Below are 57,671 nucleotides of genomic sequence, written 5' to 3' on the forward strand. Positions count from 1 at the left end.
CCAAATTGCGTATCAACCTTGCGAAAGTAAACACCATTGCGTGAATTGCCTGTATTCCAGCCAGCTCTGGCATAAGGATCATAGCCTAAAAACGCAGTCAGTTCAGCTTCCAATAGGTCATTAACTGCTTGCTGGAGTTCTTTGCGCAATAAATCGTTTATTTTGTCTTGATTGAATAGAGCTTGTGCCATATTTTTGGTAAAATCATTCATGAAGGAGTTCTTCTTTCTGTATGTGTTTTTTGTTCAAACCAATCATACGAGAAAGGAACTCCTTTTTCTAATATTTTAAGAAATTAATTTAAGGAATCATTCATCCTTACACAAACTATTTTACGGTCTCTAATATTAAAATAGTTTATTCATTTTTAGTAAAATTTTTATAGTCTATAACTATAGGAATATACATAACTTGAAAGGATCGAATGCTTTGTGAATATTAATTTAGGAGAAGAAATTTCTCGTAGAAGACGTGACCAGAAACTTACACAAGAAGATCTGGCTGAATTGAGTGACCTTTCAGTAAACTTTATTTCACGTTTGGAAAGAACCAAAGATCAAAACATTAGTATTCAAAAGCTTGATTCAATTGCTAGAGCTTTGAATACTACCACACCAGATATTATTAACAATGCCTATCGAATTAAAAAGATTAAACCAGAAAATCCTGTCGCTGCTACTCCCATCTTTATTCAAAAGGTTACTAATGAATTAAGAAAATTACCTCCAGATAAAGCTGAACGAGTATGTAAGTCTCTGATCGTTCTCTTAAAAGAAATTAATTAAAAAAGAAGCCGTTAACTGCTACACGCTGGTTAATGGCTTCTTTTTACTTAATTGATAAAATTTTTTATTCTTCTACATTTATTGAATTTATAATTACGTCGGTGATTGGCCTATCCATCTTGTTTTTCTTGACTTTAGCAATTTCATCAACAACATCCATGCCTGCGATAACTTGACCAAAAACTGTATGTCGCCCATCTAACCATGTTGTTCCACCTTGTTTGTATGCATGAATAATTTCTTTAGGATATCCAGCTGGTGCCATTTGTTTGATATAACGCTTGGGCATATTCTTATTTTGAACTATAAAAAACTGACTTCCATTAGTATTTGGACCAGAGTTAGCCATTGACAAAGCACCACGTATATTGAACAATTTACGGGAAAATTCGTCTTCAAATGGATGCCCCCAGATACTTGTTCCACCTGTACCGTTACCCTGAGGATCACCACCTTGAATCATGAAATCACTAATTACACGATGAAAAATAGTATCATTATAATACCCCTTTTGTGCTAAGCGAACAAAATTTTCAACAGTCATTGGTGTTTCTTCTGGAAACAATTGAATTTTTATATCACCATGATTAGTTTTAAGGGTAGCTTTAGGACCGGCTACCTTATCTAGACTTAATTACGGATAGCTCATTAAATTTCCTCTTTTTATGATAATCTATAAAAATAAAAGGCTGCTCAAAAAGCAACCTTTTATTTTAGCTTAATGATTAAGCATTAAATGCATCAGTAAGTGGTGGTACTACTTGCTTTTTACGTGATACAACACCTGGTAATTTAGCTTCTGAATCACTTAATTCTTTGTTAAATGCTTTTTCAAAGAATGACTTGGTTTCATCGGATCCAACAACTAAAGCTTCTGAATCTGAATCCAGGATATTAGTAATTAAAAGCATAAACATATCGTAGTTATTATCTTGAGCTGATGTTTTCATGGCTTTTAAGAAAGCATCTTTACGTTCCAAAGCTTCTGGTAAGTCAACAACATTGATTTGAGCTACACGGACGTTATGACCATTTAATTCAAAGCTCTTAGCATCTAAATCGATCAATTCTTCTTCTGACTTATTACTGATATTAGTACCAGCTTTAAGCATGGCTAAACCATATTCATTGTAATTCACACCAGCAAGTTTAGCTAAAGCTTTAACCGCCTTCTTATCATCATCAGTAGTAGTTGGTGATTTAAGAAGTAAAGTATCTGAAATAATTGCTGAGAGCATTAAACCAGCAAGTTTTTCAGGAATTTCTACACCGAACTCATTAAACATCTTCCAAACGATAGTTGAAGTACACCCTACAGGCTCAGCACGATAATACAAAGGATCTGCAGTATTGAAGTTCATAATTCTGTGGTGATCTACCACGTGAGTAACCTTAACTTTGTCAATATCAGAAACACTTTGTTGAGGTTCGTTGTGGTCTACTAACATTACAGCTTTAACTTCAGGAGCAGCTTCCTTAATTACACGAGGAGCTTTAAAGCCAAACTGTTTAAGTGCATATGCAGTTTCATCATTAGGCTCACCTAAAGCTACAGCTTCAGTATTGTAACCCAATTTGTTTTGCAAGTATGAAAATGCAATTGCAGTACCAATAGCATCTGTATCAGGATTTTGATGTCCGAAAACAAATTCTTTTTCCATAGAATAAATTGCCTCTTTTTCTATTTTTATTTTACTTCTTCTAATAGTTTACTAAAGTCCTCGTGCTTAGCCAAGAAATTTTCCCATTCTTTTAGCAGATTTTGCATTCTAGGAATTTCCAATTTACCTTTACGATATACGTAAGAAATATGGAATTCCCGTTCCCCTTGTAAATAAACAGGGGTTAAATTGGAATCTTCGATTTCTTTACTATGAGAATCATAGTATGATTGTGTAATAAAAGTATCATAATCTGTACCCTCTGCCAATTGAATCATTTCCTTGGTAGAAGCGATCTTGACAGGGATATTCAATTCATTCTTTTTACCGAAATATTCCTTCATTAACGGTGTTAAGTAACAATCATCAGGATAAGCAACCCATTTTCTGTTTAAAAAGCGGGAAACTGGATAGGTTTTTCCTGCTTCAACAGTGTTCTTGTGAGTCAAAATAATTAGACGATCAGACCGAATGTTTTGATGGTTATATTGATGACGCAAATTTGTTTCTTCTTTTTTGGTATTGTCTGGCAAATACATAATTGCCAAATCAATCAGATTAGTATCTAATCTGCGCCATAATTCTTTACGGTCAAAATAATCGATCGTAAATGTTACATCTGGGTATTTCTTATTGAAGGAGTGTAAAAATTGATAAAAAATACTTGTATTAAGAGTATTTAGAATACCGATTGAAATGTGACCTTTATCAGCTTGTGTATATTCTTGAATATCACTTACAACTCCGTTGATAGTGTTAAGCAATTCAACAGCTGCAGATTCCATTTCTTTACCTGCTTCAGTCAAATATAGCTTCTTACCCATTTGGCCAAACAAAGGAGCACCAATAGCATGTTCCAATTTTTTAACTTGCTGTGTTAAAGCGGGCTGTGTAATACCTAAGATTTGCGCAGCTTGAGTGTAGTTCATCGTATCAATCAATTGTAAAAAATAACGCAAGGATTTGGCCGACAATATCGTATCTGTTTTAGGCATAATAATTATCTTCTTTCCCAAAATATTATTTCATGATAAGCCGTGTCCCATAACACATTTTATTATCTATCCAAAAATAGATAGTGTCAAAACATACGGCTTATAAGTAATAATGCGCTATCATAAATTGATTGAAACATTGTCAATCATTAATTAGGGTTACTAATCGGCCGCCCCAATTGTACATTGATTGGTGTTCCGTCAACTGTTGTATCAATTACAAATGAACCGTTTGAATAACGATCGCCCAGTGGAAATTCATTAGTTTTGATTTCAATATGACGATCGCTTGAAGTGGTGACTTGTAAAATATGATTTTGAGCATAAAAAGCGAAACCCGCAATTCTATGCGGCTTGGTTTTAAGCTCACGTAAGACTAATACTCCACGTTTAGCCCTAGATACTTTGTTAACTAATTCCAATTTAAATTGTTTGAAAGCACCTCGTTGCGTAATTAATCCAACATGGATTAGATCAACATATTTTTTATCAACGAGTACATAACCAACAATATAATCGTCATCTTTTAAGTTAACGGATTTAACACCGATAGCTTTAGCACCAGAAGACGGCACTTCGCTGATATTGTATCTAACTGCATATGCACGGTGGGTAAATAGGGTAATTTCTTTCTCAGCAGCTTCTTTAATTAAGTCGACGCCTACTACTCTGCTATCTTTGTTCTTTAATCGAATTGCAGTCATCGCACGAGATTTATAAGTTCTAGTTGGTTGCAAATTAGCTAATTCTACTTGTTTAATGTAACCATCATTAGTAGCAAGCAAAAAACTTACATTTAAGTCTAATGTACTAAATGTAAAGGCACGAATAATTTGTTCGTCAGTATCTAGGCCAATCTCTTGAGAAAGATGCTGTCCAGTTTCTTTCCATTTAGCTTCTACCAACTCATGTACTGGTCGATAAATTACATTGCCGCGATTAGTAAACAGATAAAGATTAGTTAGTGTAGAAAGCGTATTTTCGTAAACCACCGTATCACCATCCGGCAATCCATTATCAGTATCGTCAGTTGATTGATAAGAACGTAAAGATGATCGCTTTAAGTAACCATCACGACTAATTAAAACACGTACTTGTTCATCAGCAACTAATGCTGTTTCGTCAATTTCGACCTTAGCACTTTCTTCTGAGATTTGAGTACGACGAGGATTGCTAAATTCTTTTTTGACAGCGGAAAGTTCCTTAATGATTTCTTTTTCCAAAGTCTTGCGATCTGATAAAAGCTTTCGGAACTTTTTAGCTAACTTATTTAATTTATTTTGTTCAGCAATTAGTTCGTTAACATCGGTGTTAGTTAAACGATATAGTTGTAAAGAAACAATAGCCTCAGCTTGTTTAGCTGTAAATTTATATTTTGTAGTTAAATTCTTTTTAGCGTCGGTCTTATTCTTAGATGCGCGAATTGTCTTAATTACTTGATCCAGGATATCCATGGCATGAATTAATCCTTGAATTATTTCAAGACGTGCTTCAGCTTTGTCTAAGTCAAACTTAGTTCGTTTAGTAACAACCTCTTTTTCATGTTCTAAATAAGAAGACAAAATCCGCTTTAATCCAACTTGAACAGGAGTCATATGGTCAATTGCAACCATATTGAAGTTATAGGAGACTTGTAAATCTGTATTTTTAAACAGATAATTTAGGATATTTTGTGCGTCGGCATCTTTTTTTAGTTCAACGACTATTGATAAACCATGACGATCAGTTTCGTCACGAACTTCAGCGATTCCATCGATTTCTTTGTTCAAGCGTATTTCATCGATTTTTTTAACTAAAAGGGCTTTGTTAACGTCAAATGGGATTTCTGTAGCTACAATTTCTTGTCGATGGCCCCGAATTTCCTGAATGCTGGTTTTAGCACGTACTTGAATGCGGCCGCGACCAGTTTGGTATGCTTCCTTAATACCCTTTGTGCCCATTACAATGGCACCTGTTGGAAAGTCTGGCCCCTTAACATATTTCATTAGATCTTCTAATGTGGCATTAGGATGCTTTAATAAATAAATTGTTGCATCAATAACTTCACCTAAGTTATGAGGTGGAATTTCTGTAGCGTAACCTGATGAAATACCCGTTGAGCCATTTACTAATAAATTAGGAAAACGAGCTGGCAAAACAGTTGGTTCATATTCAGTATCATCGAAGTTAAGCACCATGTTGACAGTTTGCTTATCAATATCTTGTAAAAGCATATTAGAAATTTTGCTTAAACGAGATTCTGTATAACGCATAGCGGCTGGGCCGTCTCCGTCCATTGAGCCATTATTACCATGCATTTCTACAAGCGGTTCACGCATTTTCCAATCTTGTGACAAGTGCACTAAAGCACCATAAATTGAGCTATCCCCATGTGGGTGAAAATTACCCATGATATTACCGACAGCTTTGGCAGCCTTTTTAAATGGCTTATCATACGTATTACCATCTTGATACATTGCATAAAGAATACGCCGCTGAACAGGCTTCAAGCCATCACGAATATCAGGTAAGGCACGCTCTTGAATGATATATTTTGAATATCGCCCAAAACGTTCGCCCATTACTTGTTCAAGTGGCATTTCACGAATTCGTTCTTTTGTGGCCATTAATTTTAAAACCTTCTTTATTAATCTTCAGATTCTAGAATTGAGCCATCTTCGCCCATTCTAAATTTGACATTTTCTTCAATCCACTTTCTTCTTGCAGCTACTTTATCGCCCATTAAGGTGGTAACTCTTCTTTCTGCAAGAGCAGCGTCATCAATTTTTACTCTAATTAACATTCTGGAATCAGGATTCATAGTTGTTTGCCAAAGTTGTTCAGCATTCATCTCGCCCAATCCCTTAAAACGTTGTAGAGAATAGCCGCGACCCATTTTCTTTTCATCCTCAGCTAATTCTTCATCTGTCCAAGCATATTGAATCTTAGCTTTTTTACCGCGCCCTTTTTGTAAGCGATATAACGGTGGCAAAGCAATATAGACCTTGCCTTTTTCGACCATTGGACGCATATAGCGATAGAAGAAAGTCAACAGCAAAATTTGAATGTGGGCACCATCATCATCCGCATCAGTCATGATAATAACTTTATCATAATTAGAGTCTTCAACATTGAACTCAGCCCCAACACCTGCACCAATCGTATAAATCATGGTATTGATTTCTTCGTTTTTAAAAATATCTTGCAATTTTGCTTTTTGAGTATTTAAAACTTTACCACGAAGAGGAAGAATTGCTTGAAAGCGTCTGTCACGACCTTGCTTAGCAGAACCACCAGCTGAATCCCCTTCGACTAGGAATAATTCATTCTTCTTAGGATTACGAGATTGGGCTGGTGTCAATTTTCCTGAAAGGACTTCTTTTTTCCGTCTCTTCTTACCGTTTCTGCTTTCATCTCTTGCCTTTTTAGCAGCTTCGCGTGCATCCCTGGCTCGTTGAGCCTTTTTCACTAAATCTTGGGCTAACTCACCGTTTTCCATCAAGTAATATGACATTTTCTCATAAACAAGAGAATCAACTGCAGAACGTGCTTGTGGTGTACCTAGCTTTCCTTTGGTTTGACCTTCGAATTCAAGTAATTCTTCTGGAATCTTAACAGATAAAACAGCACTTAAACCCTCACGATAGTCTGAACCATCAATATTTTTGTCTTTTTTACCAAGCAATCCCTGCTTTTTGGCATAATCATTAAACGCACGAGTAAAGCCACTACGAGCTCCTGATTCATGAGTACCGCCATCACCAGTACGAACATTATTAACAAATGAAACTAAATTTTCGGAATAACCATCACTGTATTGTCCAGCAAATTCAATTTCCATCCCATCTTGCTTCCCTTCAAAATAGAAAACATCGCTAATGGTTCCTTTGCCTTCATTAAGATATGATACAAATGATTTGATACCATTATCATATTGAAAAACGTCATGATGATTAGGTTCACGCTCGTCAGTTAAATCAAATTTCACGCCCTTAAGCAAGAAAGCAGATTCACGAATACGTTCTTGAATTGTCTCATATTTATACTTAGTCGTTGAAAAAATAGTTTCATCCGGCTTAAAAGTAATTGTTGTACCTGTAGGATCCTTGGTTTTACCTAAGCATTTAAGCGTGCCTACGGGATGCCCACCATCTTTAAATTCTTCTTCGTAAGCCTTACCATCACGAACTACACGAACTTTCATATAACTTGAAAGAGCATTAACTACAGAAGAACCTACACCGTGCAGACCACCTGAAGTTTTATAATTTTGCTCAGTAAACTTACCGCCAGCATGTAATACAGTTAAAATAACCTCAATAGTAGGCTTACCGGACTTATGCATTCCAGTAGGCATACCACGACCAAAGTCTCTTACAGTCACGCTATTATCTTTATGGATGGTCACATCAATTTCTTTACCGAAGCCAGTCATTGCTTCGTCAACTGAGTTATCAACAATTTCGTAAACTAGTTGATTAAGTCCATGTATATCAGTTGAACCGATATACATCCCCGGACGTTTACGCACGGCTTCTAGGCCATGCAATATTTGAATTGAAGAATCATCATAAGTATTAGCTTTTGCCACTAAAAATCCCCCATTTATTCATTTATTCAGCAACTCCCATATATTTAAAAGATAATCTTTGCTAAAATAGCGATAGATTAATAGGAGTTGTTAAATATGTTTGCATTAAAAATTGCATCGTTGTTTATTTTAGCATACTTGATTGGATCGTTTCCGACCGGTGTGCTGGTAGGAAAGATTTTCTTTCACAAGGATATTAGAAAATACGGATCAGGTAACATTGGTACTACTAATGCCTTTAGAGTATTAGGACCGGTTGCTGGCATAATAGTCTTCTTGATTGATTTCTTCAAAGGAACATTAGCTACCTTGCTGCCTGTACTCTTTAATCTAGGGTCACATTATCTTTGCTTAGTCTTCGGCTTAGCCGCAATCTTAGGTCATGCCTTCTCTATCTTCTTAAAATTTAAAGGAGGCAAGGCAGTTGCTACTTCTGCTGGATTCTTACTCGGATATAATGTCCATTTTTTCTTAATCTGTGCGATTATCTTCTTCCCTATCTTATTTATTACAAGTATGGTCTCACTAACTAGTTTGATCTCAGTAGTTTTAATCTTTATTGCTTCATTTTTCTTCCACGACATTGCCTTAAGCATTATCAGTGGATTGCTCGTAGTCTTAATCTACTGGAGTCACCGAAGCAATATCGTCCGAATTGAACACCATCAGGAAAATATGGTGCCTTTTGGATTAGTCTACTGGTATAAAAAGAAACATACTAAGTCAAACTAAAATATAAAACCAGCAAGTTTGTAACTTGTTGGTTTTTTAGTTACTTAATCATTATACTTTTGCAAACAATAGTTCGCAAGTCTAAAGGCGAAAATTATTGCAGAATCTTTAATAAATCATCCCTGTTCATTACTGCACTAGCAATACTGTCATTGCTTAAGATAGCGTTCGCTAATTCCGCCTTTTTTTGTTGCAACGCAATTATTTTCTCTTCAATAGTATCTTGCGCAACCATCTTATAAATTTTCACAGAATGTTTCTGTCCAATCCGGTGAGCTCGATCCGTTGCTTGATTCTCTGCAGCTAAGTTCCACCAGGGATCATAATGAATGACTACATCTGCACTGGTTAAATTGATTCCCGTACCTCCTGCCTTAAGAGAAATTAAAAAGACAGCAGTTTTATCGGATGAGTTGAAGCTGTGAATTTGTTCTTGGCGTTTTTCTTTAGGCGTTGCACCAGTAATTGTATAAAGAGTGATGTGTAGCTTGCTCAGTTTTTCATGTAAAATATCTAACATTGAGGTAAATTGTGAAAATAACAGGATCTTATTTCCATTCTCTAAATTATCTTGAATTAGATTGATAGTTGCAATTAATTTAGCTGATTGCCCATGATAATTTTCATAAAGCAGATGAGGATCACAACAAATCTCTCGGATTTTGGTAATCTGTGCTAGAACTTGAAAACGTGATTTCTTAAAATCAGCATTCCCTTGCCCATTTAATTGGGCAATAATTTTTTGCGTCTGTAAATTATACAATTCAGCTTGTTTTCCGCTCATTTTAACTTTTACGATTTCTTCATCTTTTTCTGGTAAATCCGCTAACACATCTTTTTTAAGACGTCGCAAGATAAATGGCGCTACTTGATCACTCAACTGCTTTTGAATATCCTGCTTATTCTCTTTAACAATTGGGATTTCATACTTTTTTCTAAAATCTAGATAGCTTCCTAAAAATCCAGGCATTAAATAGTCAAAAATGCTCCACAGCTCACTTAATTTATTTTCTATTGGGGTTCCAGTTAAAGCTAATTTGTGATGAGCTTGAATGACTTTTACAGATTGGGCAGTAACAGATTGATAATTTTTTATGTTTTGAGCTTCATCAATAATTTCTAAATCGAAAGTTAGCCCTTGATATGCTTCTAGATCATGGTTAAGGGATTGATAAGAAGTAATCAATAAATCATAATTTTGCGCGTCACGTAATAAACTAGTACGTGCCTGTTTATTACCGCCTAAAACAGCAACACGTAAATTAGGTGTAAACTTATTAGCTTCATTCTGCCAATTATAAACAACCGAGGCTGGTGCAACTATCAAACTAAATGAATGCTCTTTCTTTTGCTCCTTTCTGGCTAATATTAAAGCAAGAATTTGTAGCGTTTTACCTAGTCCCATTTCATCAGCTAGTAAGCCACCAAAATTATAATTGACGATTGTACTTAGCCAATTAAAACCAGCTTTTTGATAGGGCCGCAAAATCCGTGCTAAACTGGCCGGCACCATATTTTGCTTTAGTTGATTTTTGGATAAATCATCAATTAGGGCTTTAAAATCGGCATTGCTTGAAAAATGCAACGCATTAGCGCTCTTCATTTTTTTAGCGAGATAAAAAGCACGATAAGCTGGCAAATTTAGCTTGCCATGGATAAAATCTTTAAATTTAATGCCCAAATCATGCAATGTTTGTGCTAATTGTTCGATAGTTGGTTGAGCTGTTTTTTGTAAAAGCCCACTTTGTAAAACAAAATAATGACGTTTTTCTTGATAAGCTTTTAAAGCAGCTTGAATATCTTCCCACTTATACTTAGGTCCATTTAAATCGACATCAAGTAAATCATCAGTTAAATTAACACTGACACCAACCTCCATCTTAGTTTTAATTCCTTTTAAAAGCGTTCTAAAATTAGCAGTAATTTGAACATTGCCTAACTGCTTCAGGTTAGTAATTCCATTATCTAGGAAAGCATCTAAAGTATCGATCTCATCATTAGATAGGATATACTGCCCATCTTTAAAATTATTAAAATAACGTTTAACTTGAGCTTGAACTTTTTCTTCTTGATCAGCTTCTCGTTGTTCAGTTTCTGTATAATAGCGATTGAGTTCATATTCCTTATGCCCATATTGAACTGTGGCCTTTAAAAGAACCTTGCCATTACGATAGTCTAACTTAAATATAAAATTAGCTTCTGGTGGCAAAGCAGCTTTTAATTCTTTTGCACCAGTGACTTTTAAGTGCTCCGCTTTTCCTAATCTAGGCAAAACCTTGTAAGCGAATTTATTAATTGTTTTCTTGCTAAAGTGTAAATCATCACCGGGATACAAGCCCAGTTGATAAAGGTAGTCAGGTGTTATGCCGTCATACTCAATCCAAACGCCCTTATAAAAACCATAGTAATGGCGATTTCCTCTAATCAGCCGTTTCCTGGCGTATAAATTGCCTACTTGAACATCTGCAGCATCATGGTCCATCGTAATCTTCAGATCAAGATTTAACTTATCTTTGGTGTAGCCGACAGGATGTTTATCGATGTAGAGCTTAGTACCGTGATAAAGCAAATCGTTTACATCATCAGCAATTGAATGCTCAAGTTCAATCTTTTCAATTGGGCTACTAGTATAGTAAGAACCTAAATTTCGTGCATCAACTACTCTAGTAATGAAATTTAACCATTTATGAGAAGAATGATCCATTTTTTGTGGATTAATTGGTTCATTAAAGAATTTACCTAGTCTTACAGGTTGCCTGCTTTCAACGTTATCTAAGAGCTCATATAAGTCTCGTACCTTATATAAGTGAGTGCCTTTCCCTAATTTAAATGAGATGGCTGGCAAGTCCGTATAAGTATTAATAAAAGCACGCAAAGTAATTGGTTCATCATTAGACGCAGGTTCATCATTGTATAAAGACAGTAGATTATGTGCAGCTTGGTTAGTAAGATCAAAAGGATTATCTATAATGTATTCTTGTATAAACTTAAGCAAACCCAAAATTGTCACAGCTTGCTGATCCTTAATTCTTGATAGTGATTGTACTGCAATGGAGATCAATTGCCAGCGAGCAAATTTAATGATCAGAGTTAAATCTTGCCCATCATTATCTACAAATTCCCAGATATATTGATAATTTTGCATTTTATTATCAAAACTGCGAAATTGAGTTAGTGTCAATTGCTGGTCAAGTTGTAAAGCATGTTCATATTCTTTTTCAGTAAATACACGTTGCCCAATAATATTGAAAGGATCTACAGCAGGAGCAGCTTGTAAGATTTTCTGCTTAATATCTGTAGGAAGCCAATCTTTGAATGAAATTTTGGGGTCGTTAGATTCTATAGCAGGATCTAGTTGCTGTTGATATTGTTCTATTGCCAGTAATGAGGCCACTTCATGCTTACAACGATGTCCTTTTTGTGCCCAGGAACAATTGCAGGCTAGTTTAGATGCGCGACCATCAGGACGAAGCCGACCGGAAACATCATAGTATTTTCCTACCCCTCCCTGAACAACAGCTGTAAAATGTTCATGATCAGCCTCCAGGTTTTTATTTAGTACCATTTCATTTTCATAATATACTTCTCCGCGATTAAGAATACGCTGAGAAAATAGCCTTCGCCAATTAGCCATAGAAAAGTCTCCTTATTGTTGATTAATTAACTTTATGATAAAGAATTGAGCTAAAAAATGATAGTCAAATAGCCTATAATTAAGATGTAAGATATTAGTAAATGAGGTAAAAACTATGTTAGTGAGAAGAGTCGTCAAAACCACCTTATTATGTGGTTTGAGTTTAATTGTTGGCAAAGCAATTAGCGAGCAAAAACACCAAAATGACGTTAAGAAAATCTTGAGTGCCAATTATATGGATGATCACACCAAGGTAGAATTAATGCAGGATCTGAATGGCATTAAAGTTGATCATCGCGTTGAAGCAAAGAAAATCAACAAAGAAAAGCTACAGAGTAAGATTACTACTGCAAAAGAAAAATCACTAATATTGGCTAAAAATGTAGCTGACCATTTTGTTCATAAAATCATTAAATAACCTAATTGCATTCCTAAATAGTATTGCTATTGTGGGATGCTTTTTTACATTAAAATGAGCATTTTAGTATTAACAAACGCATTGATCCTTTTATAATATGAAGTGTAAGGAGTTCGCTATTAACATATTTACTTATAGAATCATGCAATAATGTAAATGCGATACAGCTAGATAGGAGTAATAAAATGACTCAGCAATTTGAAAAATTAACTGCTGAAGATTTAGATTGCTACAGAGAATTGTTTTCTGGCATAACTAGGAAGATTCAGCGGTTAGGTTATAGTAATTTCTATATTTTTAATGTTCAAAAAACGATTCATATTTTGCAGATCTATCGTGAATGGCTGCTGGCTCAGAAAGAGAGAAATTTTGATAAACTATATCAAGATTTTTGGGGACGCCGTGAGATGGATATAACTGCAGTTTCTCTCCTGCTTTTGCCACGAGTTCATGATAAACAACAAGAATTACAAGAGATAAAAGAAGTTCTTACCCAGATCGATGAATTAGGTACATCTTATATTTTCAATGACGTACAGAGCAATGCAATTGGTTTACCCATTGAAAATCAGATTTACCCGGCTAGTCGTCAAGGGCTACAAGATGTAATATCAGCTTAGTAAGCAAAAGAACAATCAAGAATACTGTCAAAACATTCAAAGCTTTTTAAATACGTATTCAGAGCCATATCCTGATTGTGATATTATGATCGACTTTTTTGATAATAGTTCTACAGAGATGAATATTAATACGAACTCAAACTAAAAAGATATTTTATTACAAAATTTTCTGGTAAAATAGGTTGTTAGAAAGTGATTGGCTTTTCTGAGATATTTTTTGGGGAGAATGCATTATCAAAAGTTGAGTTGAAAATGAGATACGAAAGCTTATAGATATTAGATAGCAAAAAGAGATGATCTAACAATTGGTCATCTCTTTTTGTATTAGATGGAGAAAAGAATGAAGAAAATAACTTTAAATCAGCTCTATGATATTATGTATGACAATATGGCAGATCCTACTGGCTGGTGGCCTGGACGCAGTGATTGGGAAGTTATTTGGGCTACCATTTTAATTCAGAATACTAACTGGAAAAATGTAGCTAAAGCACTAAAATCTTTATATGATGCAACTGAGTTTCTACCAGAAAAGGTTTTAAATCTTACTGATGAACAACTAAGCCAAGTAATTGCTTCAGCTGGTTTTTATACGAGAAAAACGCAGACAATTAAAAACGTAGCTCATTATTTTAAAGAAAGATTTAATTGTGATTTAGAAACAGCCCAGGAACAAGACAAGCGCCAACTACGTCAGGAAATTTTGGCAATCCATGGTATTGGTCCAGAGACAGCAGATGTGATCTTGATGTATGGTTTACGAAAAGGAGAATTCGTGGTTGACACTTATTCTAGGCGTTTGTTTAATTGCTTAGGCTGGCAGGCTATTCCTCCTTATGAAAAAGCTAAAGCGATAGTTGAAAAGGAGTTGAAATATTTTACACCACGCAGTTTTCAAAATTTCCATGCATTAATTGACACTTTCAATCAGCAATATAAATTACCTAATGAATTTAATAAATCATTTTTAGCTGATTATCAATTAATTATTTCAGAATAGAGCTAGTAGAATTTGCTAGCTTTTTTTACCGATTAAAGCTGCTTCTTGACCGATAACTTTCAAAATTAAGTAATTTCTTTAGTTTTACTTTATAGTTAAAAATGAAAGGAGCAGAATAATGAAATTTAAGTTACTGATTAATCCCGACCAAGAAGAATCGATTGAAGCACGGGTTCGTCATGAAACTAGCTTTACTAATGACCTAAGGCAATTTGTGTTAACTAATGGCAAGTCTGATCAAATTGTTGCTTATGATGATAAAGATTTAATTACCTTGCGGCTGAGCAAAATCAGCATGATTACAATCCTTGATCATAAAACGATGGTAATTACTACAGATAATAAAAAGTACCAAATTAAGAAAAGAATCTATCAATTAGTTGATGAACTACCGAATAATTTTTGGCGGATTAATAAATCAAGTATCGTCAATCGCTGTCAAGTTGCTCGATTTGCAGAAACGCAAACTGCAGGCGTTAACATCATCATGAAAAATGGCATTACCGATTATGTTTCAAGACGCTGTTTTGTCAAAATCAGAAAGAAGCTGGAACAATCATGAAAGCATTTATTAAAACATTTATTCTCCATGGCTTAGTAGCTGCAGGTTTTGGACCGCTTATTTTAGTAAGCATTTACTACGGCTACCAACTAGCAGGAAAAATTACCAGTCCTTCAATTTCAGAGCTTAATGGCAATATTATTTCTGCTCTTTTACTGGCTTTCATTGCCGGCGGAATTAGTGCTATTTTTAAGGTTGAAAAGCTCCCACTTGGCATTGCAACTTTAATTGATGCAATTGTTTTATACGTTGACTACTTATTTTTCTACTTGATCAATGATTGGATTGAAAAGCAACCGATTCCACTTCTCATCTTTACTGTCATTTTTATCATCGGCTATTTAATTATCTGGGCTATTATCTACAAACAAGTTAAACGTCAAGTTCAGAAGATCAATCAAAAATTGTAAGGTTACGAAAAAATGCTTAGTATATCACCTACTAAGCATTTTTGTTTATTCTATTTTAGTTAATTATCAATTTCGGGTGCTTTATCAAGCTCTGCTTGCATCATCCAAATTCTCTTTTCAATATCATTGTGGCAAGTAGTTAAAATGTCGCTTGAACTGTAGTCGTCTTCTGAATCTGCAGCCTTAATCCCGTCTTCATAATCTTTTTCGATAACGCGGTAACCAGCCACAATTGTCGCAAATCTTTCAGGAGTTGGCACGCCCCACTTACCTGCTTCAGCCTTGATCTTAGTGTGGTCAAGTACTTCTTGTAAGCTAGAGTACGGTGAACCATCAATCGTAATCAATCTTTCAGCGATTAAGTCACGTTGTTCATCAAGTTCATCCATTACGTCATCCAAGTAGGGATGCAGTTTTAAAAATTCAGCTCCGCGCATGTACCAATGTTGTTGACGTACAATGGTCTTGAGTTGAGTAAGATCAGCAACTGCTTGATTTAACATTTCTTTAGTCTTTGTATACTTCATAAAAAGCCTCCTTAATTAAAGGTTATATCTTTATCCTAACAGAAGCAAGCGCTTTAGGGAAATTATTGGCTTATTATATACAAAAAGTATCTTGATTTAACTATCCTTTTCTGAATTAATCGTCGATTGAGCTGACTCCGCGGTCTTTTTCCTCATCGCTGCGATTGTTGCTTACCTTATCATCTAGCTTTTTACCAACAAATAAAGCAAAAAGACTAACTAAAACAGCACTTGCACTTAATTTAGTAAATTTTTTCATTTTTATTCTCCATATCTAAGTAGCGCTGTGACTCTGCGCGATTTTTAAAAACAAAAATTTTTACATTAGGAAATTTAGCCAAAATTTGCATTTCTTGAGGCAATTTTTGTTCTCTAAAAGTTCTGATATATTTCATAAACTCTGGATTAACTTCCTCCTCAATCCAAGGCATATCAGGACGTTTATTGCCAATTCTATGACGTACGCCATTTAAGCAAACTTCAGTCGGATAATCTAATAAAAACGCTGTATCACAATGTCTTAATCGTTCTTCAAGTGTAAAACTGTAATTGCCATCAATGATCCAACTGTCTTTATTCAGTACGTCACTGAGCCTTTGCTTAAACATTTCACGTGAAACAGTTGTCTTATCTTTATTCCAGAAAAGTTGATCTAAATAACAAATGGACAGTCCGGTTTTTGCATGAAGTTTTCTGCTAAAAGTACTTTTTCCGCTACCGGGACTTCCCAAAACTAGTACACGTTTCATTGCATCACCACCACTTCCATATATAAGTAAATCATTTCAATTAGCTGGTCACAATTATAATGCTTATAGTTTTTTCACCATATTGTAGCTGCTTTCGTTATCCGGATCAGGGATGTCGTCGGTAGTTTTACCTTCATTTTGGTAGCCTCGTTTTTCATAAAAAGAGAATAATTTTGGCAGGCACGTTAATGAAATAGCTCTTCTATTTTCCAATTTAGCTACCTGTGCCATTCTATCGAGTAATTCAGTAGCGATTCCCCTTTTTCGACATTCTGGTGCTACTGCTAAGCTCAAAATAGTTTGGTATGCATCCCCTTCTTGATTGGGGTGGTTTTCAAAATAAAGCTTATCTTCAATGTAACGTTTCTCAAAAGCTGGTCCAAAAACATGAGCAACGACTTTCCCTTCTTCTTCAGAACTAAAAAAGTATCAGGATAATTTTTAATTCGGCCGATCATATCTTTTTCGGTCATTTCTTTACTCATGTGAAAAGCATCAGATTCTATTTTGACGATATCATTTAAATCTTTCATTGTTGCTTTACGAATTTTAACCATTTATTTGCTCCTTTAAAATTTAAGAAATGCTAAAACTATTGTCATCATAGGCATTTAAATATGTTCTTTCTTACCAGATCTGTATAATTTAGATCATGGAAGGCGGTATTTTGATATGTTAACTAAAAAGTCAAAAATTAAGCGGTTAATTCAATTAGTTAAATACGGTATAAGTATTGCAGTAATTATTTATCAATCTATTCAAAAAATCAACCGTATTCGTAATAAAGCCAAGGGACGCAAGCCATCGATTTATCCAGAAAAATAATAAAAATGAGCAGATTTGAAGTCTGCTCATTTTTAGTTATTCTACTTCACTTGAAACATTGAATGTCTTTTTGCTTTTTACCCAATGCACAAGTAAACCAATTACTAGACCAACTAATGCTGGAACTAACCATGAAAGTCCCATGCTTGCCATTGGCAATGTATTTCTCACCGCAGCTACAGCTAAACCAAAACTGCTTTGACTAACTACGCCTGGAAAGGCTACTACCATATCTCCTAATGCAGGGACAACAGTGAACAAGATTACCCAGAAATATACCACGCCATCTTTTTTGAATAATGGTGAGAAGCAGGATAACAAGATTAGAACCATTGATAATGGATATAAGAACATCAACATTGGAGTTGACCAAGCAATGATTTGATCCAAGCCGAAATTGGCAGCCAAGAATGAAGCTAAACAACTAAGTGCAAGCCAAGTATGGTAGCTTACCTTAGGAAAATGTTTATGAAAGTCTTGTGCAAATGCGGCTACTAAACCCACTGCAGTAGTCAAACAAGTAACAGTTAATAAAAATGCCAGTAAAGCTTGACCAAAAGCGCCACCGTATTCGTTAACGATTTGGTTAAATGCTACCCCACCGTTGTCTGAAACTTTAAAACGACCTAATGACATAGCACCCATTAAGATTAATAACAGGTAAATAAAACCTACAGCACTCATAGCTACTACACCAGATTTAGCAACGACTTTTGAAGCATTCTTAGGGTTCTTTTGTCCCATTGAGCGGACTGCAGTAACTACTGTTACACCGAAGGCTAAACCAGCTAAGGCATCCATTGTGTTGTAGCCTTCTAAGAATCCATTAACTAAAGCTGAATGCTTATAAGTAGCAGTTACGGCTGCGGTTTGTGGATTACCTAAAGGATTAACAAAGGCAACGACAAAGATTAAGAATAGCAATGCTAAGAATAATGGATTCAAAACCTTGCCGACATTAGATAGGATATTATTTTGATGATATGAAAAAGCAAAAGCTAAAACAAAGAATAAAGCGGAAAATACTAGTAATGCCGGACCTTGTATATTCTTGGGTACGAATGGAGCTACCCCAACAGTAAATGAAACTGTTGCCGTTCTTGGTGTCCCAAATAATGGACCAATAGTTGCATGAATTAGTATCATAAAGACTACTGCAAAAGTAGCACCAAGAGGCTTACCAACATCATACACGCCTTCTGAGCGTGTGATGGCAATTGCTAAAACCGATAGTAATGGTAATAATACACCGGTGATCAAGAAGCCAACAGCAGCGCTACCCCAATTAGCGCCAGCTAGTTGACCCAGATGCAATGGGAAAATCAAGTTCCCAGCTCCAAAGAATAATCCAAATAATAACGAAGCAACGACTAAATATTGCTTCCAGGTTAATTTTTGAGATGTATGGTCTTCCATAACACGTTCCCCCTATAGGAAATTGTTATCTGATCACAAAAAAAGTCCCTCAACCAAATTATCTCTGGTTGAGGGACGCTCTAGCGTGGTACCACCCTTTATTTATATTGTTATTACTAACAATACCTTTGACGTGCGGCCAATCAATATTGGCGATACGCCGGCACTATAACGGGTGCTCCCACTACTTCTTACTAAAAGTTAAGAAATAGAACTCGAAAGTGATTTTCATTCAATTTTGCCTTTCTCCCCTCACACCTAACGGGATTCGCTGTAAATTCAAATTGAATTACTCTTCTTTCTCTTTGTTTTCAGATGATTAAATTGTTAATAACTATTCTAATGAAATAGTCATATTTGTCAATAACTTTGTTCAAAAATTTTAATTATTAACTATGTAGTTCGGGAGTTTGACAGTTTGAGAGCTTTATTTTGGCCTTTATCCTTGATATAAAGCCTTTTTCTTTGTCAAATTTTTGCTTTAATAATTGCGTACTTTATCGTACTCTAATACAATTAGATTATCAATAATTCATCTAAAACCTAGAGGTATCAAGGCATGCGCGTTAAAGTAACCAAAAATAAAAATTCTCAATCTTTTTATGTAATTAAAGACGTCAATGTCGCTGGCAAACGGACAACTAAAATTGTGGCAGCGCTTGGTAATGAGAATCAGTTGAGAGAAAAGCATCCAGATTATGAACCCCTGGTGTGGGCAAAGAAACAAGCCAAATTACTGACACAGAAAGAAAAGGCTAACCAAAATTCCTTAATCAAGAGCTTTTCGGCTGCTAAACTGATTGAAAAAGACAAGCAACGCAGCTTTAATGTTGGTTATTTGTTTCTACAAGATATCTTGTCACAGCTTGGGTTAAAGCAAGCCTGCAAAAAGATTCAGGCACAAACTAGAATAAAATATGATTTGTATAATATTTTAGCTTTACTTATTTATGCGAGAATTCTTTCTCCTTCTTCTAAAAAATCTAGTCTAGCTTATATGCAAGAAATGCTTGGCGTCGATTTGCCTAACCTGCACGATATTTATCGTGCACTTAGTCTCTTATCTGAGCGCAAAGAGGAATTAGTTAGTGCTAGTTATCACCATAGTATTAATGTTAAGCCGCGTGATACGCGCATTCTGTATTATGACTGCACTAACTTCTACTTTGAAATTGAAGCAGCTGAAGATATGAAGCAATATGGCGTTTCTAAGGAACACCGTCCTAATCTAATCATTCAGATGGGGCTATTCATGGATGCCAATGGCTTGCCTTTAAGTTTTACCTTATTTGATGGCAATAAGAATGAACAACCATCCATGAAGCCGCTAGAAAAAGAAATAATGCGAGACTTTCACCTGTCCGATTTTGTTGTCTGCACTGATGCCGGTTTATCTTCTAACCAAAACCGGAAATATAACAGCTTCAGTAATCGACACTTTATTACTACTCAGTCAATTAAGAAATTAAAAAAGAATCTTAAAGATTGGGCATTAGATCCTAGTGGCTGGCAAAAGCCTAATGATAAAACTCAATACAATTTAAATGAGCTTAATCTAGAAACAGATGACAGTATCTATTACAAGATACGCCCGATTAATGAAAATGACTTAGAGCAGAATCTATTCGTGACCTTCTCTCCTAAATATTTGCGCTATCAACGCCAAATTTGCCAAGGTCAAATTGATCGAGCAATCAAACAAGCTAATTCCAAACAAAAGAAATAATCCCAATGATCCTGGACGCTTTATTAAGGAAAAACACTTTACTAAAGAAGGTGAGAAAGCCAATCAAGTTCAATACTTGATTGACAAAGAACGGATCAAGAAAGAGGAAATGTTTGATGGCTTCTACGGCATTTGTACTGATCTAGAGGCTTCACCGCTAGAGCTAATTAAAATCAATAAAAATCGTTGGGAAATCGAACGCTGCTTCCGCGAGATGAAGACCGAGTTTCAAGTCCGGCCGGTTTACGTAAGACGAGAGGATCGAATAAAAAGTCACTTTTTGGTTTGCTTCTTAGCCCTGCTGGTCTTTCGCTTATTTAAACAAGAAATACCAGGCTATAGCAGCTATGAATTAATTAAAACTTTACGCCAATTTAATCTCGCTGAAATCAGCGCAGGAGATTATATACCAATCTTCCAAAGAACAGATTTAACTGATAAAATTCATGATAGCTTTGGCTTTAGACTAGACCGTGAGCTAATCACACAAAAATATTTCAAAAAAATTTATAAACAGACCAAAAAAGAGAAAAAGTACGCAAAAAATTGAGCATGGTAAAAGCCCCAGAAAGCCTAATAAATAGGCAATCTAGGGCTTTTTTATCTTCTAAAACTGTCAAACTCAGGATTATATACTTTTGTTTGAAGATCAAAAAATAATGCAAAATAAAAAGCAAGACATGGATAAAGTAAAGTTCCAGCCCTGCTTTTTTAACTTAATGAAGTAATTTGATGCTAGTCCTGCTTTTTTAACTTAATGAAGTAATTTGATGCTAGTTTTCGCTAGTCCAGCCATCCTGCTCAAGCATCTTTTTAACACTGCTAATTGATAAATCTTTAACTGCAAAATGTAATTTACTTTCGCTGATAACTGTTTCTAACATCCTTATTACCCCACATTTAAATTGTTTTTTATTCCTTACACTTACTATAATAACACTTGTTATTTAAAAATCAAGCTACAAAGTAAATTCTTTCTTACTTTATTTGTAATTGTACAGTTCCTGATATTTAAACTTTTTCTTTATTTGTTCGCTCTTTAACTACTAAATAAATTAAGATAGCTGCGTTAAATAATCACTAGGCACATGATCACATAGCCACACTTCATCATTGCCTATGTAAAAATCAATTCCGTCTTGATAGGCTTTTTCTGCATTAATACGTAAAATTGCTGGATGAGAATCTCGTCTTTTTCCTACGGACATAGCCATTTCAATATCAGTAGATAAATGCACGTACTGTCGCCCCATCGGCAACAGTCTTTCTTTTTTAATACTCTTTAAAAAGCGATGAGCTGTTCCATGATATAGTACTTTAGGTGGAACAGCCTTTTTGCGTTTAATAATACCAGGTACTGAATGACCATATAATGCACAAATTGTGCCTTTTTTAATTTCAAAACGTTCTTTATCACTATCATGCATAATCTCACGAATTTTCATTTCAGTAAGTTTAGGACTAAAATGATGCATGCTATTCATTGCATTTAAAAAGTCTTGTAAATCTACAAAACCATATTCGTCTAACTTAAGTCCATATTTAGCTGGATTGTGACGCAAACAATAAGACATCTTTTTACTAATAAAAACATTATTGCGATGATCTGATCTTTCTTGCATGTTAATCTCTTTTCTTTAATTAATCGCGCAATTGCATTTGTTTATTAAAATAATTCTTGTAAGCTAAATAACCGCTAATTACTGCACCTAGGCCAGTAGCTGAAAGCAACATGAAGGTGATCATGATTTGGTACTTAATTGCATAGACCGGATTGACTCCTGCAAAAATTAATCCAGACATCATGCCGGGCAGATTAACCAATCCAACTGTCTTAGCAGAATCAATTGTTGGCTGCATTGCCGTTTTAATGCTTCTACGCAAAATTGGCATTGAAGCCATTTTAATGTCGCTTCCTAATGCCAATCTTTCTAAAACTGGTTCACGTAGATCATGAAAACTATTATTCAATGCTTTGTAACAAAGACCTACAGCTACCATTTCATTTCCCGCGATCATCCCTGTAATTGGAATGACTTGCATCGGAATAGGTTTAATCACTTCCGAAATGATTAATAAACCTAATGTAACATAAGTTCCTATTGCTTCTGCAACAATCGAATCGATTAATTTACGATGTGGATTTGGATTACGTTCATAGGCATTCCATGAGGCGTTGAAAATAATGATTAGGGTTGAAGCAAGAGTCAGCCATAATGCATTAACATGAAATATAAATTTTAGAATAAAGCCGATAATAATTAACTGTACAATAGCTCTAGCTACACTAACTAGAATATCTTTCGTTAAACCTAGTTTTTCTTTAGCTGAAATAGCAACGGATACAAGAACTAGTGCAAATGCTAAAACTAGAGACCAATTACTAACTACAACATTTTTCACTTTTTTATTCCATCCTTCTGAATCTGAATAATGTTAGTGGCTGAATTAATTTCACTCTGATCATGGGTAACTTGTATAATTGTTACTCCTTGTTCATAGATTGCTTTAATCAGTTGGTGAACAATGCATTTGCTTTGTTCATCAAGTCCCGTAGTAACCTCATCTAATAGTAAAACTTTAGGTAAAAAGATCAAATTACGAATTAATGCAACTCGTTGCTTTTCTCCACCTGATAAGGCCGTGATTTCTTTATTCAAAAAGTTAGCTGGTAAATCAACTTGTTCCAGTAAATCAGTTAAGTGGGACTGATTTACTGGCTTCTTTCTAATCTGATACGGGAAAATCAAATTATCTTTTACAGTTTTGCCAAATAGAGCTGGTTGCTGGAAGCAATAAGAAACAGCTCTTCGATACTTAATAGGATCAAGTTGTGTAATATTTTGTTTTAGGTATAAAATTTTACCTTCTGTTGGACTAATTAAATTAGCTGCTAATTTCAGAATAGTACTTTTGCCTATACCTGAAGGACCAACCAAAGTTAAAAAATCGTTTTTCTCAACTGAAAAAGAAATTTTTTGTAGAATTTGTTTATCTTTAACTCGATAACCTACTTGTTGTAATTCAATGATTGCCATAATTTGTCTTTCTAAATAATTAACTTGATATTACAAAAATTATGTAAAGCTAAAACACTATAAATACTTTGAACCTTCGGTAACAGATAATTTCGCCATTTTATCTATATTTTGCTTAATGAATTGTTTTACCCATTTAGGATTGGTTTTAGAATAATCGCGCAAGGCCCAACCAATTGCTTTATTGATGAAAAATTCTTGGCTTCCTAAATTATTTTGCAAGATCTTATTAAGTAGTTCCGTATTCATCTGCTCTTTTCGTAATAATTGGTGTTCAATTGCGATTCTGCGTAACCAAAAGTCATTATCTGTAGACCACCGCAGCATCAAAGAATTAATTCGCTTATCTCGCAAACCTAGGTTACCGATTGGCTTGATTAAACTGTCAATTGTGTCCCACCATTGTTTAGTTCGAGCAAAATGCTCGATTTTGGTCATTTAAGCGAAAGACAAATGCTTTTGCATCGCAATTAAATAATCACAAACAAAATATTGCATCTCACGATGAGGATCGGCCCATGCTTGATTCAGCAATGTCCAATCAATACGTTGTTTTTTCTTTTCTTCTAAAAGAAAATTATGATAGATTGCTCGTCTTTGTGGCGTATGGTAGCCATAGAATTCAAACTGATTTCGCATATAACTTGCTAATTGTTTAACTTTTTTAGGATTAAAATCTTGTTCAAATTGTTGCTTTAATTCTTGATAATTCATTTTTAGTCCTCAATATATAATTGCTAACTTCATGATATTTGTTTCTCTAATTAATTGCAAAAATAAGCCTTAATTCAGTGCTAAAATTTAAATTAGAATTGTGAAAGAAAGTGATCAGATGACAACCAAATTTATTACCAAGGACAGGGATGCCAGATTATATTTAATCTCTGATACGCATCTAATTGCAAACGAATTACATGATGATGGCATAGCTTTTCAGCATATGCGTGATACTAGTGCTGGTAAAGATCTTGATTATCAAGAAATTGCTTTAACTGCCTTCACTCGCATGCTTTTGAAGAAAAAACCTACAGCTTTAATTATTACGGGCGATTTAACTTTTAATGGTGAAAAAGCATCAGCTGAGCGATTGCATAAGATATTTGCACCTTTATTAAAAGCAGGCATTCATTTATTTACTATACCTGGTAATCATGACATTTTTGATGGTTGGGCTAGAAAATTTGAAAATGATAAAGAACTATATGCTGCACAAATTAGTCCTTTTGATTGGAAACGAATTTTTTCTGATGGCTATCAAAATTCCATTAACACTGATCCAACTTCACTTTCCTATAGTGTTAACTTAAATAAAAAATATCATCTCGTTTTTCTAGATACAAATATTTATGGGCAGCACGAATCAAACGCTTCACCTACTACAAATGGCGAATTATCAATGCAGCAATTAGAATGGCTAGCAGTTGATTTAGCTAAAGCTAGATCTAATAATCAGCATTCACTTCTTTTTATGCATCACAATCTATATGATCATAATAAAATTATTCACGGTGGTTATACATTAGATAATGCAGGTGATCTACGCAAATTATGCAATCAATATCATGTTGCGGCTGTTTTTTCGGGTCATATCCATGCTCAGAATATTATTCGTGGCGATTCTGAATGCTTAACTCCCGATATCGCTACTTCTTGCTTTTGTATGACTGATCAAGGATATGGGATAATTGATATTTCAATTGATCAGTTATCATATCAACGTTATTCTTTTACGATGTCTCCATATCTAACAGATAATGAAAAATCTCAACTACCTCAAAAAGCTTTTCAAAAATATTTAGCTGATATTTTTGATTTTACTAATCGCAGTCAGATGAGCTGGCTATACCGGGAAGTTACTAACCCTAAAGAACAAAAAGAGATTATTGATTTCATTGATCAACTTAATTGGAATTTCTTTGTCGGCAAAAGCAACTATTCCTCTGCACAAAGACAAAAGCTTAAAGCGAAAACAGCTTATCAGTTAATTACCCAAAAACTACCCGAGATGAAAGCATATTTAGATACTTTGTTGGCAGTAAATGAGAATAGTTGGAAATTAAAACTTGATTTTAAAGATGAATAATTATTCATCGATTAGCATACAAATAATGTAAGCGAATCACACCATCATATTTGGCAGGTATTTCGAAGGTCTGCACTTTAGTTGATTGCTTATCAAGGCCAGAAGTTTGTCTAGTGTACATTGTGATTGCATGGGGAACAACCGATTAACAAAAATACAAAATCGGCAGCGTGCATTGCTTTAAAAATCTGTTCGATTCCATCTTCGTATGCATCGAAAATTTGAACTTTACAATACTTCTTGATCTCATTAATAAAGCTAGCTGAATACTTATTGCCAACAACAACTAACTTCTTATCTTTAAGCCAAGTCAATTCCCGTTTATTACTTAGATAAATGGTGGGTTTTTGTTCTTGAATTCCTCTTTTACTTTTCTTTTTATGAGTAGTTAGATGTCGATGATTAGTAGAAAGAGCAAGCGTTTCATAAAAACGATCAACCCACCAACAACTTAATTCATCTAAATGACAACGGACAACCTTAGATAGTGAAAATTTAGGATTATCAACGATCGTAGCTGGAACAAATACTTGATAAGATTTGTTTTGATTGATGTCGTGTAAGATATATTCGCCTTGTTTCAATTCAAGATAACCGTAACTATATTGTCGTTTTTGATTTAACGATAAAAAGTCATTCATTACTTTTTGGTATTTTTGGTTTAACTTGTTTAATTGACGATAAGAATCTAGATTATCAATATTGCAATGTTCAATTAGTTGATTAATCATCAATTCTGGTGACATTATTTGTCTTTGTTGTTGATGCTGCAATTTCTTTAAAAGTTCGCTACGTTTTTTTCGAAGCAAACCAAGTTTTTTATTAAGGGCATTATTGGTTTGACCATGTTGTTTATTCTCTCTTTGCAATTTTCGAACTTGTTTTTCGAGTTCTCGCTCGCCTTTAGTTGCTGCTCGTTTTGTAAGTAGCAAATGCTCATTATTAGTTATTACTATTTGAATTAGAATAGCTAATAACTCATTTTGTTGCGTAAGATTTTTAATAAATTCTTGAATATCATCTCCAGGTCTTAACCCCTGCTCAACAAGCCAAGCTTGTTCTTTTTTTACTTTCTCAACCTGAGCTGTTTGAACATCAATTCTAGAAATAATTTGTTTTATTTTTTCTTCTTTTTTAGTCTTAATTGCTGCTAATTTCTTATTAAATTGGTGTTGCTGTTGTTCTAGTTTTTTTATCGTTCTCTCTTGTTTTTGATTCTTTAAAAGTAAAGCACTCTTTTCTGCCTGGACTTTTTCTACTTGCCTCTTTAATTTTTTGATCTTACTTCCATCTTCTGTAAGATGTTGACCTGTTTTAGTCTTTTTATTTTTCTGTTGTTTTTTTCTGATTTTAGCAAGTAATTCTTTCTTATGAGTGATTTGTTTATTATTATCAGTCTGTTTAAAGTCTAAATGAATACCATTAATCTTATATTCTTTTGCTAAACTCATATTATTCACCGCGCTACTTTCATATCTCGTACGTTAGTTCTAAATTAAATTATATCAAACATATGATCAGAGAAAAAGGCCAGAACTTAAAAAAGCTCTGGCCTTAATTAATATTCAGTTTTTTTGTAATTAACGGTAATCCTTAAGGAAATCCATCATCTTATCATAATCGGCATCATGTTCAGCGTCATATGCATCTTCGACCTTAACCACCTTATTGCCTTCAGTAACAATGCGATATTCACGCAAATCATTCTTTTCATTAGCAACAACAGTAATTTCGCCCTTACCAGGTGTTGAATACAAGGTTGGGTTAAGAACTTCATTTAACTTATCTGATAATTGTTGATTAAATGCAATTTGATTCATTTAAAATATCTCTTTTCTTAAAACATTTCCAACACGGATATTATAACACCAAGTTTATGAATTTACCAAGTGAAGTAAATAATTTACTTGGTAAAAAGTAATATATTACTTATTAAACTTCAGGTGCCATTGTTAACCAAATCCAATATCCTGTCATAAAAATAATTCCCAAGGTAGCTAAGAAAGTCATCATTTTTTCAAAAGCTCCGCCTACCTTATATCTATACCAGCTTCGTTTAAATTTATTTTTAGAAAATGGGGCTAACCAATGAACACCCTGCTTGCTAAAACTGTCCTCAACTAAATGCAAGAAATATCCAATTATTAATCCTAGCCAAATACTACCCCACCAATTAGGCAATTGACCTATTCTCAATTGAATTTTAATGAAATAATTCATTATGTAGAATAAACCCACAGAAAAAATTAACCAACCCAATAATGAATGGGTAATCCCACGATGACGAAGAAACAGACTGAAGTTTATCAGTGACTTTCGACTAGTTGTACTATTATATTCATCAATATCAGGCAAGGAAGCGCCAACTCCTGTAGCTAGTAAGATAATGACATTAGAAGATAAATTAGTTAAAAAGGCATTACTAGCAATTAAGCCTAGTTCTACAACTGCAATGCTACATAATCGATGTGATCGCGTTAGTATTTGACTTCACCTCACTTCCTAGTAATTAACTATATTGTAGCATGCAAAAGCTCAATATTAACAGTTATAGTCACTTTTCACTTTCGTGTGTATCAAAATAAATAAGCCATAAAAGCAACTAACTTATATGACTTATTTACTTCATCTTATATTGAGTACAAATCTTATTTAATCATGCATTGGAAAGACCTTATCTGGATTAATTACATCATTTGGATCAAAGGCTAATTTGATCTTTCTGAGCATTTCGACATAATCCTTACCATAATAATCTTCAAAGTATGGCTCTTTGGCGTAACCAATACCGTGTTCACCTGACATGTTGCCGTCTACTTCTTTGGCTTTCTTATACAATTCAGTAATAACTTCTTTGCTCTTTTTAGCGTAAACTTCCTTAGAATCGTCATCTGAGCAGAGATAGATGTGCAAGTTACCATCACCAGCATGACCAAAGTTAGGGATGCGCATCCCTACTTTCTTTTCCAATTCATCAATTCTCTTCAAAACATCAGGAATATGATCAATCGGCACTGAAATATCAACTTCATCCATCATTGGCGTTGACTTCTGAATTGCTAGCAATAGTTCTTCACGGGCTTTCCAAATTAATTTAGCTTCATCTGAATCAGCTGCTAAAACAACAGCTTTGCCGGCGTCAAATTGTCTAACGGTCTCTAATACTTGTTTAAGCTCAGCTTCAACTTCGCCCTTAGTAAAGGCATCAATCCCTACAATAATGAAACCATTGCCTTTAGATACTGGGGATTTTTAATTTGCATAACTTTCCCACAAGTCAATCACTTTGAGACCCATAAATTCAACCGTAGTCGGCACAACTCCTGAAGCTAAAATTGCAGGGACTGATTTAATTGCTTGCGTTAAAGTTGGATATGGGATCAAAGCATTAATAATTTCCTTAGGACGTGGATACAAACGAACAGTTACCTCAGTAACAACGCCTAATGTACCTTCAGAACCAATGATCAAATCTTTTAATGAATAACCGGAAGAGGATTTAACTGCCTTTGCACCGAATTTATAAAGCTTGCCATCCGCCAAAACAACTTTCAATTCACGAATGTGTTCTCTAGTTACACCATATTTAATTGCCTTCAAGCCACCAGCATTAGTATCGACATTACCGCCAACAGTCGCCCAGTGCATTGCTGGTGCTGGCATGTAAGTAAAAGGCTTATCGGCTAAAAATTCTTCCATGTCCTTTAGTCTAATCCCGGCTTGAACAGTCATCGTTAGGTTATTTGGTTCATAAGACAAAATCTTGTTCATCTTAATCATGTCTAAGGGAATACCGCCATCAACAGTTAAGTTTGCTCCCATTAAGCCGGTTGAATTACCGCGTGGCACGATTGGAATATGGTGATCGCTAGCATATTTTACAACCTTTTCTACTTCCTCGTTAGTTATGGGTTGAATAAAACGAGATCAGGCATTGCACGTACAGTCTTGAACTGATCATGATCCCAGTGAACAGTAGGTTTAGTAATAAAACGATCTTCATCCCCAATAAAAGAACGCAATTGCTCGAGATCTTCACTCGTAATCTTGTTATAACTCATCGAAGTAACTCCTTTCAAAATAATAATGTAAGCGGATTAATAACCACAGTTATATTTTAACGCCTTATTTGACTTAATTTAAATTTTTGAGATGAAATATTTTTCTATTTTAATAATTCTCTGATAAGTATTAATAAATCCACTATTGTAATAATTCACTATTACAGTTACAATTCTAAACAGATATTTTTAAGGAAAGGGATTTTTATGAAAGCACATAATTTTAGCTTAGACGGAAACCAACTAAAATTAATTGCGGTTTTCTTTATGATCTTTGATCATATTTATACGTATACTTTAATAGATGTTTTACCACAATGGTGCAGTTTGATTGCCGTTTTGTAGCACCGCTGTTTGTTTATTTCTTAGTAGAAGGATTCTTCCATACTTCTAATCGGAAACGATACTTATTTAGAATCTTAGGTGCCGCAGCGGTTACTTGGATTGGTGAGATTATTATTAACCTCGCCTTCCATAACACAAGCCACCTCACCCATACGATGACCGTCTACTCTGTTCTTGAGGGAAATAACATCCTAGTTACTTTGGCAATCTTTTTAGGTATCATGTGGGCTATTGAATTGTTTAGAGAAAACAAGCGTAAATGGTGGTACTTGATTTTAGCTATTTTCCTAACATTTCTCAGCGCGATATTTGAAGGTGGACTTTATCTTTTAGCTGTGTTGTTTATCTTCTACTTTGGTTACCATAAGCCAAAAATTGAATCATGGGGCATCTTTATTTGGTGCTTGCTTTTATTCATTAAAGCACTAATCACTGCTCACACAACCAGAACTGATTTATACTCCAGCTTAACTTTTACAGTGAGTGGATGATGGTATCGGTTTTGCCATTTATCTGGCTGTATAATGGTCAGCGCGGTAAAAAGAGCTGGATTACTAAATATTTCTTCTATATTATTTATCCATTGCATTTATGGATTTTGATGATTTTACATTATTTATTCTTTAGGTAAAAAAGCAATCAAAAAAACAGAACTCATTTTAAGATGAATTCTGCTTTTTTTAATTATTTAAATTATTTAGCAGGTGTTAAAACACAGAAGCACTTCAAATCAGGCGTTTGTGGTGAAGTATCAATTGGTAATAACTTACTTGTTGTATAGCCACTGTTCTTAAAGCGTTTCAAATCGCGAACCATCGTGTCTGGATTAGCAGAACCATAAACAATTCTTCTAGGTTTCATTTCTACTGCTGCATCAATAAAGCCTTGTGATAATCCTTTAACTGGTGGTGCAGTAATAATTACGTCAGCATTTTCGCCATTTTTAGCAAAACGAGCCAAAATTTGTTCTACACTGCCATTATAGAAGGTAATATTGTCAATCTTATTTTTCTTGGCATTGGCTCTAGCATCTTCAATAGTAACTTGAGCATTCTCAATTCCGCGAACAGAAGCCACATCTTTAGCTGCAAGCAGACCGAGTGTGCCTACACCACAATATGCATCGATTAATTTATCATCCGGGTGTAAATCAGCTAAGTTCAAAGCTAAATCCATAATCGTTTGTAATTGACTACCATTAGCTTGGAAGAAGCTCTTAGGTGAAACTTTAAATGTCATATCGTTAATTGTATCTTCAACATAGTCATCACCCCAAATTGGGATATTGCTCTTGCCAAAGATTTGTTCACTATCAGTCACATCTGTTGGTTTATGCGGGTTGTAGTTTAAAACAATTCCGTTGATATTATGCATAGTTTGGGTAACTAAACCCACAATTTCTGGTAAATCATAATGATCATTCTCATGAGTAACTAATGTAACAATCATTCCATTATTACTGTGCGAACGGCGAACATCAATATCACGAATAAAGCCTGTATTAGTTTCAGGATTATAAGCTGAAACCTTTAATTTACGCAAAATATCTCTCACGCCCAGAATATCTTGAGCTACATTCTCATTGGCAATTAAATATGAATTAAGTGGAATAAACTTAGCTGTTCTCGGTTCATAGAACCCCACTTCTAGTTGACCATTAATTTCTCGAACTGGTAAAACAAGCTCATTACGATACGTTAGCTTCTTAGGACTAGGGATAACGTCATTAACTGTAACATCATCCATTTCGTTCTTTTTAAGCAATTGTTCGATTCTGCTCTTTTTAAATTCCAATTGCTTATCATATTTATAATTTGCTAAACGTACATAACCATTATTAGCCCATTTTTCATTATCGCCCTGTACTCTATCAGGACTTGCTTTAACAATTTCAACACTCTTAGCAGCCATTGTGTTTTCGTGAACTGCTAAGACTTCAGCTTTAACTTTTTCGCCAGCCAGGAAGAGCATCACGTACAAAAACTAATTTGTCATTGTACTTGGCCAAGCCTCTTCCCTCCGGGGAAAGGCTTTCGATAGTTAATTCTACGATGTCGTTCTTCTTCATTTTAAATACGCCTCACATATTCAATCCGGTATCAAATATCCATAACTAAAGCCCATCAATAATCTTCTTAACTATATGATATTAAAATTTACTGACATGGTCAACTTAAAAGGAGCTGGCTTAAGCTAAAGTCACTATCACTTTCTATTCTATACGAGGTTGAGACCCATTTAAGTAAGTAGTGCATTACTATATGCTTAAACTAATTTATATATTAATAAACTGATTTTATTGAAAACTATCCAATTTAATGAATCCTTATCAAAATCAGCTAATCTTGTCCCTGTATAGATTATATATACCAATAAAGCCATCATAGCACTTTTACCAGTACTTGTAATTATTTTTACACTAGACCAAAGAAAAAAACATTGCTATTTATTGCAATGCTAATATAGTTATTCCGGATGATTTAAGCATATACTCTTTGCTTAAGCACCCCGACGAATGGCAAATTACGGTAAAGACCGTTGTAGTCTAAGCCGTAACCAACTAGAAATTCATTAGGTGCTTTAAAGCCATAATCATCTGCATGAAAATCTACTACACGTGTTTCGGGCTTGTCAAGCATCGCAATTACTTCAACGCTCTTAGCACTCCGACCGGCCATTACCTTAGTCAAGGCTTGCAAAGTTCTGCCAGTATCAATAATATCTTCCATAAAGATAACGGGACGACCTTGAACATCTGACTTGATATCTTGCGTAATCTTTACATTGCCAGTTGAACTCGTGCCAGCATAGCTTGAAGCCTTAATAGGATCAATAGTTAATTTGAAAGTCAATCGCTTAATCATGTCACTGGCAAATATCATTGCCCCATTCAGTACAGGAATGACGATTGGCTCCTCACCCGCGTATTTTTCATTAAGGCGAGCTGCCATCTCATCCATGCGGCTATTAAGTTGTTCTTGACTGAATAATACTTTTTCAATATCGTTGTTCATTCTGATCATTGTTCCCTTTCAAATTAGTTAACGATCAGATTTTAACATATTATTTTATTAATTAACAGCTTTTTTGACCGAAAATAAGTTATTTTGCTAATTAAAGCAAATTATGCAATTATATTGTTCGTGTTTTACCAAATGTGATAAATGAAATCCTTTTCAAAAATTTGTTATAATTGTAATTAAAGAGGGTGACCTAATGTCTTTGCCTACAAATAATTATGTAATCAAAAAAATATGGTATTCCTACTCAAGTAGCAATTTGGGTTGGTAATCCATATATTCCTTAGCATGATTCCGAAATTCCTGGTGGGAAGCTTGGTGAACTATTAACTATTAATCAAAATGGTAAATGTATTGTTCAATCAATGGTTTTTAATAGTGAACAACGAAAATCAATTATCGGAAAACCACCAGAAAAATTTAAAATTTCGAGTGAACTAGCTCAAAAATTTCTAAAACGAATTTTAATTATCTTAAATTATATAGGTGAACTTAAACATGACACTATAATTTCCCCTAAAGAAACCGAAATCACCTTAGAGAATAATTCTTCTCTTACCCTTTATAAATTATGAAGATAGCAATGAGCTTGCTCTATATAAGCTTTCTATGGATATTCGAAATGCATTAGATAGAGCTGACTTAATGGTTTTTGACGGTAATAATCATGAAGATTTTATTGATAAAATGGAAATTCAATATAAAGAAAATAGTGGCTATGAAGAAAGATTAACATTGAATCGTCAGAGAGAAACAATCACTTATCACCGTAAACAACCTGACAATTTAAAGGTAACATCAACCTACTTTTTCACGGATCAGATCAGTAAAATTTTAGATAACTTAAATCCAATTGATTTTACTACTACAATCCCTGGATTGCCTAAAAACGTTGTCGTGTCCTCTACTGATTTAGGTCAATTTAAATGTAAAATTGTTCGACGCAAATTAAAGACTATTCAAATTAGTGGCGATTACGAAAAATATAGCTTACCTGCTCCGTGGAACGAGTTAATGAAATTATTGCATGAAATACTAGATATTCCTGCGACGGGGCCACTATTAGATGAACATTTTTATAAACGTAGACGGCGCTGTAAAGACGATTATATTTATTTGACTGTAACATTTGAAGAGTATGGTAAAAAATATAATTATCTTACTGATGATGATTCCATTATGGTGGGTGATTGGGTACTTGTTCCAGTAGGATCAAATAAACAAACACATCAAGTACTAGTGATTGCTAAAAATTACTATAAAAAAGATCAGGTTCCTTATCCTTTACACAAAATAAAAAAAGTAGTAAGAAAAATAGAACCTGACGAATAAATTAAGGAAGCGATTAATATGCTTAATAAAAAAACTATCATTAAACTGATTTCTGCTTTGCCAATTGCATTAATAGCGATTAGCCCTAACATAGCGTATGCGGATAATAGCGGCGGCGAGCAGTCTTCAAGTGAAACTTCGCAAAGTAAAGAATCTGTCTCTTATCAATCTGCTTACTGGCGTTGCATTAATAAGGAAAATGGCCAAGTCTTGCAAACTATGTACGCTGATACGGTTAAAGTAGTAGATGGTGTCCCTGAACGCAAAATGTTTAACCTGGGACAAGTGCCTAAGCAAATTGGTGATTACCAGTTGGCTGGTCAAGTTACTACTAAACTCGAAGTTGATCCCAGTAATCCTAGTGGCATGACTTATATCGATTGCGACTATTTACCTGCTCACCATAGTGAAGCTGATGAACATCATATTCAACCTGATAAACAACAAAATATTGTCAATGATGCGAAAAAAGCTTATCGTAACTACCATCATACGGATAAAGGCTTTGTCGCACCAGGCTACTACGATCAGCACAATCAATACCATCCTACGATGTCTCTAGATGAATGGCGACAGAAAAACAAGATGCCAGGTACTGTTACTCCGGGACCAAATAGCAAAACGCAGATTGCTGCTGCTAAAAATAAAGCTAAAAAGCAGGAGAAAAACAAAGTACCAGGTAGCAAAGAAAAAGCTAAAAAAGCTGCAATGGCCAAAAATAAAGCTGAGGTTAAGGCACAAAACAGAAACGCAAATATCTTAAAATTTGTTGTTATTCCGTTAATCGCTTTAGCAATCATTAGTATTTTCATCCCTTGGCAAAAAATTAAAGGCAAGCATTCACACAAATAAAAATAAGAGCTGAGGATCAATTTCCCCAACTCTTTATTATGCTCTATTACTTTTGCAAAACAAAACGTTCGATTGCTTCAGCTACACCGTCATGATTATTATCGGCTGTAGTAATGAAATCACATTGATCTTTCATCTCCGGATTCGTGTTAGCCATTCCCACGCCTAAGCCAGCAGCCTTAATCATTGATAAATCATTAAAATTATCACCTAACGCCATTGTTTCTTCTGGCTTAATGCCTAGTTTACGCGCTAACCACAACAATCCTGCACCTTTATTAACTCCTTGATGGTTGAATTCCAAGTAACGGTTAGAAGAATATGATACGTCAAGTTCATTAGTTAAATCGCCTAAATCTGCAGCAATTTCTTTTAAATATGGCATATTAGGATTGCCATATAATTCTTTAGCAATCTCTTGACCTTTTAAGAAATCAAGGTTGTCATTATCAATTATCCGATATACATGACGGCCGTTAATATATTTATTTTCTTCTTTATTAGTATTGTAGACGTACAGCATATCCTTGGTATACACGTGAATGCAAACATCATATTTTTGCCCCAGTTGATAAAGTTGATTAGCCATCTGCCAAGATAGTCCTTGAAACTTCATTACCTGATTATCTTTATTCTCAGTAATGCATCCCCCATTAAAAGAGATGACATACTCATTAGGCTGATCGATTAGATTAATCTCTTGCAAAGTTTGCGTAATAGCTTTAAATCCGCGTCCTGTTGCAGGAACAAATTTTACGCCCATCTTGGTAACAGCTGCAATTGCTTTGCGATTACGTTTACCTACGTGAGTATCATCATTTAATAAAGTTTCATCCAGATCACAAGCGATTAGTTTATACATACAACTCCAACTTTCTATTTTGAATACGTTTTCAGTATAAACTAAAAATATAAAAAATGCATTGAGTGAATAAAAAAGACGACACACAATAGTATCGTCTTTCTTGCTTGTATTTAAAACTAAATGATTAATCTTCCTTACGTTTCTTCACACCAGCTAAACCAATCATACTCATCGCTACTGCAGCACCACCTAAGATAAATGCAGCTGCGTCAGTCCTCTGATCATCACCAGTCTGTGGCAACGTGTAGTGAGCTTGACCATTCTTATCGATATAACCAATCACTTGTCCATTTGGCCCAATGATATTTCCATTAGAATCAATGTGTTCACCATGAGGAAGAACATTATTATTCCAATCGCCATTTTGACCATGAGGAGCATTATTGCTACTCCAGTTAGCTGGCTTATTGCTAGTTGGTTTTGGAGTATTATTGTTCTGCTTTTGTTGTTGCTTATGATGTTTTATTGTTGTTGTCTTAGGAACATCAGGCTCTTTAGATTTTGTTGGCTTATCCGGAACTGCCGGCTTATCTGGCTTATCAGGTTCTGTCGGCTTTTCTGGTGTTGGTGTCTTCGGAGTTTTAGGACTTTCCGGAGTTGTTGTTTTAGAAGCATCGGGAATAACAGTCGGAACTGTTGGAGTATTTGGTACTACTGGATTTTTATCCTTCGTGTAGATCACAGGTGTATCCTTAGTTGGATCTTGTGGCGTTACCTTATCTTTCTCTGGGGTCATGTCCTTAATTTCAGGAACTGGCTCATTAGCTACAACTTCAGTTGGATCATCTGAATCAGTTGGATACATTGGAGTTGGAGCATCAGGGATTTGTTTGCCATCTGGATCAATTGGAATAATCTTACCATTTGGCGTGTAAGTTACAGTAACTTCTTTCTTAAGATCGTCTGGAGAAACGGTTGTTCCACCAGCAGTACGCTTATCTGCATGATAGCCATTAACTACCAGGGTATTTTCATTACCAAAAGTATGACTAGTTACATTCCAGTCAGTATCAGCGATGATCTTCCCAGTAACATTGTCAAATGTAATCTTCTTCGTAAAATCAAAGGTTTGGGTCTTATCAGCTGGAGTTTTATCGCCTGCACCTAGATAATGAACGATCTGCGTAGCAGTTTCTTTCAAGTTCTTCAAATCAGTACCCATCGGATACTTAGGACCATCTGGATACTTAGGATCAATTGGTTCACCCGGCTTGCCTGGTTTTTCAGGAGTTACCGTTGTGGTTGTGTGCTTAACCAAGATAGTTACAGTATGATTACCCTTCGTAATTTCAGTCGGAATAGTCACATCTGGGTTCAATACTTCATAACCTTTTTCAGTAAGAGTCTTGATATTGCCATCCTTATCATAGCTGAACTTAGTACCAACGTCTTGAGTACCAGAATTCTTACCATATTTATCTAAGTCCTTGTTATCAGTTATGTCATGAACTGTGACAATCAATGAACCTTGATTCTTGGTTGGTTCTGCATCTTTATCGTAAGTTACAATCGCGGTAAAGTCTTGACTGGTTTGATCGATATTCTTAATGGCCTTAACGTTGCCATTACCATCATTATAGTTATCACTTACGTTAGTTACATGATAGCCAGAAACTATTGGAGAAATCACTGTATCGAATTGATTACCATCTTGAGCAGTCCAAATGATATTCTTAGTTTGATCTTTAAGCTCATTGCCGCTAGCATCAGTCCACTTTTTAGTTACTGAATCATAATAAGCAGTGCCATTAAAGTGAAGTGATGCCATCTTGTCACTAGGAGCTTTAGATTGATCACCATTAACAACATACTTAACAGTTTCAGTAACCGTCTTTTGCAAGTCATCGTGTTTAAGACCATTTCCTGGCTTGTCTGGTGTTACTGAAATTACATTGTGGTCAACGTAGATTACAAGATGTTGGTTACCTTTAGAAATTGTAGTAGGAATTTTAATTTCCGGATTAAGAACTTTGTAACCTGCACTAGTTAATTTATCGATATTGCCTTTAGTATCATAGCTAAACTTAGTACCAACATTTTCATTACCACTATCTTTGGTATAGCCTGAAACATCTTGGTTATTCTTAATGTCATGAACAGTTACAACAATAGATCGTTGATCGACAACCGGCTTAGGAGTGTCTGGGTTCTTAGCGTAGTTAATGGTAATTAGAATATCACCATTACTATGGTTAATGGTCTTACCTGCAACTGTACCAGTAGTTGAGTCAACATCAGTAGCCACTTCATTGGAAGTAGAAATACCAGTAATATGATATCCATTGGTCTTAGGTCCAATAACTTTGGCGAATGAGCCTTCATCATTATTGCCACCTTTAACTGTCCAAACCATACCGCTAGCAATACCAGTAATCTTGCCACTCTTATCAACGGTTACCCATTGACCAGTTACTTTATCAAGAACACCACTTGCTACGAATTGAATTTCTTTTTTAACTGATGGAATATTCAGACCATTGCCAACATAATTAATTGTCCGAGTAATGGCCTTAGTCAACTGTTGTGGCTCAGTTTCGTTTGAACTGAGACCTAAAAATTAGACAGTTTAAAATACAGGATTAATAATCCCAGTTAAAGGAGCTTTTTCTATGTTAGTTGTAGTTTGTTTAGTTTGAAAAGGATCTGGAGAAACAACTTTTGTTTCTACTTTTTCCAAGAAATCCCCAATTTTACCAGCATCATAGTTTGTTGAAGGATCAATAATTTCTATATTATTAAAATCTTTAATTTTATTTTTATTGATATCGTTATAGGATTCAACATAATTATAAGTTCTTCCATCAACAGTCAACTTATTAGGAACAGCGTTAGAATCAATAGTATAACTTTCACCACCAAAAATTCCGTCTTTCCCATAATTAACAATTTTGCTACCCAATACTTTTCCAGTGTCTGCATTTACATAATAAATATGTTGATTAACTTTTTCAGGAGTATTAGTTGATGAAGCTACCCAAGTACCGGCATCATTTTTGCCATTTAGTCCAAGAGTCCAACGTCGATGAAGACTAGGTGCTGCATAACTTCCAGAACTATGTTTATCAACATTTTTACCATCAATATAAGCAGCATTATAAGTAACACCATTAGTAGTAGCTGAATTTGAATAGATAGTATATTGCCCGTTAATACCTGGGTGTTCACTATTATTGATATTTACGATACTAGGCTTTCCAGCTTTGGTATCTAAAGTTTTAGCAAGCACGGTATTATATGTAGTCCCAACATTATTTGAAACGTAGAAATAAATTTTTTCACCAGGATTACTTTTATCGGTTGCTAATACTATATGCTGTGTGTCACCTAAATATTGTTTTTGAGTTTCATTCCAAACACCATTTGATAATTCTACAAATGGAATTTTACTTGTATCATTTACAATGTCCTTCACATTTTGAGGAATTGTATCCGTATTAATAGTTCCTTTAGCCTCAATATCATTAATATTTACCGAATCCTTATTCTCAGTTGAAGTCGAAGATGCAGTAGCAAATGAAGCTCTCAACAAACGCTTTATTTGTTCTTCTGACATCTTTGTATTGTCAGAAGAAAGACCAGCTGCGTTGCTGCTTGCAGGTATATCTAGTGTAGTAGTTTTAGGAATATTGGTTTTACTTTTCTTATTAATAGTTTTTGCAGCAATATCTGTTTTTTCAAGTTTGTCAACAGTATTAGCTTTTTCAAGTTTAGCTTTACCTAGCTTACCTGCATCTGCAATTTTTTCAGTAGCATTAATTGTGACTTTATTGTTAGTCTCAGTCTGTTCATTATTTACAGGATTTTGGGCATGCAAAGAAGTTTCATTTGACTGAGCACTCTTTTGGCTACTATTAGCAACTTGATTATTAGCTTGAGTCCGTGAAGTAGTAGTTTTACTTGATTGAGTAGGTGTCTCTACTGCCCCCCCCATTTTGCTTTGAGGTGCTTGAACTTCAGCATCTTTAACTGAAGTTTCATCCTTAGTGATTGATTCTTGTGCTGTCTTATTTTGTTCAGCAGAATCGCCATTGACTTGTACAACTACTTGTGTGTTGTCCCTAACTTTTGGTGTCTCTGTCTCGCTCTTATTTGCAGTTTGATCACCATTAGCATTATTTCCGTTCTCGTTATCACTAGCTTGAACAACATTACCATTACTCATCCAGAGTGTTGTTCCAAGCAATACAGAAGCAGCACCGATTGTCAATTTTCTAATTCCGAAGTGTGATTGACGTTCAGCAACTTGCTCCATCCGTTTAATATGATATTCTTTGAAATCATATATTCAGCCCCCCTATTTCTATTTGCCTGACAGTTTCATTTTCTATGAACTCTATACTAGCTGTGTTTAATCATAACATATTTTATTTAATGCAAATAAAATTTTTTAATAAGAATATAGCTGTAAATAGAAAAAAGATGGAAAATCCATCTCCTAGTAAACTATTTAAATAAATCATTAAAGCTCTCGTAGTAAACTATTTAAATAAATCATTAAAGCTCTCGCTCATCGTTGGATGAGTGTAGATCTGATCACGTAATATTGCTGCAGGGATGCGCATCTTCATCGCCAAACTGATCATGTTAATCAATTCAAATGATTCAGCACCATATAATACAACACCTAAGATCTGTCCTGTTTTGGGTTCAAGCAGTGCTTTAAATAACCCACGCGGATCTTTTAACACTTGCGCTTTGGGAATTGCTGCCACTGGCAATTTTTTTAATTCATATTCGATGCCCTTTGCTTGCGCTTCTTTTTCACTCAAACCAACTCTAGATAACGGTGGAATAATGAACACGCTATAAGGTACATTATTACGATCAGCTAGACTACGCTTGCCAGTACCATATAGTTGATCCTTGATAATACGAAAATCATCTAGTGAGATATAAGTAAATTGTAGACCACCTTTGACATCCCCAATGGCCCAAACGTTATCGACGGTTGTCTTTAAATGATCATCCACTTTAATTGCACCGCGATCGGTTAATTCAATCCCTGTATTTTCCAGGCCTAACTTCGCGGTATTTGGCTCTCTGCCAGTGGCAACCAAGATTCGGTCAGCAGCAATGCTTTGCTCAGTATCATTCTTTTCATAATAAACGGTTTCTTGATCAATCCGCTTAATCTTGACGCCTAATTCAAACTTCACGCCACGATCTTCAAAATCATGCTTAATTGCTGTCGCGATATCATCATCTTCACGCGGTAAAAATTGTTCGTGCAAATCTAATACGGTTACTTGTGAACCATATTGCGCAAACATTGAGGCAAATTCTAAACCAATATAGCCCGCACCAATAATTACTAATTTCTTAGGCATTGTTGCCTGTTCCATTGCTGCAGTTGAATCAAGCACGGCTTTACTCTCGGCTAAACCTGGAATTGGTAACATCACCGGTACAGCTCCAGTATTGATAAAGATACGCTCACCACAATATTGTTTAACTTCTCCAGTAGTTGTCTTAACTTCGATCTCATGATCAGCGATAAACTTTGCTTCTCCATCAAGCAAGGTTACGGTCTTTTCATCAGCAAGCATATGATAGTTCTTGCCTCGCAGCATTGTGGTCATCTCATTTTTGCCATTCACAGCATCAGTAAATTCTACGCCATTAGCTGCTTCGATGATTAAGCGTTTGGATGGCAAACAAGCGATATTAATACAAGTACCGCCGTACATCTTGTCTGATTTTTCAATCATCAAGACTTCTTCACCCTTCTGAGCTAAAAACTTGGCTAATGTCTTACCACCTTTGCCGAAGCCGATAATAATATTCTTAATTGTTTCCATAATCATCCCTCATATTCGTACTTACTAAAAGTAATTAATTCTTTGATTAAAGTATACAAAATTCTTCAATATTTGTCATTATTTTTGCTTAAATAAACATGTTATAATCAGACTATAAATTTGATTCGAGGTAATCTTATGAAAATCAACAAAAAATTAATTCTTATTTCTGCGGCTCTACTAGCTACCACACCAGCTGTTGGTACAGTTACCGAAGTAAATATGCCAACAGTTCAAGCTGCAGCTAAACAAAAAAGAACAATTACAGTTAATCGTTACACCGGTTTATATAATTCGCGTGGTCAGGAATTAACTCATTACAAAGGCAAGCCTTTTATTACTTTTGGTAAAACTACAACTCTAAAATATTACGGCAATCCTGTGAAGATTAAACGTAATTACTACTATTATATTGGTCATGGCGCCTATGTAGACGCGAGTTATTTGACAAAAATTAATGGACACAAGGTATTATCTCTTAATCATAATTCTTATGTCTACACTCGTTCGGGCAAACGAACTAAGAAATTGTTACGTAAAGGATTAAGTTACGCTTTTACTGGCAAGTATGCTAAAAATGAAACAGCTACCAATTATGTTTTCAGTCGTGGCAAGAATAATTACCAATTAAAGACGGTACGCATCAAAGGCAACGATTTCTTCCAAATCAAGAAGAATCAATATATTAAAGTTGCCAATATTCAAAGTATTGAATCTAATCAATTAGGCCTTTCCCAAATGAAAGTTACCATCAAAAAGAACACCCCTATTTTAATTGTTGGCGCAGATGGGTATGCACTTTCCAGTGGCAAGACAGCAAAGAAAGGCAAAAAATTTACAGTTGATGCGGAAGTTGGCATGAATGTTGGCGCCAATTCTTCACCTCATGCATACCGCATTAAGGGCACAGATACTTATCTCTGGGTAACGGACGCTTACAGCAGACAAAATGTTGCTACTTTTGCAGCTAGTGTCTCAGATTTAAAGAATTACACCGTTCGCCCACCTAAAGACAATTTGCAGTTTTTCAATAGCAATGGCGAGAATATTACGCCAACTGGTTTCATTTATCCAAGACATCAATTACTAGGTGTCGATGGTCAAATGTATATTTGGGTGCCAAAGGAAAATAAGGCTGAACTTTTCTACCATATTGTCGCTACTTCCAAGTCATTCGATACTGTTCATAAAGCTAACAGTTCGTATCGAGATGAAAGTATTGAAATCGGCAATGCTTTTGTAAAAGAAGCTGATGTAGAAACTTATGGTGGCTTAAAGAAGCCGGAGTTGATCAATACTGCTGCTGAAGCTCAAGCTGATGCTCAAAAACAAGCCAGTGCTAGTGAACGCAATAAATTACAGGCTTTGGTTGATAATGAGGATACTGTTAAGTCTTCCACTGCTTATAAGCTGTCGCAGCATTCTACCCAGGAAAATTACGATACTTCAATTAAAGAAGCGCAAACTATGCTTAAATCTAAGCGTAATTTATCTGTCGCTGAAGTAAAATTAACAACTTGGATTTTGCAAACCAGAGTTAAGAATCTCTATGGCAAAAAGATCACAGTAACGAATATTGCTAAGTTAACCAAGACGGAAATTAGACAATTACAGTCTTTACTTAGTTCTGTATCCTTCAATAGCAATGACGGCAAGACTTTCACTAGATACAGTTATGATCGATCCTCTAAAAAGATTGAACGCATAGTTACTACTAATGGTAAAGTCGTATCCAAGACCGAAGTTCCATTAACTGATTTTGTTAGTGAAAAATAGCAAAAATTAAAAGATCTCTTAGAGTTTACGCTCTAGGAGATTTTTGTTTGTCATTTTTTCTCAATTAGTTCAAGATAATTTTGATACAAAGTCTGACGCAACAATGGGTCATGAGCATAGATATAGGTGCCATATACTCCACGCTTAAACAGCACATTAATCATGTTCATAAATAATCGCTTTTTAGCTTGATTAAGTTGCTTTAGAGTGAACAAATCTTTGCGCTTTTTAAATGCTTCAATATCGGTGAACTTCTCAGGATCGATCTGCAATCGATTCGTTCCTGGAATCTGTGAAATCGGTGGACTTAAAATAATGCCAGTGTAATTCAAGTCGAAACCCTGACAAGTATAAATCGACCCTACTTCATTAATTGTCTTTGGGATTTCTGCCCAAGGCTTAGAAGTGTAATTGTACTGATCCCATGGCATCTTAAATTTTCCCTCAGTAATGTAATGCTTGCCGCCATCCAGTGTTGATGGATATCCCGTCGTTGATAAAATGCGCGATAATCCTACTTCATTGTTACGCTTGACTATCTCCTGTCGCATTTTTTCTGCATCATCAAAAATACGGAAATCGTAGTTCTGACGCGCATTCTGAGGGAATGGTAAAATTTTACCATCATCGGTGAAATGATTAAACCACTCAAGTAGTTCATCACTGGCATTTACTCTAAATTGATGTGTTAAATGGTAGTCTTCATGCGGATATTGATGAGTAATCTGTTCCAGTTGCTGGGTAGTCCAAAAACTTTTAGTTCTTAAAACTTGATATGGATCAAAAACTAGAATTACGATTTTAGCTCGCTTAATTAACTCTACCAATTGATTTTGATAAGTAAAATTGTTGTACGGATCTGCCCGTGATAAAAGCAAGTGAGCTTCGTCAATGACTATTAAGTCTACGGTTGCACTTCTTTTGTCTAATTGATTAATCAGTGAGGTTGGACGAGTAAAATCTTTTTTATAAAGATGAGGCAAATTGCCAGCGATCTCTTTGTATACTTTTAAGATTTCGGGATGATTAACGACAAAATAATTAGTTGTTCCATATAATGCAGAAGTTTTATCTGTTCTGGCAGCTACTTGAATTTCATTGAACAAGTGCGCTAAAACGACGCTCTTACCAGTGCCAGCATCCCCATACACCGTAAAAATTGCCGGATAATCTTGTTTAATATGTTTTTTAGTGAATTGCAAAATGGTATTTACCAGTTTATTTTGCTCGGCTGTTAACTTTTTAAAAGGTGACAGCTTTTGAGTTGCATCATTAATGAGGTCGGTGGTCAATATGGTTACTCCCTTCGTAAAAATAAGTTTTAGGCTACTTAACTATTATATTACATTTTATATAGACTTAACTTTTTTAATAATATTATCATTTAGGCAATAATAGAACAACAAAGGAGAAATATATGAACTTAGCAAAAATTCGTGGCGGCGCTGGCGACATTACCCAGCCTAACCTTAATGCACGTATTCAAGACAATCTTTATTTAGCCGTGAATTCCGAATGGATTTCTAAGGCGAAGATCCCTGCAGATCGTCCAGCAATCAGTAGCTTTGGCGAAATTGATTTAAAAATTGAAAAGGAATTGATGGACGACTTAGCTGCCTTTGCTGCTGATAAGAAAGACATGCCTGCTGTCCCTAACTTTGACAAGGCAATTGCAACTTATAAGTTGGCCGCTGATTTTGACAAGAGGGATGCTGAAGGATTTAAGCCTGCTGAAGCTGATTTACAAACTTTAACAGATTTAAAGGATATTGCTAGCTTGAAGCAAAACTTGGCTAGCCTTTTCTTACGTTTTAGTTTTCCATTCTACTTTGAAGTAGAGCCGGATCGTAAGAATACCAAAGTTAACTCTCTGTCTTTTGACCGTAATTCTTTGATTTTACCTGATACGACTAGTTATCAATCCCCTGCTTCTAAGCAATTGCTCGCCGTTTGGCAAAAGCAAACCGAAAACTTGTTAAAATTAGCTGGTGTTGATGAAGCAGCTGCTAAAAAGTACACTGCTGATGCCCTTGCTCTTGATGCTAAGATTGTTAAGGTCGCTAAATCTGCCGAAGAGCGTGCAGACGATGTTGCACTATACAATCCAATTAAGACCAGCGACTTTGAAGAAAAGACTAGTTCTTTAGATTTAGGCCAATTATTAACGCAACTGTTTGATCATCAACCTGAGAAAGTTGTTGTTCGTGAGCCAAAATTCTTGGATCATTTTAACGAATTATTCAATGAAGCAAACTTTGCTGAACTCAAGGGTTGGCTCATTGCTATGTTTATTAATAAGGCTGCAGGATTCTTATCAGAAGAGTTCCGTCAAGCTGCATTTCCATTCCGTCAGGCTACTTATGGGCAAAAAGAATTGCCTAGCCAGGCAAAAGAAGCATATCACACTGCTAATCGTCTCTTTAGCGATGTAATTGGTGTTTATTACGGTCAAACTTACTTTGGTGCGGATGCTAAAGCCGACGTTGAAGATATGATCCATCGCATGATCGATGTTTATGAACAACGGATCAATGCCAATGAATGGCTGTCTCCTGCAACCAAACAAAAGGCAATTACTAAGCTGCGTGCTTTAGTGCTAAAGATTGGTTATCCAGATAAGATTGAACATGTTTACGATCTCTTCCAAGTTGAAGATGATTTGTACAGTACCCAAGCTAATATGCGAGAAGTTGATTGGAAATATAATTTTGCTAAATTGTACAAGCCAGTTGATCGCAGCGAATGGTATATGCCGGGCAACTTAATCAATGCCTGTTATGATCCGCAAAGAAATGATATCACCTTCCCTGCTGCTATCTTGCAAGCACCATTCTATGATCTTAAGGCTTCTCGTGCTACTAACTATGGTGGTATCGGCGTAGTAATTGCGCACGAAATTTCTCATGCTTTTGATAACAATGGCGCCAAGTATGATGAATTCGGTAATATGAAGAATTGGTGGACTAAGAAAGACTTCGCGGAATTTGAGAAACGTACCCAAGCCGAAATTGACTTATTCGATGGGATCAAGTATGGTCCAGTTACCTTGAACGGTAAATAAATTGTGAGTGAAAACATTGCCGATCAAGGTGGTTTAACCGCGGGAATCGAAGCTAACAAGAATGAACACGGCGATATGCAAGAACTGTTCAAGAATTATGCTCGAATTTGGGCAAGCAAAGAATCCCCTGAGATTATTAAGACAATTGCTGCTTTTGACGTTCATGCTCCTGGCCCTGAGCGAGTTAACGTCCAAGTTCAATGTCAGCCAGAATTCTACAAGGCCTTCAATGTTCAAGAGGGCGACGGCATGTGGCTTGATCCAGATAAGCGGGTAGTTATTTGGTAAAATTAGTTAATACTACAATGATAAGCATCTCTTAATGGGATGCTTATTTTTTCTTCTTTTAGAATAAAAATGGTGTAAAATATACCTTATTTCATTAATTCTATAAGGAGGAAAAAATAATGTTAACCGTCACACTTTTATACAACATAGTGCCTATCTTAATAATGATCGGCGTTGTTGTTTTCACCCGACATAAGGCTCTGCCAATTTGCTTATTGCTAATAGTATATCTAGCAGCCTTTGCTATCACCTATTTTAAATTGCCATCCAAAAATATGCTTAGCATTATCTGGGGAAATTTAGCCTACGGTATCATCTATGCTGTAGCAACATATTTCTTAATGACTATTACTAAAGAAGAACGCCTCAGAATCAAGCTGATTGTTAAAGTAGTCTCAATTACAATTGCTGTTTTAGCTGTAGTTTCTCTGGGTGGATTCTTACATTCATTCCTGTCTGTGAAGCCTACCTGGAATTCGATTGATAAAGTATATTCTAAGAGTAATAAAGCGCCAACCTTCAAGCGTGGTGAGACACCCATTGCCTTGGCACCCAAGACAGTCATTAATCGCGTGCGCAAAGCTTCTTCCGATATTCCACATAGCCAATACTACTCAATCTCAGATCAAGTTCAGGCACAATTTTTTAGGAATAAACCAGTCTACGTTGTCCCTGTTGAATACAGTGGCTTTTGGCAAATGATGAAAGCCAGTAGCATTCCTGGTTATTTCATTATTGATGCTACTAAGCAAAATGCTACGCCACAATTCATCAAAAAACCGTATAAATTTGCAACAAGTGCCTACTTCAATAAGGATGCGGCACGCCAGATCTATCGTCATTCTACTAGTTGGCTTGATTTAGGTTCACCTCAATTAGAAATTGACAACAATGGTAAGCCATATTGGGTACAAACTTTGTACAAATCCGAGTTCTTAAGTCACCGTGTCAATTATCGTAAGCTACACGTGGCAGTAATGAATGCTCAGTCTGGAACCGTTAAGATTTATTCTATAAAAAATATGCCTAAGTTCATTGATGAAGGAATTACTACTGCAATTGCCAATAAGCTTAATATTGACTTCGGTAAGTACAAGTATGGCTTCTGGAATTTTAGCCAAACCGGTGTAATGAAGCCTACAGGCAATGGTGTTGAAGACGGTGTCACCTCTGTCTTTAATCGTGATGGCTCAATTAGTTACTTTACTGATTTTACTACCGATAAAACTGGTTCAGATTCAGCCTTAGGTTACAGCATGATTAATGCTCGCACAGGCCGGTTGACCTTTTATCGCGCTAACAACATTATGGATAGTGATGGTGCTAAGAATAATGCCAATCAGGATTATAAGGCTCAGCAATGGAAGGCCAATATGCCTATCCTGTATAACGTCAATAGTCGTCCAACTTGGGTCATGACTATCCTTGATTCGACAAGTGCAATACGTGGCTACTATTACCTAGATGCGGCTGATCAAAGTGTCTATGGAACTGGCTCTACCCCAACTAGTGCGCTTGATGCCTTTAGGCAAGCATTAGTTAACAGCGGCGCGAAGATTGGTAACACTGATAAGGCAACTATGAAAAGTGTTAAAGGAGTTGTCGACCGTGTTGCAGTTGTTTCCAATCAAAATAAAGTAATGTTCACTTTGAAAAATAGTAAGACGATTTATACTGTGAATACATCAGACTTTGATTTTGCTAACTTGATGAGACCTAATGATAAGGTGAGCTTCAAGGCTAATATAGTTGCAAAGAAAAGCATTGGCAATGTAGCAGAATTTAAAGATGATAATTTAAGATAGACGTACGACGATATCTGTGCTTTTTAGCGTGGATGTCGTTTTTTATTTGCTTTTTGATTGAAATTGAATAGAGTTTGGTTTTTTGTTTTTTGATGTGGGTGGCATAGTAAGTTGATTTTTTATTTTTAGTTTAGTAACAACGGATTTATATAGCATTTAGTAAAAAATAAAGTCGATATTTTCTATCGACTTTACTTAATTTTAATTATTCAACTGGTTTAAATTTTTTAATATTCACGCTTTTTACATACTTATTATGACCGATTCTGTACGCTGTCTTGCGGTAATGCTTAATAGCTTTGTATTTGCCACCATATACAGTAACTTTAGTGCCCTTCTTTAAGAGTTTCCGTGATACACGTTTACCATTTGACTTATAAACAAATGAGTTTCTCTTCAAGGTAACTTTTGTACCAGTAACATTTCTTACACGTACATACTCATCGGTATCAACAACTTTATAGAAATGTTGTCCCTTGATTGTGTAAACTTTAAGTTTACCATTCTCATCAGTGACCAGGTTCAATTTTCCATAACCTGAAACAACTTTATCCGTCTTTTCAAGATCTTTGGTATAAAGAACTGACTTATACATTACTGTAGTCTTCTCACCTATTTCAGCCGGTGTATGAGACTTTTCTTTATCAGTATCTTCTTTTTTATCGGAGTCATTATTTGTAGACGGAGTTGCTGGGGTTGATTGAGGATTTGAAGTTGGTTCTTGATTTACTTCAGGTACTGTTGGAATAACTGGTTGAATTGGTTCAATTGGTTTATCTGGAATTTTAGGAGCTACAACCAAGTTCTTAGACAAAGTATCAAGTACCTGCTCCATTGTCTTAACTAAATCAACCTTGCTGTTTCTATCGTTTAAAACCTTCTCAGTTGCTGTAATAGCTGCAGTTACGGCTGCACTAGATTTAGAAGTATACTTAGTCAAGTCATGCTTCTTAGCTTGAACTAATTTAGCACTCAACTTTTGCTTTTCAGCTGCTAAAGTCTTATCTGCTGATTGAGCTGGTTTTTCTGTCTTTAATGCTAATGCTTTTTCTGCTGTATCAAGAAGAGCAGAAGTCTTCTTAACATCATCTACATTTGCATCCTTATTATCAAGTACCGCATAAGCTACTTTCAAAGCACTAGTAAACATTGCCTTAGAAGCATCTGTGTATTTATCAAGATCCTTCTTTTCTGCTGCGCTAACTTTGGCTTGCAAATCATTTTTAGTCTTAGTTAAAGCTTCATCTTTTTGTGGAGTTGTAGTAGTCAACTTTTGTTTAGCTTCAGTTAAAGCTTTAGCTGCTTGCTGAACTTCTGCTAATGTAGCATTTTCCTTGCTTAATACATCCTTAGCTTGCTTTAAGGCCTGTTCATATGCAGACTTAGAAGAAGTAGTGTACTTGGTCAAATTCACCTTCTTGTTAACTTGTTCGCTTAATTCTTCCTTTGCCTGTTTCAAGTCCTTATCTTTATCAACTTCAGGCTTAGTTGGCTTTTCATTTAGACCTGTTACTTCAACAGAAACAATCTTAGATTCATTACCATATTTATCAACAGCCTTAAACTTCATTGTTTCATTCTTGGTAACCTTAACTCCATCAGTAGGAACGGGCTTAAACGTCTTACCATTGTCAGTACTATACTCGACTTTAGCATCTTTTACTTGAGTCGTTGCTGTGATAGTACTTGATTTGCCATCTTTTGCCTTAACCTGCTTAATTACAGGATTATCCAAAGTCTTAGCTGGTTCATAGTAAACTGTTACAGCTTGCTTGCTAGAATTACCTTGAACATCAGTAACCTTAACTTCAAAGACATTCTTACCTGGCTTCAATTCAACTTCATGCTTAAAGCCTTTCTTAACACCATCAGTACTATGATAATCGACATCTGACCAATTAGATTCAACATCATTGTCATTAATTGCTAAGTCATAGAACTTATAATCATCGCTAACAGTCCCACTAATAGTAAATTTATCTTTGGTAGTATAAACGGTATCTTTTCCATTAAGATTCAAAGCTGGAGCATTAGCATCTACGTAGAAGCTCAATCTTTCTTGACTAGTTTCTCTAACTGTTGAATCCCCTACAAGAGCTGAAAAGACCTTAGCGCCATGTTTACCAATGTCTAAAGTTAACTTAAACGTTTGGTCAGGATTAATCTTTACATCCTTACCATCAATTTGCAAAGTAGTGGTTGGTCTCTTAACTTTACCAGTAATAGTTAACTTGCCAGTCTTTGGATCGTAATTCTTAGTCTTAGCATTAACATTAGTAGTGCCCCAGCTTATGTCATTATCAAAGGTGACATCCCCACTAGCAACAGTGATCTTGCCCCGGTCACTAGACTTAACTTTTTGGGTAACAGTAGATTTATTACCATCAGCATCAGCTGTAACTATAGTAACGTCATTTTCACCATATTCTACCGGCACTTCAGCACTAAAGGTATGATCAGCTGCTAGCTTAGCAGGTACTTTTTGATCACCATTCTTGATTTCAATGCTCTTAGTATCAGCACTTACTTTACCAGTTAATTTAACAGAACCTTCTGATGTTTGGGCCAATTTAGCAGTCTTACCATCATAACTCTTTGTTCCATCAACGGCTAAGCTTTCTACCTTAGCAGGAACCAAGCTAACTGCAATATTCTTCTGTTCAATCGGAGTCTTATGATCTTCATCAGCATAGAACTTAACTGCCATCTTGTAATCGGCTTTAGCTACTGGAATATTAGTTTCAAAACTATTAGTAGTCTTGTCATACTTAACGGTTAGGTCGTGCGTCTTATGATCCTTATCAGTGTAAGTTCCATAAAGTTGAGCAGGATACGTCCCTGTTACTGTATAATTACCACTTTTAGCGTCATAATTATCTGTCTTAGAACTAATCTTTTCAGGCAAACCACCATTGTCAAGAACTAATCCATAGGTGCTTTCGCCTGGCTTATTGCCCTTGCCTGAAGTAGTACCTGCGTTAGCTGCATTATCAAATAAGGCTACCGAATAATCATTTTTACCCGCAGCTAAAGACTTAGCTTGTGCATCAGTTAGATTAATCTTAACTTGTTTAAAGCCATCTTTACCTGCTTTAACTGTAGGATCATATTGAACTTGACTAGAAATACCATTGACTGAAACATTCGCATCCCCACTCAATCCACTAAGTTCATCCTTAGCTTCTGCGGTCAAAACATATTTAGTTTGTTCTTTTCCTTTGGCATCTTTAATCTTAGTAGAAACAAGCTTTAAGTTTCTTACTGCTGGTTTTGTATTATCTACCTTGACAGGAATATCATAATGTTGTTGTTTCTTTGTTCCATCTACTGTAGCTACAATTCTATACACATAACTACCTTCTGGAACACTAACTTTTTTACCCTTTTGCTGATCAAAGTAAGTTCCATTCCAAGACGGTGCACTATCAAAGTAAGTATATGTTTGGCCTTGAGCATAGTAATAAGTCTTCGGTACATTAGCCAAGGTAGCTAAAGTATTAATTACCTTACCCTTGTTGTTCAAGATCTGAATCTTTACATTATTAGCATTTCTATACAAGTAGTAAGTTGGCTTAATCCACTTAAATTGACTGTCTTTTGCAGTAGAAATCGCAAACTTAGACGAATCAAAACTGTACTGACCCTTCTCATCCTCATTCAAACCTGGATTAGTATTATCAGAATCGTTACCTACTGTTACAGTAGTACCCATAATACCTTGGTCAGGTTGAAAGACATTCTTGTCATTTAATTTAGCGAAAATTGGTATATCATTACTTGCCCAATCACCATAAAAGCCCATATAAGGCAATCTTAACTGCGACTTATTATCTGATGACTCAAATGTCAAAAAGCCCTCAACATATTGATTTTCTTTAAAACCATTCGGCACTGTTAAAGTCAATGAAACTTCTTTAGTCGAATTAGCGGGTACTTCAATCGATCCATTTACCTTAACCGATGCTCCATCAATCTTCTTATCGTATAAGACTGCATTTTTATCAGTAGCAGAAGTGTAAACGTCCGAATTTTTACCATTATTAGCTAGCTTATAAGTAAGTGGCTTATTAGTTCGGTTAGTGAATTTAACGGTAAACGTCTTAGTATTTTCTTTGAAATCTTTTAATTCAACGGCTGGATAATTATTACCAGCAGCAACTGTTGAAGGATTCTTAGCTATTGCGTTAATAGCTGCTTGAGCATTAATAAAACCAGCACCTTGCCGCCGAGGTGAAACAATTACATTTTCATGACTGACATCAGGCTCAATACTTGCTGTATTCATTTCAATATTCTTAACAAAAGCAGTCTTTTCACTAGCACTCATCTTTTGATAGAGATTATAGAAGGTACCCTTCTTATCACTCATTGCTTGTTTAACTAAAGCTTGAGTTCCGGCAATAAATGGAGAAGCCATTGAAGTTCCTGACATATTGGTATAGCCATTATTATTTTGAGTTGACCAAATATTACCACCAGGTGCAGAAATATCAGGCTTAAAGGCCAAATTAGATACGGGACCATATGAAGTAAAGCTTGACATCAGATCAGATTTAGTTGTCGTATTAGCCAAAGGTTGAACTTCAATATTGACCTTTAATGCTTCATTAGGATGTCCTTCAACATATTTAACTAAAGCAGCACCAGCAGTGTCAGACAATCCTGCAGTTGGAAAGCCCGCATTATATTGCGCATTAGTCAGTGGACCTGCTTCATTATTAATAACAATCAAACCTGCGGCTCCGGCTTTTTCTGCGAATTTTTGCTTATCTGTAAAGGACAGATCACCACGTTTTACAATTGCAATTTTACCCTTAACGTCAGACGTATATTGATCAGCAGACCCTACACCTAATTTACCATCCTTACCTTTAACGACATAGAACTGTTTATTGTTAAAGAAAGTCTTATCTGTACCATCAGAAAGTTGGGTAGTTTCTGGACCTAAAATAGTAGTCTTACCATCAGCAGATTTAATAGTAATTCCGCTTGTAGTAATTTTAGTATTTTTAGCAGAAGATACAGTAGTTGCACTTCTAGCTGTACCAGGGGTACCTACCGTTTCCATATCAGGGTTACCATAGTAGGCTTTATTGTTGCCTTCAGACTCTGAGTTAGTAGTACCAGCATTACCAGCCGAAATTACTGCAGCAGTTCCTTTCTTAGTAGCACGATCAACAGCAGCAATTTCAGGATCATTGTCAGTTTGCTCACCTGAAGTAGAACCTAATGACATATTCAGGACATCTGCATGCAATTTAGCAGAGTCATCAATTGCACCAATGATACTAGTAGAATCAGTAGTTGCTGAACTATCTGAATTAGAAAAGACTTTCATTGCCAATAATTGTGCTTCAGGTGCAACACCAACTACAGATTTAGTATTATTTGATGTTCCGTTAGCTGCAACAATACCAGAAACGTGCATCCCATGTTGTTCACTAGGATCATCATCAGTAATCTTTTCATTATTATCAGCATAGTTGTGACCATAAGGAACTTTATCAGTAAAGTAACGACCATAGCCTGCCTTCTTGGTGAAGTCGGCAACGTCTTTTTGAGATAGTTTTGCTTGCTTATCATCACTTAGACGCAAGTCCTTATGATTAGGATCAATTCCTGTATCAATAATTGAAACGACTGTACCTTGACCCTTATATTTATAGTTGTTCCAAACAGTTGAAACATTGGCCATATTATCAGCAGACGAATCATTAGTATAATATACTTTAGCTAAAGTAACTGATTTAACTCCAGGCAATTTTCTCAACTTCTGAATATCTTTAACCTTAGCTTTAGTTGCAAATCCATTCACAACGTAACCATAACTCTTACCAATTGCTTGTTTGGTAATAGCTTTTACTTGGCTTTTAACTGTAGATTGAGAGGCAATTACTTGCTTAGAAGCTTGTTCAATCTCGGCACTGCTTGCATTTGCTTTAATACTGCCATTAGTCGCAGCAGGTGCGGATTTTAATTGAATAATTACATCAACATAAACATCTTGCTTTTGCTTAGGTGTTAAATGCTTAAAAGCTACACCTTTAGCAGCAAGTTGTGCTTCAATCGCCTTTTGAGTTACTCCAGTTGTAGTGGTTTTAACTGTAGCGGCTGCTTTTTTACTAGATTTAGTTTGACTTTCTACACTAGCTTTTACATTATTCTCTGCAGTGGTGAATGCAGGGATACAGGATAAAGCCGCTGCACATAAAAGAGTGCCTACATATTTACTTCTCTCCATAAGATGATCCTCCCATCTTGATTAAGGATAAATTACATAAAAATTAATCATATTTAAGTTTTTATTAAATTTATTAATTTTAATTAGACATTAGACATTATATTAGCACAATTCTAAAAAATTGCAAGCTTTTATTTTGTTAATTTCTAAATAAAGTTGATCCCATCATGTCTTATATTGTGAGATTTATGATTAGTATTAATATTAAGTTGATATTAAATTTATAATATGCTTTAATATGATCCATTAATACCATGTTGATTTGGAGGTAAATTTATGAACCAACCAGTAAAAGTTTTTTTGACTTCTTCAGCTTTCTTACTTGCCTTAAGCCTTACCGGCTGCTCAAAATCAAATAATACTGAAGTTGCCCAATATGGAAAGAATAAAAAAGTTACCCAAGAAGAATTTTACAAAGCAATTAAAACTTCTCCTAGTAGTAAGACGATTCTAGCTAATTTATTAATCTATGATGCTTTGAATGAACAATATGGAAAGAAACTCAGTTCTAAAGCAGTTAATCAAGAATATAATAATTACAAAGAACGTTATGGTGATCAATTCGCATCTTTTTTGTCGCAGAATGGTTACACCACTACTTCATTTAGAAGAATGATCAAAATCAATCTTCTTAGTAAGATTGCCTTAAAAGCACAAATCAAACCAACTGATAAACAATTAAAAAAAGAATGGAAGACCTATTCACCTTCTGTTACTGTTCAACATATTCTAACTACTGATAAAAATACAGCCAACACGGTAATTCAAAAGTTAAACAATGGCACAAGCTTTGCAAGTTTAGCCCAAAAGTATTCAGTCGACAGCTCTTCTAGTAGCAATGGCGGAAAAATTGCAGCATTCAATAAGGACAATAAACAACTAGATTCTAGTTTCAAAGACACTGCTTATAAATTAAAAAATGGTGAATATACAACTACTCCAGTTAAAACTACTAACGGGTATGAAATCATTAAGATGATTAAACATCCAGCTAAAGGGAACTTCGAAGAAAACAAACAAGATTTAATCAATAACCTTTATGACAAATGGGCTGCCAACTCAACTGTTATGAAAAACGTCATTAGCCAGACGCTTAAAGATCAGAAGGTTCAAATCAAAGATAAAGATCTAGAATCCGCACTTGATCAATACAAAGGATCAACTAAATCCGCAATAAATTAACATAAAAGACCTAGTACCAATTACGGTATTAGGCCTTTTTGATTGCTAATTTTTACTTAGTGTCTACTTATTTTTCTTGTTCCCTGCAGTGACTTTGACAAGCACATTGCTTATCATTAACCATTGGGCAATGGCAGATGCCATCTTTCCCAGCACAAGGACATCCTTTTTGACACTTCATGCCATTGTGACAATATTCGTTGGTCATTTTTATCACCTCCTGCTGTCAGGGCGCCTTTTCAGCTTTACATAATTATCATTATTTCATCAAAAATTATTTAACTTTTACAACTTATAAACTTTCAAATAGTCTTCTAATATTCCGTGCCATTAAATTACGCCGCTCAATTAGAAATTGATTGTATTGATGAAAATCAAACTTATTCAAATCCGCAGGAATCGCATTTGCTTGATCATTTTCAACGGAATAGTATTTAGTAGCTTCAACATCTTCCATATAATCTTTAGGAGCACGATCACCTATTTGTAAATTTCTCGGTTGCGTTATCCAAACATAATTAGCTACTTGGTTATATTCACTTTGTTTAAACCCATTTTTACGTAAATAAGCTTTTGGAAAAATATGATGTATATTCCCCTGTTCCTTAATTGTATCTACAGTAAACTTATCTTTTTCAAGCCAAGCATGGGCTTTAGCATGAATTTGTGACATTTGAAAAATTCGCCAATTAGTTAATTGTGTTGTCTGGGCAACTAAATTCTCAGGCAAGGTCAAGGTCCAAAATTCTTCTGTTAAATTTTGAGCAATTGTTTCTTTAAAGAATTCTACCAAATGATTCTTTTCGTTATTTTCCGATATTAATCGTAGATCCTTATCAAACCCAGTCTCTGGACTTGATCCATATCGTTTAGTTAAAGCTGTCATCAAGATCCATTGTTTTATAAATTTTTCAATCTCATCATTACTAAAATTGGTATTCTTCTTCAAAAACAAATACAGAATATAACCAAAATTAGTATACGAATCTGGTAACTTAGCGAAACTCCTATCAATAATACCCAAACTTTCAAGTAAGAGAATATAGCGACTAAAGTTACTTTCATTCAATGCATATTGAACCGCTTTATCAAACTTTTCATATGATTCTGCCATTGCTTCTTCAGTATAAGTTTGTTTTTCAAAATCACGCCCTGATACTAAACTGACTAACTGTGAAAGTCGGCCACGTAAAAAACCAATTCCTAAGAAAATATGAAGCAAGTCACCAAAATCAGGTTGAAAAATCCTTACGTTTTTCTTCTCAGCCCATGCAATATGCTGATAGTAATCAGAATT

General features: G+C 35.2%; 45 protein-coding genes, 5 pseudogenes and 1 other annotated feature (1 of these 51 running past the window's edge). Of the genes and pseudogenes, 20 read left to right on the top strand and 30 right to left on the bottom strand.

Going from position 1 to position 57,671, the window contains the following annotated elements; genetic code table 11:
* Positions 1-212, bottom strand: a 212-nt coding sequence (locus BLP58_RS03745; RefSeq protein WP_176752293.1) for a transposase, incomplete at its 3' end; no start/stop codon positions are given.
* A 219-nt stretch (positions 213-431) separates the two neighbouring features.
* On the opposite strand from BLP58_RS03745, the gene BLP58_RS03750 reads away from it, so the two are divergent.
* Positions 432-785 carry a helix-turn-helix domain-containing protein gene (locus BLP58_RS03750; RefSeq protein WP_013854033.1) on the top strand — a complete coding sequence of 118 codons (354 nt, stop codon included), beginning with the start codon at positions 432-434 and terminating at the stop codon, positions 783-785.
* A 64-nt stretch (positions 786-849) separates the two neighbouring features.
* On the opposite strand, the pseudogene BLP58_RS03755 reads toward BLP58_RS03750, so the two are convergent.
* From BLP58_RS03755 to parE, 5 genes and pseudogenes are all read right to left on the bottom strand, one after another.
* Positions 850-1,434: pseudogene (locus tag BLP58_RS03755) on the bottom strand (peptidylprolyl isomerase).
* A gap of 76 nt (positions 1,435-1,510) precedes the next feature.
* On the bottom strand, positions 1,511-2,446 hold the full coding sequence (locus BLP58_RS03760; RefSeq protein ID WP_013854035.1) for a manganese-dependent inorganic pyrophosphatase: 936 nt from the start codon (positions 2,444-2,446) through the stop codon (positions 1,511-1,513).
* Between the two features lie 26 nt (positions 2,447-2,472).
* The gene (locus tag BLP58_RS03765) at positions 2,473-3,441 is read right to left on the bottom strand and encodes a LysR family transcriptional regulator (protein ID WP_013854036.1); all 969 of its coding nucleotides are present in this window, start codon (positions 3,439-3,441) and stop codon (positions 2,473-2,475) included.
* A gap of 149 nt (positions 3,442-3,590) precedes the next feature.
* Complete coding sequence (gene parC / locus BLP58_RS03770; RefSeq protein ID WP_013854037.1) at positions 3,591-6,047, bottom strand: DNA topoisomerase IV subunit A; 2,457 nt, start codon at positions 6,045-6,047, stop codon at positions 3,591-3,593.
* Positions 6,048-6,067: 20 nt separating this feature from the next.
* Complete coding sequence (gene parE / locus BLP58_RS03775; RefSeq protein WP_013854038.1) at positions 6,068-8,011, bottom strand: DNA topoisomerase IV subunit B; 1,944 nt, start codon at positions 8,009-8,011, stop codon at positions 6,068-6,070.
* Positions 8,012-8,107: 96 nt separating this feature from the next.
* On the opposite strand from parE, the gene plsY reads away from it, so the two are divergent.
* Entirely contained in the window at positions 8,108-8,743 is a 636-nt protein-coding gene (plsY, locus tag BLP58_RS03780) for a glycerol-3-phosphate 1-O-acyltransferase PlsY (protein WP_013854039.1), read from the top strand.
* Between the two features lie 94 nt (positions 8,744-8,837).
* Here plsY and BLP58_RS03785 read toward each other — a convergent pair whose 3' ends face one another.
* Complete coding sequence (locus BLP58_RS03785; protein ID WP_013854040.1) at positions 8,838-12,377, bottom strand: SNF2-related protein; 3,540 nt, start codon at positions 12,375-12,377, stop codon at positions 8,838-8,840.
* 115 nt (positions 12,378-12,492) lie between these two features.
* Between BLP58_RS03785 and BLP58_RS03790 the strand changes: the two genes are divergently transcribed.
* The 5 genes from BLP58_RS03790 (at position 12,493) to BLP58_RS03810 (ending at position 15,384) form a co-directional block, all read left to right on the top strand.
* Positions 12,493-12,795 carry a hypothetical protein gene (locus tag BLP58_RS03790; RefSeq protein WP_013854041.1) on the top strand — a complete coding sequence of 101 codons (303 nt, stop codon included), beginning with the start codon at positions 12,493-12,495 and terminating at the stop codon, positions 12,793-12,795.
* Positions 12,796-12,980: 185 nt separating this feature from the next.
* A complete protein-coding gene (locus BLP58_RS12295) occupies positions 12,981-13,415 on the top strand; it encodes a hypothetical protein (protein WP_013854042.1) in 435 nt (144 codons plus the stop codon).
* A gap of 340 nt (positions 13,416-13,755) precedes the next feature.
* Complete coding sequence (locus tag BLP58_RS03800; protein WP_013854044.1) at positions 13,756-14,412, top strand: endonuclease III domain-containing protein; 657 nt, start codon at positions 13,756-13,758, stop codon at positions 14,410-14,412.
* A 118-nt stretch (positions 14,413-14,530) separates the two neighbouring features.
* Positions 14,531-14,974 (top strand): LytTR family DNA-binding domain-containing protein, encoded by a 444-nt coding sequence (locus tag BLP58_RS03805; RefSeq protein ID WP_013854045.1) that lies wholly within the window; start codon positions 14,531-14,533, stop codon positions 14,972-14,974.
* A complete protein-coding gene (locus BLP58_RS03810) occupies positions 14,971-15,384 on the top strand; it encodes a DUF3021 domain-containing protein (protein ID WP_013854046.1) in 414 nt (137 codons plus the stop codon). The genes BLP58_RS03805 and BLP58_RS03810 overlap by 4 nt, the downstream gene beginning before the upstream one ends.
* A gap of 59 nt (positions 15,385-15,443) precedes the next feature.
* On the opposite strand, the gene BLP58_RS03815 is transcribed toward BLP58_RS03810, so the two are convergent.
* The 4 genes and pseudogenes from BLP58_RS03815 to BLP58_RS03825 all read right to left on the bottom strand — a co-directional run bounded on the left by BLP58_RS03815 (position 15,444) and on the right by BLP58_RS03825 (position 17,217).
* Entirely contained in the window at positions 15,444-15,911 is a 468-nt protein-coding gene (locus tag BLP58_RS03815) for a Dps family protein (RefSeq protein ID WP_013854047.1), read from the bottom strand.
* Positions 15,912-16,026: 115 nt separating this feature from the next.
* A complete protein-coding gene (locus tag BLP58_RS12060) occupies positions 16,027-16,170 on the bottom strand; it encodes a hypothetical protein (protein ID WP_013854048.1) in 144 nt (47 codons plus the stop codon).
* Entirely contained in the window at positions 16,154-16,660 is a 507-nt protein-coding gene (locus tag BLP58_RS03820; RefSeq protein WP_013854049.1) for a P-loop NTPase family protein, read from the bottom strand. The genes BLP58_RS12060 and BLP58_RS03820 overlap by 17 nt, the downstream gene beginning before the upstream one ends.
* Before the next feature lie 63 nt (positions 16,661-16,723).
* Positions 16,724-17,217 (bottom strand): annotated as a pseudogene (locus BLP58_RS03825) (GNAT family N-acetyltransferase).
* 115 nt (positions 17,218-17,332) lie between these two features.
* On the opposite strand from BLP58_RS03825, the gene BLP58_RS12065 reads away from it, so the two are divergent.
* Complete coding sequence (locus tag BLP58_RS12065) at positions 17,333-17,485, top strand: hypothetical protein (RefSeq protein ID WP_013854050.1); 153 nt, start codon at positions 17,333-17,335, stop codon at positions 17,483-17,485.
* A gap of 36 nt (positions 17,486-17,521) precedes the next feature.
* Here BLP58_RS12065 and brnQ read toward each other — a convergent pair whose 3' ends face one another.
* Positions 17,522-18,901, bottom strand: a complete 1,380-nt coding sequence (gene brnQ, locus BLP58_RS03830) for a branched-chain amino acid transport system II carrier protein (protein ID WP_013854051.1) — start codon at positions 18,899-18,901, stop codon at positions 17,522-17,524.
* A gap of 68 nt (positions 18,902-18,969) precedes the next feature.
* Positions 18,970-19,216, bottom strand: a binding site (T-box leader).
* 244 nt (positions 19,217-19,460) lie between these two features.
* Between brnQ and BLP58_RS03835 the strand changes: the two genes are divergently transcribed.
* Together BLP58_RS03835 and BLP58_RS12200 are read left to right on the top strand one after the other, a co-directional pair.
* Entirely contained in the window at positions 19,461-20,627 is a 1,167-nt protein-coding gene (locus BLP58_RS03835) for an IS1634 family transposase (RefSeq protein WP_201780431.1), read from the top strand.
* On the top strand, positions 20,584-21,177 hold the full coding sequence (locus tag BLP58_RS12200; protein ID WP_202898894.1) for an IS1634 family transposase: 594 nt from the start codon (positions 20,584-20,586) through the stop codon (positions 21,175-21,177). The genes BLP58_RS03835 and BLP58_RS12200 overlap by 44 nt, the downstream gene beginning before the upstream one ends.
* 505 nt (positions 21,178-21,682) lie before the next feature.
* Here the strand turns inward: BLP58_RS12200 and BLP58_RS03840 are convergent.
* The 4 genes and pseudogenes from BLP58_RS03840 to BLP58_RS03855 all read right to left on the bottom strand — a co-directional run bounded on the left by BLP58_RS03840 (position 21,683) and on the right by BLP58_RS03855 (position 24,379).
* Positions 21,683-22,249: an RNA 2'-phosphotransferase gene (locus tag BLP58_RS03840; RefSeq protein ID WP_013854052.1), complete on the bottom strand. Its 567-nt coding sequence runs from the start codon at positions 22,247-22,249 to the stop codon at positions 21,683-21,685.
* Positions 22,250-22,268: 19 nt separating this feature from the next.
* Positions 22,269-23,030, bottom strand: coding sequence for an ABC transporter permease (locus tag BLP58_RS03845; protein ID WP_013854053.1), 762 nt, complete (start codon positions 23,028-23,030; stop codon positions 22,269-22,271).
* On the bottom strand, positions 23,027-23,665 hold the full coding sequence (locus tag BLP58_RS03850) for an ABC transporter ATP-binding protein (protein WP_013854054.1): 639 nt from the start codon (positions 23,663-23,665) through the stop codon (positions 23,027-23,029). The genes BLP58_RS03845 and BLP58_RS03850 overlap by 4 nt, the downstream gene beginning before the upstream one ends.
* 57 nt (positions 23,666-23,722) lie before the next feature.
* Positions 23,723-24,379 (bottom strand): annotated as a pseudogene (locus BLP58_RS03855) (DNA alkylation repair protein).
* A gap of 118 nt (positions 24,380-24,497) precedes the next feature.
* Between BLP58_RS03855 and BLP58_RS03860 the strand changes: the two are divergent.
* Positions 24,498-25,748, top strand: coding sequence for a metallophosphoesterase family protein (locus BLP58_RS03860; protein ID WP_013854055.1), 1,251 nt, complete (start codon positions 24,498-24,500; stop codon positions 25,746-25,748).
* Positions 25,749-25,858: 110 nt separating this feature from the next.
* Here the strand turns inward: BLP58_RS03860 and BLP58_RS03865 are convergent, their stop codons facing one another.
* From BLP58_RS03865 to BLP58_RS03880, 4 genes and pseudogenes are all read right to left on the bottom strand, one after another.
* Positions 25,859-27,199, bottom strand: coding sequence for a hypothetical protein (locus BLP58_RS03865; protein WP_013854057.1), 1,341 nt, complete (start codon positions 27,197-27,199; stop codon positions 25,859-25,861).
* 129 nt (positions 27,200-27,328) lie between these two features.
* Positions 27,329-27,568, bottom strand: coding sequence for a hypothetical protein (locus BLP58_RS03870; RefSeq protein WP_013854058.1), 240 nt, complete (start codon positions 27,566-27,568; stop codon positions 27,329-27,331).
* A 112-nt stretch (positions 27,569-27,680) separates the two neighbouring features.
* Positions 27,681-28,232 (bottom strand): metal-dependent hydrolase, encoded by a 552-nt coding sequence (locus BLP58_RS03875; RefSeq protein WP_025084160.1) that lies wholly within the window; start codon positions 28,230-28,232, stop codon positions 27,681-27,683.
* A 168-nt stretch (positions 28,233-28,400) separates the two neighbouring features.
* Positions 28,401-29,809 (bottom strand): annotated as a pseudogene (locus tag BLP58_RS03880) (FAD-binding oxidoreductase).
* Between the two features lie 207 nt (positions 29,810-30,016).
* On the opposite strand from BLP58_RS03880, the gene BLP58_RS12070 reads away from it, so the two are divergent.
* From BLP58_RS12070 to BLP58_RS12205, 3 genes are read left to right on the top strand one after another with little or no spacing between them, the layout of a single operon-like run.
* Positions 30,017-30,154, top strand: a complete 138-nt coding sequence (locus tag BLP58_RS12070; protein ID WP_013854060.1) for a hypothetical protein — start codon at positions 30,017-30,019, stop codon at positions 30,152-30,154.
* Positions 30,127-30,645, top strand: a complete 519-nt coding sequence (locus tag BLP58_RS03885) for a TraX family protein (protein WP_013854061.1) — start codon at positions 30,127-30,129, stop codon at positions 30,643-30,645. Before BLP58_RS12070 ends, BLP58_RS03885 begins: the two co-directional genes overlap by 28 nt.
* Positions 30,645-30,785: a TraX family protein gene (locus BLP58_RS12205; RefSeq protein WP_250825608.1), complete on the top strand. Its 141-nt coding sequence runs from the start codon at positions 30,645-30,647 to the stop codon at positions 30,783-30,785. The genes BLP58_RS03885 and BLP58_RS12205 overlap by 1 nt, the downstream gene beginning before the upstream one ends.
* Before the next feature lie 62 nt (positions 30,786-30,847).
* On the opposite strand, the gene rlmD is transcribed toward BLP58_RS12205, so the two are convergent.
* The 3 genes from rlmD to hpt all read right to left on the bottom strand — a co-directional run bounded on the left by rlmD (position 30,848) and on the right by hpt (position 33,168).
* Positions 30,848-32,125 carry a 23S rRNA (uracil(1939)-C(5))-methyltransferase RlmD gene (gene rlmD / locus BLP58_RS03890; protein ID WP_013854063.1) on the bottom strand — a complete coding sequence of 426 codons (1,278 nt, stop codon included), beginning with the start codon at positions 32,123-32,125 and terminating at the stop codon, positions 30,848-30,850.
* A complete protein-coding gene (locus BLP58_RS12620; RefSeq protein ID WP_013854064.1) occupies positions 32,097-32,222 on the bottom strand; it encodes a TRAM domain-containing protein in 126 nt (41 codons plus the stop codon). Before BLP58_RS12620 ends, rlmD begins: the two co-directional genes overlap by 29 nt.
* Positions 32,223-32,634: 412 nt before the next feature.
* The gene (hpt, locus tag BLP58_RS03895; protein WP_013854065.1) at positions 32,635-33,168 is read right to left on the bottom strand and encodes a hypoxanthine phosphoribosyltransferase; all 534 of its coding nucleotides are present in this window, start codon (positions 33,166-33,168) and stop codon (positions 32,635-32,637) included.
* A gap of 615 nt (positions 33,169-33,783) precedes the next feature.
* Here hpt and BLP58_RS03900 point away from each other — a divergent pair.
* Positions 33,784-34,506, top strand: a complete 723-nt coding sequence (locus BLP58_RS03900; RefSeq protein WP_025084157.1) for a hypothetical protein — start codon at positions 33,784-33,786, stop codon at positions 34,504-34,506.
* A gap of 18 nt (positions 34,507-34,524) precedes the next feature.
* Positions 34,525-35,358 (top strand): hypothetical protein, encoded by an 834-nt coding sequence (locus BLP58_RS03905; protein ID WP_013854067.1) that lies wholly within the window; start codon positions 34,525-34,527, stop codon positions 35,356-35,358.
* Between the two features lie 46 nt (positions 35,359-35,404).
* Here the strand turns inward: BLP58_RS03905 and BLP58_RS03910 are convergent, their stop codons facing one another.
* The 4 genes from BLP58_RS03910 to BLP58_RS03925 form a co-directional block, all read right to left on the bottom strand.
* Positions 35,405-36,220: a Cof-type HAD-IIB family hydrolase gene (locus tag BLP58_RS03910; protein ID WP_013854068.1), complete on the bottom strand. Its 816-nt coding sequence runs from the start codon at positions 36,218-36,220 to the stop codon at positions 35,405-35,407.
* 127 nt (positions 36,221-36,347) lie between these two features.
* A complete protein-coding gene (locus BLP58_RS03915; protein WP_025084156.1) occupies positions 36,348-38,741 on the bottom strand; it encodes a mucin-binding protein in 2,394 nt (797 codons plus the stop codon).
* 48 nt (positions 38,742-38,789) lie between these two features.
* Entirely contained in the window at positions 38,790-40,475 is a 1,686-nt protein-coding gene (locus BLP58_RS03920; RefSeq protein ID WP_025084155.1) for a YSIRK-type signal peptide-containing protein, read from the bottom strand.
* 226 nt (positions 40,476-40,701) lie between these two features.
* The gene (locus BLP58_RS03925; RefSeq protein WP_013854069.1) at positions 40,702-42,021 is read right to left on the bottom strand and encodes an FAD-dependent oxidoreductase; all 1,320 of its coding nucleotides are present in this window, start codon (positions 42,019-42,021) and stop codon (positions 40,702-40,704) included.
* A gap of 138 nt (positions 42,022-42,159) precedes the next feature.
* On the opposite strand from BLP58_RS03925, the gene BLP58_RS03930 reads away from it, so the two are divergent.
* Complete coding sequence (locus tag BLP58_RS03930) at positions 42,160-43,797, top strand: SLAP domain-containing protein (protein WP_013854070.1); 1,638 nt, start codon at positions 42,160-42,162, stop codon at positions 43,795-43,797.
* A gap of 50 nt (positions 43,798-43,847) precedes the next feature.
* Here the strand turns inward: BLP58_RS03930 and BLP58_RS03935 are convergent, their stop codons facing one another.
* Entirely contained in the window at positions 43,848-45,089 is a 1,242-nt protein-coding gene (locus BLP58_RS03935) for a DUF2075 domain-containing protein (protein WP_013854071.1), read from the bottom strand.
* 125 nt (positions 45,090-45,214) lie between these two features.
* Between BLP58_RS03935 and BLP58_RS03940 the strand changes: the two are divergent.
* Positions 45,215-47,146 (top strand): annotated as a pseudogene (locus tag BLP58_RS03940) (M13 family metallopeptidase).
* A 119-nt stretch (positions 47,147-47,265) separates the two neighbouring features.
* Positions 47,266-48,951 carry a hypothetical protein gene (locus BLP58_RS03945; protein ID WP_013854072.1) on the top strand — a complete coding sequence of 562 codons (1,686 nt, stop codon included), beginning with the start codon at positions 47,266-47,268 and terminating at the stop codon, positions 48,949-48,951.
* A gap of 205 nt (positions 48,952-49,156) precedes the next feature.
* Here BLP58_RS03945 and BLP58_RS03950 read toward each other — a convergent pair whose 3' ends face one another.
* Positions 49,157-55,192: a S8 family serine peptidase gene (locus tag BLP58_RS03950; RefSeq protein ID WP_013854073.1), complete on the bottom strand. Its 6,036-nt coding sequence runs from the start codon at positions 55,190-55,192 to the stop codon at positions 49,157-49,159.
* A gap of 276 nt (positions 55,193-55,468) precedes the next feature.
* Between BLP58_RS03950 and BLP58_RS03955 the strand changes: the two genes are divergently transcribed.
* Positions 55,469-56,374: a peptidylprolyl isomerase PrsA gene (locus BLP58_RS03955; RefSeq protein ID WP_013854074.1), complete on the top strand. Its 906-nt coding sequence runs from the start codon at positions 55,469-55,471 to the stop codon at positions 56,372-56,374.
* 292 nt (positions 56,375-56,666) lie between these two features.
* Here the strand turns inward: BLP58_RS03955 and BLP58_RS03960 are convergent, their stop codons facing one another.
* Positions 56,667-57,671, bottom strand: partial view of a DUF262 domain-containing protein gene (locus BLP58_RS03960; protein ID WP_013854075.1) — the 3' portion only. 768 nt of this gene lie beyond the right edge of the window; the window shows 1,005 of its 1,773 coding nt (coding positions 769-1,773); the start codon falls outside the window, past its right edge; it ends in the stop codon at positions 56,667-56,669.

Source organism: Lactobacillus kefiranofaciens, assembly GCF_900103655.1.
Taxonomy (GTDB): domain Bacteria; phylum Bacillota; class Bacilli; order Lactobacillales; family Lactobacillaceae; genus Lactobacillus; species Lactobacillus kefiranofaciens.

What these genes read in the sequence shown, in the direction of transcription:
- parC (WP_013854037.1), bottom strand. Translation starts at nt 6,047, where the DNA reads ATGGCCACAAAAGAACGAATTCGTGAAATGCCACTTGAACAAGTAATG.
- BLP58_RS03905 (WP_013854067.1), top strand. Translation starts at nt 34,525, where the DNA reads ATGCTTAATAAAAAAACTATCATTAAACTGATTTCTGCTTTGCCAATT.
- BLP58_RS03925 (WP_013854069.1), bottom strand. Translation starts at nt 42,021, where the DNA reads ATGGAAACAATTAAGAATATTATTATCGGCTTCGGCAAAGGTGGTAAG.
- BLP58_RS03945 (WP_013854072.1), top strand. Translation starts at nt 47,266, where the DNA reads ATGTTAACCGTCACACTTTTATACAACATAGTGCCTATCTTAATAATG.
- BLP58_RS12070 (WP_013854060.1), top strand. Translation starts at nt 30,017, where the DNA reads ATGAAAGCACATAATTTTAGCTTAGACGGAAACCAACTAAAATTAATT.
- BLP58_RS03800 (WP_013854044.1), top strand. Translation starts at nt 13,756, where the DNA reads ATGAAGAAAATAACTTTAAATCAGCTCTATGATATTATGTATGACAAT.
- BLP58_RS03865 (WP_013854057.1), bottom strand. Translation starts at nt 27,199, where the DNA reads ATGAGTTTAGCAAAAGAATATAAGATTAATGGTATTCATTTAGACTTT.
- brnQ (WP_013854051.1), bottom strand. Translation starts at nt 18,901, where the DNA reads ATGGAAGACCATACATCTCAAAAATTAACCTGGAAGCAATATTTAGTC.
- BLP58_RS03860 (WP_013854055.1), top strand. Translation starts at nt 24,498, where the DNA reads ATGACAACCAAATTTATTACCAAGGACAGGGATGCCAGATTATATTTA.
- BLP58_RS03815 (WP_013854047.1), bottom strand. Translation starts at nt 15,911, where the DNA reads ATGAAGTATACAAAGACTAAAGAAATGTTAAATCAAGCAGTTGCTGAT.
- BLP58_RS03930 (WP_013854070.1), top strand. Translation starts at nt 42,160, where the DNA reads ATGAAAATCAACAAAAAATTAATTCTTATTTCTGCGGCTCTACTAGCT.
- hpt (WP_013854065.1), bottom strand. Translation starts at nt 33,168, where the DNA reads ATGAACAACGATATTGAAAAAGTATTATTCAGTCAAGAACAACTTAAT.
- BLP58_RS03785 (WP_013854040.1), bottom strand. Translation starts at nt 12,377, where the DNA reads ATGGCTAATTGGCGAAGGCTATTTTCTCAGCGTATTCTTAATCGCGGA.
- BLP58_RS03835 (WP_201780431.1), top strand. Translation starts at nt 19,461, where the DNA reads ATGCGCGTTAAAGTAACCAAAAATAAAAATTCTCAATCTTTTTATGTA.
- BLP58_RS03805 (WP_013854045.1), top strand. Translation starts at nt 14,531, where the DNA reads ATGAAATTTAAGTTACTGATTAATCCCGACCAAGAAGAATCGATTGAA.
- BLP58_RS03840 (WP_013854052.1), bottom strand. Translation starts at nt 22,249, where the DNA reads ATGCAAGAAAGATCAGATCATCGCAATAATGTTTTTATTAGTAAAAAG.
- BLP58_RS03810 (WP_013854046.1), top strand. Translation starts at nt 14,971, where the DNA reads ATGAAAGCATTTATTAAAACATTTATTCTCCATGGCTTAGTAGCTGCA.
- BLP58_RS12295 (WP_013854042.1), top strand. Translation starts at nt 12,981, where the DNA reads ATGACTCAGCAATTTGAAAAATTAACTGCTGAAGATTTAGATTGCTAC.
- BLP58_RS03765 (WP_013854036.1), bottom strand. Translation starts at nt 3,441, where the DNA reads ATGCCTAAAACAGATACGATATTGTCGGCCAAATCCTTGCGTTATTTT.
- BLP58_RS03900 (WP_025084157.1), top strand. Translation starts at nt 33,784, where the DNA reads ATGGATATTCGAAATGCATTAGATAGAGCTGACTTAATGGTTTTTGAC.
- BLP58_RS03955 (WP_013854074.1), top strand. Translation starts at nt 55,469, where the DNA reads ATGAACCAACCAGTAAAAGTTTTTTTGACTTCTTCAGCTTTCTTACTT.
- BLP58_RS12205 (WP_250825608.1), top strand. Translation starts at nt 30,645, where the DNA reads ATGGTATCGGTTTTGCCATTTATCTGGCTGTATAATGGTCAGCGCGGT.
- BLP58_RS03790 (WP_013854041.1), top strand. Translation starts at nt 12,493, where the DNA reads ATGTTAGTGAGAAGAGTCGTCAAAACCACCTTATTATGTGGTTTGAGT.
- BLP58_RS03885 (WP_013854061.1), top strand. Translation starts at nt 30,127, where the DNA reads ATGGTGCAGTTTGATTGCCGTTTTGTAGCACCGCTGTTTGTTTATTTC.
- BLP58_RS12065 (WP_013854050.1), top strand. Translation starts at nt 17,333, where the DNA reads ATGTTAACTAAAAAGTCAAAAATTAAGCGGTTAATTCAATTAGTTAAA.
- BLP58_RS03760 (WP_013854035.1), bottom strand. Translation starts at nt 2,446, where the DNA reads ATGGAAAAAGAATTTGTTTTCGGACATCAAAATCCTGATACAGATGCT.
- BLP58_RS03920 (WP_025084155.1), bottom strand. Translation starts at nt 40,475, where the DNA reads ATGGAGCAAGTTGCTGAACGTCAATCACACTTCGGAATTAGAAAATTG.
- BLP58_RS12620 (WP_013854064.1), bottom strand. Translation starts at nt 32,222, where the DNA reads ATGAAGAAGAACGACATCGTAGAATTAACTATCGAAAGCCTTTCCCCG.
- BLP58_RS03820 (WP_013854049.1), bottom strand. Translation starts at nt 16,660, where the DNA reads ATGAAACGTGTACTAGTTTTGGGAAGTCCCGGTAGCGGAAAAAGTACT.
- BLP58_RS03870 (WP_013854058.1), bottom strand. Translation starts at nt 27,568, where the DNA reads ATGAATCAAATTGCATTTAATCAACAATTATCAGATAAGTTAAATGAA.
- BLP58_RS12060 (WP_013854048.1), bottom strand. Translation starts at nt 16,170, where the DNA reads ATGAAAAAATTTACTAAATTAAGTGCAAGTGCTGTTTTAGTTAGTCTT.
- BLP58_RS03950 (WP_013854073.1), bottom strand. Translation starts at nt 55,192, where the DNA reads ATGGAGAGAAGTAAATATGTAGGCACTCTTTTATGTGCAGCGGCTTTA.
- plsY (WP_013854039.1), top strand. Translation starts at nt 8,108, where the DNA reads ATGTTTGCATTAAAAATTGCATCGTTGTTTATTTTAGCATACTTGATT.
- rlmD (WP_013854063.1), bottom strand. Translation starts at nt 32,125, where the DNA reads ATGCTCTTCCTGGCTGGCGAAAAAGTTAAAGCTGAAGTCTTAGCAGTT.
- BLP58_RS03910 (WP_013854068.1), bottom strand. Translation starts at nt 36,220, where the DNA reads ATGTATAAACTAATCGCTTGTGATCTGGATGAAACTTTATTAAATGAT.
- BLP58_RS03850 (WP_013854054.1), bottom strand. Translation starts at nt 23,665, where the DNA reads ATGGCAATCATTGAATTACAACAAGTAGGTTATCGAGTTAAAGATAAA.